At 45.3% G+C, this 45516-nt stretch carries 44 protein-coding genes and 1 pseudogene; 13 read left to right on the top strand and 32 right to left on the bottom strand.

All coding sequences use genetic code 11. The features are described 5' to 3' along the window. Window positions 1–228: 228 nt before the first annotated feature. The 16 genes from QUA34_RS15070 to QUA34_RS15145 all read right to left on the bottom strand — a co-directional run bounded on the left by QUA34_RS15070 (window position 229) and on the right by QUA34_RS15145 (window position 6712). On the bottom strand, window positions 229–654 hold the full coding sequence (locus tag QUA34_RS15070; protein ID WP_333106792.1) for a hypothetical protein: 426 nt from the start codon (window positions 652–654) through the stop codon (window positions 229–231). After that, window positions 587–889, bottom strand: a complete 303-nt coding sequence (locus QUA34_RS15075; protein WP_333106790.1) for a hypothetical protein — start codon at window positions 887–889, stop codon at window positions 587–589. The genes QUA34_RS15070 and QUA34_RS15075 overlap by 68 nt, the downstream gene beginning before the upstream one ends. Beyond that, complete coding sequence (locus QUA34_RS15080; RefSeq protein ID WP_333387838.1) at window positions 886–1779, bottom strand: hypothetical protein; 894 nt, start codon at window positions 1777–1779, stop codon at window positions 886–888. Before QUA34_RS15080 ends, QUA34_RS15075 begins: the two co-directional genes overlap by 4 nt. A gap of 10 nt (window positions 1780–1789) precedes the next feature. Continuing rightward, window positions 1790–2083: a hypothetical protein gene (locus QUA34_RS15085; RefSeq protein WP_333387841.1), complete on the bottom strand. Its 294-nt coding sequence runs from the start codon at window positions 2081–2083 to the stop codon at window positions 1790–1792. Further along, complete coding sequence (locus QUA34_RS15090) at window positions 2073–2438, bottom strand: hypothetical protein (protein ID WP_333106787.1); 366 nt, start codon at window positions 2436–2438, stop codon at window positions 2073–2075. Before QUA34_RS15090 ends, QUA34_RS15085 begins: the two co-directional genes overlap by 11 nt. After that, window positions 2438–2662, bottom strand: coding sequence for a hypothetical protein (locus QUA34_RS15095; RefSeq protein WP_333106786.1), 225 nt, complete (start codon window positions 2660–2662; stop codon window positions 2438–2440). The genes QUA34_RS15090 and QUA34_RS15095 overlap by 1 nt, the downstream gene beginning before the upstream one ends. After that, complete coding sequence (locus QUA34_RS15100; RefSeq protein WP_333106785.1) at window positions 2655–3008, bottom strand: hypothetical protein; 354 nt, start codon at window positions 3006–3008, stop codon at window positions 2655–2657. Before QUA34_RS15100 ends, QUA34_RS15095 begins: the two co-directional genes overlap by 8 nt. Further along, on the bottom strand, window positions 3001–3336 hold the full coding sequence (locus tag QUA34_RS15105; protein WP_333106784.1) for a hypothetical protein: 336 nt from the start codon (window positions 3334–3336) through the stop codon (window positions 3001–3003). The genes QUA34_RS15100 and QUA34_RS15105 overlap by 8 nt, the downstream gene beginning before the upstream one ends. 35 nt (window positions 3337–3371) lie before the next feature. Continuing rightward, the gene (locus tag QUA34_RS15110) at window positions 3372–3821 is read right to left on the bottom strand and encodes a GIY-YIG nuclease family protein (RefSeq protein WP_333387844.1); all 450 of its coding nucleotides are present in this window, start codon (window positions 3819–3821) and stop codon (window positions 3372–3374) included. Then, the gene (locus QUA34_RS15115; protein WP_333387847.1) at window positions 3811–4248 is read right to left on the bottom strand and encodes a hypothetical protein; all 438 of its coding nucleotides are present in this window, start codon (window positions 4246–4248) and stop codon (window positions 3811–3813) included. Before QUA34_RS15115 ends, QUA34_RS15110 begins: the two co-directional genes overlap by 11 nt. A 26-nt stretch (window positions 4249–4274) precedes the next feature. Next, complete coding sequence (locus QUA34_RS15120; protein WP_333387848.1) at window positions 4275–4532, bottom strand: hypothetical protein; 258 nt, start codon at window positions 4530–4532, stop codon at window positions 4275–4277. Window positions 4533–4534: 2 nt separating this feature from the next. Next, entirely contained in the window at window positions 4535–4729 is a 195-nt protein-coding gene (locus tag QUA34_RS15125) for a hypothetical protein (protein ID WP_333106778.1), read from the bottom strand. A gap of 135 nt (window positions 4730–4864) precedes the next feature. Continuing rightward, complete coding sequence (locus tag QUA34_RS15130) at window positions 4865–5194, bottom strand: hypothetical protein (protein ID WP_333387851.1); 330 nt, start codon at window positions 5192–5194, stop codon at window positions 4865–4867. Between the two features lie 257 nt (window positions 5195–5451). Beyond that, complete coding sequence (locus tag QUA34_RS15135; RefSeq protein WP_333106775.1) at window positions 5452–6018, bottom strand: hypothetical protein; 567 nt, start codon at window positions 6016–6018, stop codon at window positions 5452–5454. After that, entirely contained in the window at window positions 5966–6334 is a 369-nt protein-coding gene (locus QUA34_RS15140) for a hypothetical protein (protein ID WP_333106774.1), read from the bottom strand. The genes QUA34_RS15135 and QUA34_RS15140 overlap by 53 nt, the downstream gene beginning before the upstream one ends. Before the next feature lie 69 nt (window positions 6335–6403). Beyond that, window positions 6404–6712 carry a hypothetical protein gene (locus tag QUA34_RS15145; protein ID WP_333387855.1) on the bottom strand — a complete coding sequence of 103 codons (309 nt, stop codon included), beginning with the start codon at window positions 6710–6712 and terminating at the stop codon, window positions 6404–6406. An 82-nt stretch (window positions 6713–6794) separates the two neighbouring features. Between QUA34_RS15145 and QUA34_RS15150 the strand changes: the two genes are divergently transcribed. Beyond that, window positions 6795–7043, top strand: a complete 249-nt coding sequence (locus QUA34_RS15150) for a hypothetical protein (RefSeq protein WP_333106770.1) — start codon at window positions 6795–6797, stop codon at window positions 7041–7043. A gap of 398 nt (window positions 7044–7441) precedes the next feature. Here QUA34_RS15150 and QUA34_RS15155 read toward each other — a convergent pair whose 3' ends face one another. Both QUA34_RS15155 and QUA34_RS15160 read right to left on the bottom strand, forming a co-directional pair. Next, entirely contained in the window at window positions 7442–9118 is a 1677-nt protein-coding gene (locus QUA34_RS15155) for a mechanosensitive ion channel (protein ID WP_333325426.1), read from the bottom strand. A gap of 101 nt (window positions 9119–9219) precedes the next feature. Next, complete coding sequence (locus QUA34_RS15160) at window positions 9220–10419, bottom strand: transposase (protein WP_333387859.1); 1200 nt, start codon at window positions 10417–10419, stop codon at window positions 9220–9222. 147 nt (window positions 10420–10566) lie between these two features. On the opposite strand from QUA34_RS15160, the gene QUA34_RS15165 reads away from it, so the two are divergent. Further along, a complete protein-coding gene (locus QUA34_RS15165) occupies window positions 10567–11031 on the top strand; it encodes an SRPBCC family protein (RefSeq protein ID WP_333387861.1) in 465 nt (154 codons plus the stop codon). A gap of 159 nt (window positions 11032–11190) precedes the next feature. Here the strand turns inward: QUA34_RS15165 and QUA34_RS15170 are convergent, their stop codons facing one another. The 8 genes from QUA34_RS15170 to QUA34_RS15205 form a co-directional block, all read right to left on the bottom strand. Then, window positions 11191–11808, bottom strand: a complete 618-nt coding sequence (locus tag QUA34_RS15170; protein ID WP_333387865.1) for an alpha/beta hydrolase — start codon at window positions 11806–11808, stop codon at window positions 11191–11193. 403 nt (window positions 11809–12211) lie between these two features. After that, on the bottom strand, window positions 12212–13036 hold the full coding sequence (locus QUA34_RS15175) for a transglutaminase family protein (protein WP_333387868.1): 825 nt from the start codon (window positions 13034–13036) through the stop codon (window positions 12212–12214). Window positions 13037–13437: 401 nt separating this feature from the next. Then, window positions 13438–15315, bottom strand: coding sequence for a DNA mismatch repair endonuclease MutL (gene mutL, locus QUA34_RS15180; RefSeq protein WP_333387871.1), 1878 nt, complete (start codon window positions 15313–15315; stop codon window positions 13438–13440). A gap of 182 nt (window positions 15316–15497) precedes the next feature. Next, complete coding sequence (locus tag QUA34_RS15185; protein ID WP_333387874.1) at window positions 15498–16607, bottom strand: ATP-binding protein; 1110 nt, start codon at window positions 16605–16607, stop codon at window positions 15498–15500. A gap of 335 nt (window positions 16608–16942) precedes the next feature. Further along, window positions 16943–18214 carry a beta-ketoacyl synthase N-terminal-like domain-containing protein gene (locus QUA34_RS15190; RefSeq protein WP_333387877.1) on the bottom strand — a complete coding sequence of 424 codons (1272 nt, stop codon included), beginning with the start codon at window positions 18212–18214 and terminating at the stop codon, window positions 16943–16945. A gap of 105 nt (window positions 18215–18319) precedes the next feature. Further along, window positions 18320–19105, bottom strand: a complete 786-nt coding sequence (locus QUA34_RS15195; RefSeq protein ID WP_445242823.1) for a peptidylprolyl isomerase — start codon at window positions 19103–19105, stop codon at window positions 18320–18322. Window positions 19106–19418: 313 nt separating this feature from the next. Further along, window positions 19419–19985 (bottom strand): photosystem I assembly protein Ycf4, encoded by a 567-nt coding sequence (locus tag QUA34_RS15200; protein WP_333057558.1) that lies wholly within the window; start codon window positions 19983–19985, stop codon window positions 19419–19421. Window positions 19986–20106: 121 nt separating this feature from the next. Next, entirely contained in the window at window positions 20107–21513 is a 1407-nt protein-coding gene (locus QUA34_RS15205) for a transposase (RefSeq protein WP_333387883.1), read from the bottom strand. 218 nt (window positions 21514–21731) lie between these two features. Here QUA34_RS15205 and psbD point away from each other — a divergent pair, with 218 nt between their 5' ends. The 3 genes from psbD (at window position 21732) to QUA34_RS15220 (ending at window position 28754) form a co-directional block, all read left to right on the top strand. Continuing rightward, entirely contained in the window at window positions 21732–22790 is a 1059-nt protein-coding gene (gene psbD / locus QUA34_RS15210; protein ID WP_333080069.1) for a photosystem II D2 protein (photosystem q(a) protein), read from the top strand. Between the two features lie 156 nt (window positions 22791–22946). Beyond that, window positions 22947–24326 carry a photosystem II reaction center protein CP43 gene (gene psbC, locus QUA34_RS15215; RefSeq protein ID WP_333330058.1) on the top strand — a complete coding sequence of 460 codons (1380 nt, stop codon included), beginning with the start codon at window positions 22947–22949 and terminating at the stop codon, window positions 24324–24326. A gap of 567 nt (window positions 24327–24893) precedes the next feature. Beyond that, window positions 24894–28754: a GAF domain-containing protein gene (locus QUA34_RS15220; protein ID WP_333387886.1), complete on the top strand. Its 3861-nt coding sequence runs from the start codon at window positions 24894–24896 to the stop codon at window positions 28752–28754. A gap of 334 nt (window positions 28755–29088) precedes the next feature. On the opposite strand, the gene QUA34_RS15225 is transcribed toward QUA34_RS15220, so the two are convergent. The 3 genes and pseudogenes from QUA34_RS15225 to QUA34_RS30220 form a co-directional block, all read right to left on the bottom strand. Continuing rightward, the gene (locus tag QUA34_RS15225; protein WP_333387888.1) at window positions 29089–35088 is read right to left on the bottom strand and encodes a response regulator; all 6000 of its coding nucleotides are present in this window, start codon (window positions 35086–35088) and stop codon (window positions 29089–29091) included. Window positions 35089–35331: 243 nt separating this feature from the next. Beyond that, window positions 35332–36345, bottom strand: coding sequence for a PleD family two-component system response regulator (locus tag QUA34_RS15230; protein ID WP_333387891.1), 1014 nt, complete (start codon window positions 36343–36345; stop codon window positions 35332–35334). 515 nt (window positions 36346–36860) lie between these two features. Beyond that, window positions 36861–37015 (bottom strand): annotated as a pseudogene (locus QUA34_RS30220) (IS701 family transposase); the annotation flags it as partial. Between the two features lie 166 nt (window positions 37016–37181). On the opposite strand from QUA34_RS30220, the gene QUA34_RS15235 reads away from it, so the two are divergent. From QUA34_RS15235 to folP, 5 genes are all read left to right on the top strand, one after another. Beyond that, window positions 37182–38147 (top strand): hypothetical protein, encoded by a 966-nt coding sequence (locus QUA34_RS15235; RefSeq protein ID WP_333387895.1) that lies wholly within the window; start codon window positions 37182–37184, stop codon window positions 38145–38147. 100 nt (window positions 38148–38247) lie between these two features. Then, the gene (locus QUA34_RS15240; protein WP_006633749.1) at window positions 38248–38433 is read left to right on the top strand and encodes a PCP reductase family protein; all 186 of its coding nucleotides are present in this window, start codon (window positions 38248–38250) and stop codon (window positions 38431–38433) included. A gap of 75 nt (window positions 38434–38508) precedes the next feature. After that, window positions 38509–39234, top strand: a complete 726-nt coding sequence (tpiA, locus tag QUA34_RS15245) for a triose-phosphate isomerase (RefSeq protein ID WP_333075901.1) — start codon at window positions 38509–38511, stop codon at window positions 39232–39234. Window positions 39235–39357: 123 nt separating this feature from the next. Beyond that, window positions 39358–39918 (top strand): Uma2 family endonuclease, encoded by a 561-nt coding sequence (locus QUA34_RS15250; protein WP_333387897.1) that lies wholly within the window; start codon window positions 39358–39360, stop codon window positions 39916–39918. 93 nt (window positions 39919–40011) lie between these two features. Continuing rightward, entirely contained in the window at window positions 40012–40878 is an 867-nt protein-coding gene (folP, locus tag QUA34_RS15255; RefSeq protein WP_333387899.1) for a dihydropteroate synthase, read from the top strand. On the opposite strand, the gene QUA34_RS15260 is transcribed toward folP, so the two are convergent. Further along, the gene (locus QUA34_RS15260) at window positions 40869–41705 is read right to left on the bottom strand and encodes a stomatin-like protein (protein WP_333387902.1); all 837 of its coding nucleotides are present in this window, start codon (window positions 41703–41705) and stop codon (window positions 40869–40871) included. The genes folP and QUA34_RS15260 overlap by 10 nt on opposite strands. Before the next feature lie 190 nt (window positions 41706–41895). On the opposite strand from QUA34_RS15260, the gene QUA34_RS15265 reads away from it, so the two are divergent. Then, window positions 41896–42651 (top strand): tetratricopeptide repeat protein, encoded by a 756-nt coding sequence (locus tag QUA34_RS15265; RefSeq protein WP_333387905.1) that lies wholly within the window; start codon window positions 41896–41898, stop codon window positions 42649–42651. A gap of 96 nt (window positions 42652–42747) precedes the next feature. Here QUA34_RS15265 and aroB read toward each other — a convergent pair whose 3' ends face one another. Continuing rightward, window positions 42748–43842 carry a 3-dehydroquinate synthase gene (aroB, locus tag QUA34_RS15270; protein WP_333387908.1) on the bottom strand — a complete coding sequence of 365 codons (1095 nt, stop codon included), beginning with the start codon at window positions 43840–43842 and terminating at the stop codon, window positions 42748–42750. Window positions 43843–44359: 517 nt separating this feature from the next. Here aroB and petL point away from each other — a divergent pair. Beyond that, window positions 44360–44461, top strand: coding sequence for a cytochrome b6-f complex subunit PetL (gene petL, locus QUA34_RS15275; protein WP_006633742.1), 102 nt, complete (start codon window positions 44360–44362; stop codon window positions 44459–44461). A 303-nt stretch (window positions 44462–44764) separates the two neighbouring features. Here petL and QUA34_RS15280 read toward each other — a convergent pair whose 3' ends face one another. Then, a complete protein-coding gene (locus QUA34_RS15280) occupies window positions 44765–44998 on the bottom strand; it encodes a hypothetical protein (protein ID WP_333387911.1) in 234 nt (77 codons plus the stop codon). 135 nt (window positions 44999–45133) lie between these two features. On the opposite strand from QUA34_RS15280, the gene QUA34_RS15285 reads away from it, so the two are divergent. Then, window positions 45134–45346 carry a helix-turn-helix transcriptional regulator gene (locus QUA34_RS15285; RefSeq protein ID WP_333387914.1) on the top strand — a complete coding sequence of 71 codons (213 nt, stop codon included), beginning with the start codon at window positions 45134–45136 and terminating at the stop codon, window positions 45344–45346. Window positions 45347–45516: the final 170 nt, after the last annotated feature.

Below are 45516 nucleotides of genomic sequence, written 5' to 3' on the forward strand. Positions count from 1 at the left end.
TCCTTTACCCAATCCCCAATACCCAAAATCCAATACCCAAAATCCAATACCTGATGCCCATGCCCGATGCGCGAGATGCGCGCGATTTCCGATCCGATGCCCGATGACTGATGACCGATGACTAATGACTGATGAGTGATGACTGATGAGTGAGGAGTGATGCCAAGACTTAAAATCTCCCTGCTGCTGACTCAAACCAGTACAGCCGTAGCAACAGGGAGGTAAGTGTTATTTACTACCAGCACCAATGATCCACATAGCGACGATGATAAAGATTGCGATCGCCAAACCATGCTGCCAGGTCAGGAGATAATACAAATCCCAGAAGCAGAGAATGCCTCCGATCGCCAAGGTTGCACCGCCTGTCCGCCAGAGTCCGACATAAGCGCGATCGGCTGGCGACATGAAAAACAGACTCAGAGAGCCGATGACGATCGCCACGATTCCTAAGAAAAGATGTGACGGAAAGAGCCGGAATAAATTTGCAATGCCGATGCCGATCGAGAACTTCACTACCAAAAATAGCCAGTTGTTGACATTCTTGAGGTGTTTCAGTTCCGCTGACGGCTTGAAAACCAGTTCTTCTTTAGCTTGCTGTGGTTGTTGTACAGCAGGCTTCTGGTTTTGTGGTAATTGTGGAGTTTGTAAAAACATGGTTGGTGCATTTATTGAAGGTTTTGCCGTAGAGCAGACAACAATTGGCGCAAATCTCGATATTCTGTATTGCGGAAGCTTCAGCAACTACTAAATATCCGTAACGGTTGGGTACTTTGATTCCTGGTTGATGGTCATCTGTCGTTACCCAGCCTGTATTTGTCGTAGCAGCAGCGCCGTTCTTGTAATCGATCGAGCTGACGACTTTGAAAACTTGACCTTTAGAAATAATCAACTTTCACCTCTCATGAATTTAGTAAATCTTGAAAAACCACGATTTATCTGCGAAGCAACACCATTAACTTTGCCTGCCATGTCGCCTGACCAGTTAACCGCTACGTTGATGGAATCCTTCGCTTTGGCTGTTGTTGAGCGTTGTACTGCTGCCGTAGCTTGCGGGGCGGAACGCCATCGTTGTGTAGCTGAACTTGAAGCTGAAACAAATTGAGGTTGAGAGTAATTGGACTGACTAATTTGGAGGGGAGCAGAAGTGGAACCGCCGAGAGATGGATGGCTCAAACCATGAGTACCGTGTTTCAAACCGTATGAAGCTTGCTTATAGATATTGGTTTCTTCTTCTTTCCATTTTGCTAAATCAGCAGCAAACTCTGGATTTCCTTGCATCTTTAAACTGGCTGCGTCAACTTCGGCAACTTTCTTGGCGAGGGCAGCAATTACCGTGTTGTCCCAGAAAATCTTATCTTGTTCAGTTTCCCCAGTGAATTGTTCTTGGCTTTTCGTAAGTCGATAATCTTGGACTTCTACTGTTGCGCCATATTTGGCACGAGCAACGGCAACATCTATCTGAGCTTTCTTAATTTTCTCAGCGCCTTTATAGCCAGCTTCCATCAGCCAGCCTTGGAACTCACGGAAACAGATTTGTGCGTCAATGAGTAGCTTGAATTTCTCTTTGATTTCGGTGATGTGGTCAAGAAACCATTTTGCTTGGATTGCCCGATCGCCGATCGCAGCCCAGCCTTGGGGAGTGAGTTGGTTCAAGTCAGCAGTTGTGATGCCAAAGACCTCATCCAACAGTTGCTCACCTTCAGCATCAAGAGCGCCACCGACTAGCGTTGTGAGAAGGTAGGTCAAAACATCTTGTTCTTGGTCGAGTAGTTGTTGCATTATTTTCCTCTTAATCTAATTGTGTTGAATCATCAAGATTTAGATTATCTATCCAGATAATTGCATCGGACAAAGCTGATTTTGTGTCGTGAGAAGCACCTTGTTTCAGTCGATCGTACACACACCATTTAACTCTTGTGTTCAACTCAACCGATTTAAGCTGGATTGTTAAGCCTAAATGTTCATATTCTTCAGCATCAGAGTCAGATTCTATAACGCCTCTTCTTTGCAGATTCAGCAAGAGTTTCATGGCTAAGTTGCTGACGGTACGAGCGGACAACAAATTCAAGAATTTATCTAACATTATTGCTTACCTCTCCCAATTCTTCATCGTCATACTCCATGAAATCGTTGATCCACTTTTTGGCTGCTAGGAGGGAGTCAGCGGAGTCATAGGTCATGCCTTGGTCAAGAAACCGATACATACCATCGTAGACATACCAGATCCATTGTTCGCTCCAGCGTTCCTCTCCATCAATGTGAAAGCATCGCAAACGGATAATCAATCCACAGTGCTCATATTCGTCAGAGATTGGTGGATCAATCACCCATTCTGTGATTGCACCTTTCAATTTCAGATAAATCAGAAGTTGTTTGGTGAATGACAGGACGATCGAATCGGGCAACAGACTCAGGATTGGTTTGAGATTTTTACGCATTATTCGGGTAAACCATTCGGTGTTAGGTAAGCTGTAATTTTGACCATTTCTCCCGGTTCAGGTTTGGGAAGTTGGCGCTCAACTGCTTTCATTGCCTGAAGAACGCAAATTTCTGCATCACCGTAGAATGTAAAAATTTGGGTTGGGCGACGGCTGCTGAAAACGTAAATGTTGCGAGAAAATTGATTTCTTGCTGGAGCTTTACCAAGTAGCCAATCAAACATCTATTTCTTCCTCAGCTAAAGCTAAAGTATCAACATCATCAGCTAGAAACGCATTAGCCCATTTAACTGCTAGAGCGATCGCATCATTTTCGGTAGTAGCTGTTCCATTTCCAAGGATTTCAGTACCTCTACCATCGCAAACAAACCAATACCAGTACCAGTAATTTAACTTTACACAGGCAACGATTTTAATTTCTAAGTCCAGATAACAGTAAGTTTCGGATACAGCGGATTGATCCGGCTGCCAATTCCGTAACTCATCTTTTTCGTGTAAGATTTCTACGATCGAAGTACCAATCTTTTGAAGAATATTGATTGGAACAAAATTCAAAACTTGCTTAAGCATTTTGATCACCTGGAACGATTGAAAAAGGTACTTTGCCCTGAAGAAATTCGACTGTCCAAACTTGAGCTAGAGCAACAGCCTCATCTCTGGTATCTCCCACCCCAGTCTTTAGAATTACTTGCCCAAAACCGTCATAGATTATCCAATCCCAATATTCGATATCTTCTTTCAGAAATTCTGAATATGTAGAGAAAAACTTGATTTGAATTTGCAACCCTACATAGAAATAGCAACCTGGCAGTAGATGTCGAACATCCTGATTACAATTTTGAAAGATTTTATTACTCAGTTTTCGGGAAACCTGACTAGCTTTCTGCTGAGAAGCCAACAGATTTGGGAAGAATTTCAAGATACGTTCGAGCATTATCTAAAAACCAGAGAGGAAAAGAGCATCAAAATTAAAACAGCCAGAGCTAAGTAAGCGAAGTTAACCAGCCAACAGAGAAGAAATAGCGTGACTTGCATCAGTAAAACTCTGTAAGGATTGGCTTCAAACCATTCTGTCCTACCATCAAATCCGGGAGCGCGGTGAACATTCCAACGCTTAAAGATTTTGTGCATGGTTTTTTCTGTCAGTTTCATGTTCATCGTGAAGACGATCGCCCTAATTTGTAACTTGGCTGCGTACTCTCGTGACAGGAAATAGTGACGTGTTTTTGGTGTTTCACTCAAACCAATTTTCGACAGATAACCGTCTTGGAAAATGTAATTAAACCCAGGGATATAATCACTTTTTCTTCTAGATTTTGGCTGCTTAGGTTGCCGTTGGTGTTTAAGTATTAGACTGGCTTTAGCATTATTTTTATGTGGCATTCAATTCTTTCCTTAAACATTCGAGTGAATGAGACAAAAGTGCCACTTTTTGACTACATAATGCTTTATGTCGTGGGTAAAGAGTTCGTAGCGTTTGACTAGCGTTAACCCGCGTGTCAAAATCACTGGAGGTCAACTCTTGTTCAAGTTTTGCGAACGTAATTTTGTTTTGCTCGATTTCAGCTTCAATTTCATTAAGCGACATATCGTAGCTTGCGGGGCGCGAACGCGCCATCGGTTTCTTGACTTTGCGGAGCAAAACCGCTTGTCTTTCTGCCAGTTTTTCGTTACGTTTCGAGAGCTGTAAAAGTTCTTGACTTAATTTCAAAGAAACCTTTGTATCAGTGACCTGTTCTATTTGAGCTTTCAGATTATTTTTGAGCAATTCGTTGGCCTCGCGCTCAGTTTGAAGCTCGTCATAGGTCATGCTTGTCAATCTTTTTACCATGATTATTACTCGACTGTTTGACGGTTATTGTGGCTACCTATGCCGACGGATGGAGAAATTTGATAGACTGTGGTGTTGTTGACTGTTTGACTGCCCTGTACGATCGTCGGAGGGGTTTGTTTCAGCGCGTCTTGATACCCGTTTTGATAACAGAATGCACCGAAACCAACTACCAATGCTGGGATAGCTCTACTCATCCAAGGATAGCCAGGTTCTGTCTTAGTTGTTGCTGTTGTTGAATCTGGCGAAAATTGGTCATTCATGGTTAATAATCCTTGCTGTGATTAACAATCGTTGCGATCATATTACTTGCGCGATCAGTTGAGAGTCTTACCCAACCTTCATCTGCCATATCTTGAACATCAATTTCTACTCGCCATTCTGCGATTAAAGTACAGAAAGCAATTTCTGCTGTACTGCCTACTCCAAAAAGTTTCAGGAAATCGAGAATGGCTTGCATATCAGTCGTTATTTCCACCCTTTGTCATCCTTCAGCTTTTTGTATCGGTATTGAATGTTTTGAACTTTCTTGCCCTGCTGGATATTTCCCCACACATTCAGAATTACTGTTGTCAGAAGTATTAACCCGATTTCGTTATTGCCCCCAACAATCAGCAGTGAGATAATTGTCGTCAGATGCAAATGTACATTCATAATCTTGCTGTTCAGTCTCGAAACGGTAACAAACTCCAGGATAAGGACAATGCCTACCACCTACACAATTTGGCGGTATTTCTCGTTCTTTTGGTTGGCAGAGTTGCAGGTTGTCGTCTACTGGTTCCAGAAGTCGAGTTCGATCGCCTAATTCAGACAAATCCAAGTCCTTCACTTGGCAGAGTTCTAAACATTGTTTCTGAGCACTGTAGACGTAAACTCTCTGGTTTGGACTCCAATCATAAACTTTGTCAGAGGTTATAGGAATCATTTAGCAAACTCCTGTCATCCAAACTGAAGGGGCTGAAATTGGATAGGGATTACCAGAAGGTCTAAAAATCGATACTAGCCACTGAATCATTGTCTTTTCCTCTTTCTGTCTTTTTGAACAATTGCAATGTGATGAGGAGAGCAAACTCGCATAAACAACCAAGGCAATGAGTAACTTTTCTCGGTAAGCTGAACGAGCTTGCTCTTCTAGAATTAGCCGCTCGCTGTAAGCTCCAGCTAGTTCTATGCAGGATTCGATTAGCCCCAAAGTCCAGTTATCTGTTTCGGTTGCTGTTTTTTTCCCGGTAAACTTCCACCACGGAGATCTAAAGGAGTCGATCGAATAGATTTAGTGATTGAACCAAAATTCGCTCGAACTTTAGTTGCTCTGTCTTGAAGCTTATCCACTACATTTGCACCCAGGGCAATGCAAAAAGTATCAACTATTTGTTCGGATGCTGCCTCAGCAACATCAGTCATTGCTAAGCTGGCTTCTTGAGTGACCGATCGAATAGCAAGTACCATTCCATTGGTTTCTTCTTGACCGTCGCGGTGTTCGCTATGGTCGATCACACTTTCATCAATTTGATCATTCTGATATTCACTGCTGCCAGTTCGGTTGCTGGCAATTTGTAGCAATGCTTCCGACGGGATAATCATTTCTTCGCGAACAAGTCGGTAATATTCAGTCACTTCGAGAGCATCAGCCTCTAAAACCTGAGAGTTCTGCCAATCTTTCTGACCAAGGGCTTTACGGACATTGGTGATGTCGCTAACTTTGCCCAGACCGAGTTGAGCTTTGAGTTCGATTCTTGAAATACTCATCTGTGTTGATTCCTATGTTTTGTAAGTAATTGCGGGTTTTGTCGATATCTCGATCGCAAAAGAGGAAGATTTCCTCTAGCTGAACCAGACACCATTTTGAGAAATCCGAGAATTTGCGACTATAGAGCGATCGCTCAATTTCTGGGCATTCTTCCTCAAGCAGTGCCAATCTTCGTTTAAAAGTTGCTTCTGCCATTGGCTTATTCGTTTTGTTGGAAATCTTGCCCAGTTCTGCCCTTAACTCCGATCGCGTCCAGAAATTGCGCCTACCCGATTCTTCCGTAACTTGCGCGGTTATTGTGTTTCGGCGTTTCATGTCTTTGTATGAGCTACTTTAGGGATAGCTGGGGCTGTCTTTCAAGTAGCTCACAGCCAGAGAAAAAAATTATCGATTGTCCCGTGGGCTTCCTTTTTCAGTGCCTGGTTCTTCGCCTCGTTCTTCAGCTTTGGGTTTGGGGTAAGTTTTCGTTGCGTCCCAGTACCCGAAAGCTCGTCTCTGATTCCATACCTTCTCGGCTGCTTCCTGAGCCGTTTTTCCGAAACCTTTCACAATGCAGTTGCGGTTGAACGAACGTTCAACCACAACTAGATGCTGTGGCTGTAGTAACATAATGCTGTCTCCTAGTGCCGTGTGGCGGCATTGGTGGAAAGTCTGGTGAGCGTGCTTCAACACGTTTACCAGGCGTTTTTGCACTGTAACATCCAAATGATGTTATGTCAAGAGAATTTAAAACTTTAATCTAAGATTTGTTGCGCTCATAGAATATGCTAAAAAAATGAGCACAGAAAAGATTAAAGGAAAAAGTAGGGATTCTCGTGATCGACTTACATTTGATGTAGGCGAACTGCGTGATCGGCTTAGAGCTCAGGCGATCGAACCGAATCAGTCGCTAGCATCGATCGTGAGGATGGCCCTGATCGAATGGCTTGAGCAGCGAGAAGCCATCGAGGATAAAAAATCTTCCGAAGAAGAAGAGAGGAGAAAAGGAGTCAGGAGGGAAGAAAGCTCTTCTCCTGACTCCTGACTCCTTAACTCCTTCCCAAGAAAATTCTTAAAAAAACGATTAAATTGATATATCAGTTATTGATAATCCTTAAAAGCTATACAGAATAACTATTACAACTATCTTAACCCCACTTTGGGGTAGTAGGGGTCGTGGGTTCAAATCCCGCCGCTCCGATTGTGATAAAACCTTCTCTATGAGGAGGTTTTGTTGTTTTAGGGCCGACGACGCAGCTCTTACCATTCTCAATTAGGGGCATCGGCCCAGAAACAAGAATCAATCTCTCCTTCCGAACAGTCTATAGCTGTATCCTCAAATTCAAATCAAATTCAAAGGCTTTGCGATTGCTTCGCGACCCTCACAATAAAATTAATCATAAAAAAAAGGCGTTTGTATTTGACAAACGCCTTTTTATAGAATTACAAACGCGGCGTCTTATCTTGTTTAAACGACGCTAACAATTCGCGAATTTGGTCGGCCGCAATCTCGCGCCCGCCCAAACCAAAAGCTAAAGCAATGCCAACTGCGATCGCCCCAAGCAGCAGCCCGAAAGCCAAATTCACAATATCGCTGCCAATTCCCATTTGTTGCAGCGCCAAGGCTGAAACAAAGGCAATAATCGCAATCCGAGCCGCTTGGCCCAAAAGCCGCGCTTGACGAGTTCCAGAACTGGCAATCAAACTAAACGCCAGATTCGCCAAATACAAGCCGATCGCAAATACCACCAAACCGGCCAGCACCCGACCTGCAACCAGGACAATACCGCTAACAATCGCCGTCAGTGCTGGAATCCCCAGCACATCGGTAGCCGCCACCACAGCAAACAGCATGATGCCCACCTGCACCACGATGCCGACAAACTCAGAAGGCGTGCGGGCCGGAAGTTCCGGTTCCTGAAGAATCGTTGCCTCCGGATCGATCGAACTTGGCGGTAGTCGCAGTCGCTGTTTCGGCTGCTGCACTCCCAACCAAGAAAAGACATTGTTAAAGCCAATTCCCGTCAGGATATTAGTCACCAAATCGCTGATCCAGCGCCCCAAAAAGTAAGCAACCCCCAGAATTAGCGCTGCTGTAAAAATGTTGGGAAGCGCGCCCAGAATCGTGTTGAGCATCGCGATTGCCGGCTGCGAAATCGCCTGAATGTCCAAAGCGTTCAGAGCTGCGATCGCCGTTGGAATCAAAATCAAAACATAGACGATCGTACCGACAATCCACGACAGCGATTGTCCGCCAGAAGTCCGCGAAATTCCAAACCGAGCGCCCAAACCGTCCGCCCCAGCAGCAGCCAACAGATTAGTGACAATCCGCCGCACCACCATAGCCAGTAGCCAGCCCACAAACCCAATCACCACAGCTTCCAGAATTTTCGGAATTGCCGCCAGAATTTGGTTGAGTAAATTATTAACCGGCAGCAGAGCCTGCTGCATTTCGAGTGAGTCGAGAATCAGCGGCAAAAACAGCAGAAAAATGAACCAGTACAGCGCATTCGCCACAGTATCGCTCAGCAGCAAAGGGCGCTCAGTGGGCGCAGCGCCCACCTCCTGATTCAAGCGCTCGTCCACGCTAAAAGCCCGCATCGCCCGCGATACGGCCATTTTGGCGACAGTTGCCAACACCCAAGCAATCCCCAACCAAATTAGCGCGCCGGCTAACTTCGGCAAGAAACCGGTAATTTGATTGAGAAAAGTATTGAGGGGTTGCGAGACAGCCGTTAGATTCAGCCGGTTGAAAAAGGCAATTAGGAAAAAGACAAAAATGATCCAGAACACCGCTGCGGAAATCCATTTTTCCACTTGCGGGGCTCCAGCTCCTTCCGGGCGACCGGTAATCCAAGCAGCCAACCGGTTGTCGATCGTAGTCTTCTTGAGCAATCCCCCCACTACAGATGAGACGAGGGCTGATACTATCAAGCCAATGAGCAGGATACCGACGGCCCAGAGGAGATTTTCAATGTTTGAGCCCTGAAGGAAATTGTTAATTCCGCGTTCTGCATCTGTCAGGGCATTCCCGGGCTGGGCCTGGGCCAAAATGCGATCGGACAAAGCCGCTATGGGCCCCGATACCGGTTGAGTTATTTCTTGCCAAGTTTCATTCATTTTTTTCTCAGGTTAACGTCACATTTGACAAGGACAAGACGAAACTTTAATAATAGTTCCAAAAAATCTAGACATCGCCTAAATTTAATGTTTGTACACTTTTAAGGTACTGGGTTAACTACAAAACCCTCTATCGAATTTGGGATAAACCAATCTCCGACTGCTTTTGGGCCAATATTCCAATAACCCTTTACATCGGCATTGATGAAGCGTCCAGTTTTGGTTCTGAACAATTCTCTTTTTACCGTACTGCCAATGTAGTCGGAATGTTGTTGAATTGGTTCCCAATCCAAAGCTGAACATTGGGAGGTGTAACTCTCCTCAACTAACAGAACTTGAATTCCAGCAAGTTGTCCTTTGTACTGCAACATTTGCACAAACCGGCGATGGGGAATACAGGGAAAATTTTGATTATTAACCAAACCCGTATTAATCCCATCTTTAAAATCATCGTTCCAGCCTATAGCCAGCAAGCCAATTTGATGATTAACGAGTTCTTTAATAATTGCGTAACTCGTCGTGTGGAGGTAGTAATCCACTTTACAGTTACGCTTGTGCCACAATTTGGCGAGTTTTTTACGGTTTTTTTGCGCTACGGGCAGCAATAATTTCACTGCCGATGAAACTTGATTGCAGTATTGATTGGTTGACTTAACAGCCCGTCCGTCGTAGATTGTCGCTACTAACCCACGAACATTGTAGGTTAATGTTGCCAGATTGTTTAATCCTAAATCTATGGCAGTTACTGTCTGATTAACTTGTAAAGGCTGGTCTAACGTCTCATAGAGCACCTCGACCAGATAACAACCTACTTTGGCAACAATCCGGATTTCCAGAATCGAGGTGACTTTTAATGGCAACCAAATATTAGTCCCGGAGGGGCGAGCATATCCTTTTTTTAAGGCTCTTTTGCTAACAGCTTGACAATTAAATACAACTACATAGCGCACCTCCTCTCTTTTTCGCTCTCTTGAACCTTTATAATGAGGACTGTTCGGTGCGGTTTTAAATTTAGTGGTGTCTTCCTGATAGTTTCGCACCCCTAGATAGTAGCTAGTCCATGCTTTGATCACTAAGCCGATCGTGCTTTGTGCTAATTTTGCGGGCAGTGCTTTGTAATCAGGACTTGTTTGGAGGGCGTGATCAACAGCCAGAGCGTTTGTTTGTTGGCTAGCGAAAAATTTTTTACGGTAGATGTAGTGAGCGCTATTGTAAAGATTTTTGCACAGCAAAGACAGTCTATCGGCTTCTCGATAAAACCTATGATTTGGTTTAATGATGTGCCTTTCGACTAACTCCATAATCGGTATATATACTTTAATTCAAGATGATACACTGTATTTATGAGTGTGTCAATCTTTTAATTTCTGGAAAAATTGACGTTACAAGTAAATAAAGGACTATCTAGTAAGCAAAGTTTTGTAATACCCTCCTTGTTGCAGGTTCTCATGTCAATTCGTCAAGTTTTCGAGCAATCCATTGAAATTCGCGCTGCTGCTACTCTGGTGGAGCAATGTATAGTCGATCGCACTTTAATGCACAAGTGGCTCAATCCCCTGCTACGCTGCGATCCCCAGGGCGAATGGGATACTGCCGTAGGAAGTCGCAGCTTATTTATCATAAAAATTCCCGTTTTGCAACCCTCTTTAGAGAGTGTTGTGTTGGAGCGACAACCCGGTTTAATTGTTTGGGGGTTTGACGGATTTTTCAAAGGATGCGATCGTTGGGAATGCCAGCCGCAAATCCAAGGAACTCTCTTGATTAACCGCTTTGAATTTCAAATTCCCAATCGTTTAATTAGATTTGGTTTCAATCGCTTTGCAGCCCCTTGGACACAAAAAGATATGAAAGACCAACTCCGCAGACTCAAGCGGGTAGCAGAGCAACTATCTCAAAGAATGAGTAAGGGGTAATGGATAATGGGTAATTGGGAACTTTTACCCTCGCGTAGCCGAATAATTGGTAATCGGTCATAAGTAATTCCTAATAGCTGAAAGCTAGAGCTAATAGGAAAAAAGCACCAATTCCCAATTCCCAATTCCCAATTCCCCCTTCCCTCCAACTTCAGTTATTTATTTCGCACTTCCCGAGGGATTGGGCTGACAAATCATTTCTCTCGCCGAATTCACGGCTTGGTTAGCCGTATTTTGCAAAGCCGGGGAATTCTGATACAAAGCTTGCAAATCTTGCACATCTTTAATCACTCGTTCATAAATAACCATCGCTTGATTGCCGTCAACTTCTAAAGCAGCAGGGCTGTAATTTTGCATCACTTCTATCAGCGATATTTTGCCATCTTTGGAAGCTGCGACTAAAGCATCGCGCAGTGCGGGCGCACTTTGCAGCCGAGTTGCCGGCGCATAAGCAACCTCCCCCAATTGTTTGAAAACAATTTCCCCAAAATAAGTGCTTGCTAGCCGCGCTACTAATTGGGAATCTAAAGGCACTTCTCGCGTTAATATTTCGCGCATCGACTCAGGAGTTTGTTTCGCAAGACTCAGAACGCTTTGCAGTTGAGATGATGCTTGGCCTGTTTGTGCAAAGCTTTGCAAGTCGCTCATCGGTAATGTTACGTCAACAGCACCGTATTTTACGGTAACATTATCTAATGCAAAGGCTTTGCCGCTGCTTAGGAATACTGCACTTGTTCCCAGCAAAAACGCCAAACCTAAGGATAAAGACTTTGACATTCTTTTGGTTAAATGGGCTGACAGGGGTTGCATTGCGTGGAGATACCGTTGTTGAAACTGAAAGTTCATGAGTTTGTGCCTCTTTAGGTCAAAATACTTTTTAGATCGCTCGTCTGTGCGGGTATCAGTGCGGGTATCAGTGCGGGTATCAGTGCGGGTATCAGCCGGGAAAGTGGACCCGGAAGTTCGGTAAATGACCTATGATTTTACAGTCATGTCAAGCAAATTTAACCTATCAAAAGATAGGTATTAATTGACCATTAATATGTTATGATTAGCCGTTTGACAATTTTAGAGACATTGGCAAAAATTATAAAAGCGAAATTTGGTCGTCAGGCAGCAGTTTATTGAGTGCCACTTTTATGTCTTATAGTGTACTGTGCGACATATAGGGAATTTAAGTTCAAAAATCCCGATCGAGCCGATCGACCAATTGGCGAATTCTAGCAGCATCAGGAGCATTCGGAGCATTTCTCAGGTATAGTTCCAAATCGTGGCGCGCTTCCACCAAGCGTCCCAGTTGATAATAGAGAATTCCGCGATCTCGCCGTTCCCCCAGCGCATCGGGAAACAGCAGCAAAATCCGTTCGATCGCCAAGAGTACCCTCACAGCATCTTGCTGTTGCAAGTAAATCGCCTTCAGATTTCCCAGCATTCGCCCCAACAAATGTCGGCGACTTACCGGGGCGAGAAAAGTGGGCTGCAACTCCATAGGTTGACCATAAATTTGAGAAAGTCTGGCTTGACAATCTTCAGGAAACAAGATTTCGCCGCCGTTAAACGCATCAACAAAAATGCCAGCATCTTCAAAATCCGGTCTAATTAAAAAATGTCCTGGCATCCCAATTCCCACCATCGGAAAATCAATGCGCTTAGCAACCTCCAAATAAACCAAAGATAAAGAGATCGGAATACCAGTACGCCGATCGATCACTTCATTCAAAAAGCTATTGCGGGGGTCGTAATAATCAACATCATTGCCCGCAAACTGCAACTCCCCGTATAAATAGGCGTTAATAGTTTGAATAATCCGCAGCGGATAATTCTGTGTCGGCAGGCGTGAGCGCACTTCATCTGCGATCGAGTCGAGAGCATTTAGATACTCCTCTGGCTCTAAATTTGGGTATTCTTCCAAAGCCATATAGAGGGCAGCTTTCGCCAGGTCTATCGAGCCATCTGGCTGATTTATTTCTCGATAAAATAGTTGTCGGGCGATCGGAAAATCCATATTTATTATTGATTTATTTTTTATTTACATTCTGTACCCATATCATGAACAGGCAAGATGCCTGTTCCACAACAAAGATTATTCGGGTGAATCGGCATTTTTTGGTAGTATAATTAACCTTTTTTATGGTAAAACAGGTAATTTTTCTTGTGGAACAGGCATCTTGTCTGTTGCAGCTTTTTGTAATATAATTAACCTTGCTTATGGTAAAAAAGGCATTTTTTCTTGTGGAACAGGCATCTTGCCTGTTGCCCAAAAAATATTAAAAACACTGCATTATATAAATTTTAATATATTCTAAGTTTTTTCATCTAAATCAGCCCCTATTTTTAATAAAGCTTCACGATTTTTTTTAAATCGAGCCAGATTGAGGTGAACGCCCTCGGATGTCAAATCAACTTTCAAATCCCGTGACTTTTACCAATCACCCAACTGCGGCGAAAAATCCGAGCCAGAGTTGATTCTTCCAAAGCAAAATAGATAGGGCGGCCGTGAGGACAAGTGCGCGGATTACGAGTTTGCTGCCATTCATCCAACAAATTTTGCATTTGGGAAAGACTCAAAGGAGTACCATTCCGCATAGCGCTACGGCAAGCAGTCGCAACTTGAGCAGCTTGCAAATCGGCGACTTTACTGAGTTCAAAAAGCGCCTCCGCACGGTCATCTCGATCGGCTAACAATTCAGGAACTTCGCGGGCGGCCCATAGCTGTTCCCCAAAACTTTCTACTTCCAAACCCAAGCGGGATAAATTCTCAATTTGCAGTGCAGATAATTGACTGAGAATTACTGGTTTTTCTAGATTTTTTAGCTGCCAAGCAGCGCACAATTGCTCGTATAAAACGCGCTCGTGAGCGATGTGTTGTTCCACTAACCACATTCCGCTGGAATGTTCGGCAACAATGTAAGTATTGTGAACTTGAGCGATCGCCCTCAATTCCATCAATCCTATTTTATTAGCTTTTTCCTCTTCACCGCCGCCATCATTCTGCCTAGCCGAAATCCCGACACTGTAAGCACTTTTTTGTTCCGATGCCTTCAGCAATTTTCCCACTCGATCGGGAATTGGGGCAGGCGGCAAAACTTCATCGTTCAAATGCAAAGCACGAGCAATTGCCGCGCTAACTTGTGCTTGCCAAAAACTCGGATCATGCAGATAAATTTCAACCTTAGCGGGGTGGCGGTTCCAGTCGATTTCCGAAGGGGAGATTTGCAGGTGGACAAAACACACGGGATAGCGATCTCGCGGACAAGTGCGGGCAAAGGCGCTGAGAATAGTTTGCTCTAATTCGGGCGATCGCACAACTCGCCGATTTACCCCAACTTTCACCCAATCCGGTCGCCTGCGGTGACAGCGATCGGGCAAACCAATTACTAATTCTAAAAACTGGGAATTGGGAATTGGGAATTGGGAAGTAGCAACTGGTAATTGGTAATTAGGCTTCACTGTAGCGCCAACAAGTTGAGTTTCTAGCAATAAATTTGCAGCTTTCTGATTTTGAGGACTCGCCGACAAATCTAACTTTAAATACTGCAAATCGCTCGATCGCAAACCGCGCACAAATTGAGGTAAAAGTTGTTCCGCTGTGCTACCAGGAGTTACGTGCAAACAAGGCGTATTTCCTTGACGCAACTGCCAATTAACGTGCGGGTGACAAATAGCAATTTGCTGAAGCGTTAATTGGATCGATCGCATTTGCTGTGCCGGCGACAAAAAACTGCGGCGCACAGGCCAATTGCCAAACAAATTATCAACAGTCACCACCGTACCAGGAGCGATCGCGGCTGTTTCCACCTCCACAGCAACGCCCGCGTTATTGTAAACCACCCGCCATCCCGATCGAGCATTTTCAACTCCCCCCTTGTTAAAGGATGATTTGGCGGGGGTTTGCGCCGACTCTCGATTTTCCGAAAAATCCCCCAATCCCAAATCATTCGATCGGCTCAAAACCTGCAAACAGCCCAACTGAGCTAAACTGTGCAAAGCTTCCCCACGAAATCCCAAAGTATCAATTTTGTAAAGGTCAGCTTCAGTGGTAATTTTGCTTGTACTGTGAGGCGAAGCCGCCTGCCGCAAATTTTCCAGATCCATTCCCGTACCATTATCTGCAACTTGCACTCGCCACTGTTCGGGCCAGACAGAAACAACGATGCGAGTTGCGCCAGCATCCAGAGAATTTTCAACTAATTCTCGTACCGCAGCGGCGATCGAGTCAATCACTTCGCCGGCGGCAATTAAGTTGATAACTTCTGTGGGTAAGGTTTGAATATTAACTGGCATCAAATTTTTAGCAGTTCGTTAATTCAATTATACTTGATTCTCTCAGTCGCTACACAGTATTAGGACTTACGCTCTTAAACCCGGTTTATTAGGAAAATATTGTTTTACAACAAGATATTTACTCATCAACTAAGTCTCTGACACTTAGTGAAAAAGTCCTAAGTATATATCTTCCAACCTACTTAATGTTGCTCTCCTAAAGCCATGATTTTCGGCAAGCGGATGTAAAAAGTTGTGCCTTTTCCGTCCTCTGACTCATAAGTAATTTTCCCTTTGTGAGCCTCAACAATCGACTTAACAATCGCCGTTCCCAACCCAGTACCAGTCCGCTTTCCATAAGTCACAAACGGTTCAAATAACTTTTCCTTAATTGTCGGCGGAATGCCTGGGCCGTTATCGTAAATGCTAATTTCTGCCCACTCCTCACTTTGTGTCACCGCAATCTCCACCCGACCCCCTCTGCCGCCAAAAGCCTCAACAGCATTCCCAACTAAATTTTGTAAAACGCGCAAAATCTTATTTTCATCCGCTTCCACTATTACTTCTGTCACCCGTACTGCTAAATCTACTTTTGCTGCTTCACAATAAACTCTGTTCAACTTTTCAAACTGCTGCAACGTCTGAATTAAATTAACTGGTTTTTTATTGAATACAGAATTGCCTCGCGAAAATTCTAATACTTCTTCAGCCATCCCCAACATTCGATGAACCTGCAATTGAATAAGTTCACACCACTCCTGAGTTTCCTCATCTGAGTGCATTTCTTTGAGCATTTCACTGGAGAGTTTAATTCCGGTAAAAGGACTTTTGAAATCGTGAATAATTGTACTCACCATTTCTCCTACCAATACCATCTTTTGTTTGTGTACCAACTGGCTCACATATTGATCCGTGGTCTCCCGTAAATTTTTAGTAATGAAACTAAACATTTGCAGTACCGAACTGCCTTTAGCAAACTGGAGAGTTGTGATTAGTTCTTCACGGCCTATTTTCGCCAAAGTCGAGCCTGCAACTGCCACAGCTCTAGCACTGCGAGGCTCTCCGTCTAAAACTCCGAGTTCGCCAAAATAATCGTCTGGCTTAGCGACAGCAACCGTTTGATATTTATGATTTTCAATCCGCTTGCTAAACTCGACTTTACCTTCTAAAACTAGATAGAAAAAATCGGCTATTTCTCCTTCTTCAAAAACCAGCGTTTCCTCAGCAAAACTCTCCAAAACAGCTATTTGGCAAAGGTGAGCAGCTTGCTCTGGTTCAAAATAAGACATAAATCGATGAGATGCCAGATCCATGTGAAAATACCTGAGACTTAATTTAAACAGTTTCTTTCTTCTATTTTCACCGATCGCCATCGGTGCGTTAATAAAATACAATACTGCTTTAATCTGCCTCTCTTTTCTAGTCTCCTCGGCTTTGACGCAAGGATCAGCGTCGGGATGCAGAGCCAGACTAGCATAGCAGCAGCAGCAATCTCACCAAAATTCTCAGTTAATTAGCTAAAATACATAAATATTGTACTATTTTTGAGATTTAAATTGGAAGTGGGAGAGTTCTCCGACCACCTCAGAAGATTTTAACTGTAGAGAGATCGTGTAAATTAAACGCCGATCGACCGAGTTTACAAAAATTAACGATCGCCCGATAAAACGATCGCAGCATTCTGCCCGCCAAAGCCAAAACTTAAACAAACCGCATTTCTGACAATCGCCCATCGCGCACAGCGAACAAAATCTAATTCAAACCCCGGTTTTTTCATTCCCACGCAAGGCGGCAACATCTGATATTTAATACTCATCAAACAAAAAGCAGCGCCTAAAGCTCCCGAAGCTCCCAAAGTATGCCCCGTCGCCCCCTTAGTCGAACTAACAGCAACTCCTGGGTGAAATAACTTCTCAATTAACAGTGCTTCGTGTCGGTCATTTAACTCAGTTGCAGTACCGTGAGCATGAATAAAATCTATATCAATCGCCGCTAAATTACTGCGTTTCAAACATTGATTTACCGCCGCGATCGCACTTTCCCCCCCCAGCTCCGGCGCATTAGCATGACAAGCATCATTTGTCAAGCCAAAACCGGAAACTCGACCGTAAATTTTAGCACCCCGACGCCTTGCCAACTCGGCCGATTCTAATACAAATAAAGCCCCGCCTTCACCGAGCACAAAGCCTTCCCGATTTTCATCAAAGGGATAGCACCCAGTGTTTGCCAAAGCACCCATCCGGCTAAATCCAGCCAGAGTCAGCGGTGTGATAGGCGCTTCCACAGCACCTGCGATCGCCCGCTGACACTCACCAGTGCGGATTAAATCAACAGCACGGGCGATCGACCAAATACCCGTAGCACAAGCCGCCATCGGTGCCAATACCGGCCCCGTTGAGCCAATTGCCCTCGCCGCTGCGATCGCCCCCATGTGAGGCAAAAAATTCACAAATTGACAATTAGTAATCGGTAATTGGGAATTGGGGATTGGGAAGTCGGAATCGGTAATTGGGAATTCCCTTGCTTCTTGCGACTTCCCTCTTCCGAATTCCCTCAGACTTCTTTCAACTTCCGTCTTTCTTCCATCCGTTACATCCGTTACACAATCCGTTGCCGAACTTCCTTCGCTTGCCAACAGTTCCAAATTTGCCTGGAAGCCGCGGCTAGAACCGATCACAATTCCGCAATCGGGCAAAGGCAAAGTCAAATTAGCATCTTGCAAAGCATCTGCTAAAACCTGCCGAATTAAAGTTATTAAATCAGCAGGTTTTGTGCCAACCAAAGCCAAAGGTAGCGGTTCTATTTCTAAAAAAGGTTGATGGTGTCGAATTCCCGACTTCCCGGACAACAATCTTTTCCAGCCATCATCCAGAGTACCTAAAGCCGAAACAAGACCAATTCCGGTAACAACAACATCCATAAGTAAAAGGCTTGCTTTTGGCACAAAGTAGAAAGTAGAAGGCAGTTGTTTCTCAAATGACTACTGCCAACTGCCAACTGCCAACTGCCAACTGCCAACTGACTACTAATTAACAGCCTTAAAATTTTCCAAACCCTGAGTAACGGTAGCCTTATCAATGCGATCGCCCGCTTCAATCTTATCAATCACATCCATGCCTTGCTTTACGTACCCAAAAACTGCATAGCTACCGTCCAAAAACGGTACATCCGTCAAAGTAAAGTAAAACTGAGAAGAAGCCGAATCAGGACTCTGCGATCGAGCCATAGCAACAGCCCCGCGAGTGTGCATCAACACGGGTTTCTCCTTAACCCCAGCTTCTTCTAGCGTTTGGCTGTAAGTCGGATTGGCAGCACCTTTTACTTTAATTTCCAGAGGAATCCTGCGTTCGGTAGAAGTTTTTGGGTCAATAAAACCCCCAGTTCCCAGTCGCGCTGTAGGGAATTTAGGGTCTTTACCCTGGGGGTCGCCGCCCTGAACTACAAAAGGCTGAGGTTCCCGCACGACTCGGTGAAATACCAGCCCGTCGTAGACTCCTTTCTGAACCAAATCGACAAAATTGCCCGCAGTAATTGGCGCATTTGTGCCGTCGAGTTCGATCGTAATTGGAGCACCTTTAACCGTCATCACCACCGTTGCTTTTCCTTCCAATCGTGGCAAATTGCTAAATTGCGAACTCGCCACTACAGTAGCAGGAGACGGAGACGGAGACAAAGAAATATTTTCACCCGACGCCGGATTTGGTGTCGGAGTCGAGTTTGCCACAGGGGAACTACCGCATCCTCCGACAAACAACGCGCCAATTATTAAAAGTGAGAATAACCACCGCTGAATTTTGATTTGCATTTGCATTTGTATTTCACTTTGAGTCAATTACGGACTTTGCAACTAAAGATTTTAATTCAATAGTCCGGAGTGTTTTTAGTTCGCAGTCTGAAACCCGCGATTTTCCTTGGATAGCGAACTTGCCTAATCGCCTTGAAACCCTTATTCTACAGTTGGCAATCAAAAACTATCCGAAGTATTGTGAATTGATAGATTCAAAAATTGGTAACGGGCTTACTCGCAGATCGATCTTTTTCACTTACCTGGTAGGTAAGGTGCGCTTCGGCGCACCCTACGAGACATTACCAATCTAAAATCTCAAACCGCAAATCGAAAATCCCTAAAGTCCTTCTAGGGGAACTTGCAAAAATCGAGCCAATTCGGCCGCTTGATTTTCCACTTCCGACAAAGCAATCGGCTGTCCGACTCTAGTCAGGGGAAACTGACGGCGGTCTTTGAGCTTAAGATAAATACTGCGGCGGGGATTGAGACCTTCTTTAATGTCCACGCGCACAGATTGCACCTCCGATGTCTTGCAATTAAAATCAACTTTGCGGTTTTTGCCGGGAAATCCCCAGCGAAAGATCCGAATGTTACCAGTTTGTCGATCGAACTCGTTGTAACCGCCACCGACATCCCAGAGAATAGTCAGCCACAAGTAGAGCGCCAAAAGCACGCCACAGACACCGTAGAAACCCATCGCAATGCCTTGGGGGATGAAAATGAGCTGAGTCGGGTCAGCAAAAGGCAGTAGGTTAACGTGCAAGTAGCTGGAAATGCCCGACAGCAGGAAACCAGTCCCTCCAATGCTGACCACCGTCGCCCACCAGTAATTGCTGAAGCGGCGGGAGCCCAAAACCGGGTAGCGCAGGACAGGATCGATCGAGGTCATTGTTTTTGCAGTCATAAAATTAAACAGCCTTAAAGCCAAATCTTAATTCAATTAGCCCACCGAGTGTCACGCTTCGCTGAGGCGATCGCGATCGACCGATCGGCATTGTGTATCAACTCCTGCTAATTATGGTCAACTACCCGCCATCAAGCGGAGTACCGCTATGATGGGGGCTTGTATCTGAACTCCACCTCAATTCCGAAAACCTCGAAAGGATTTCAGCTTTGGCTTCACGGCTCGATACATGAGGGAGTGCTGACAAGACCCCGGTACTCATCCAGGCTTGCCGGACGAGCAACGTTCTAAGTGCGATATTTCGCGCCCCAACCAGATCTGCATGAAGTTGATGCCCACAGCATTCACAGCGGAAAATCAGCCCCTTGTTCGGTCGATTAGCCTTTGAGGTATGCCCACATTTAGGGCAACTTTGCGAGGTGTAATGTGCTGGAACTTTAGTAGCTAACGAGCCAACCAGCACAGCCTTGTAATCGATATAGCCATGCAATTCGGCAAACGACCATTGAGCCACGTTCCTGTTAGCTTTCCGTTGTTTCTTGCTTGCCCGTTTGCCCGATTTAGATTTAGTTCGATCGCGTATTCCGGTCAGATCTTCTAGTCCAATCAGGCTGTTAGGCTTGGCGATTTTACTCGCAATCTGGTGGTTCACATCAGCGATAAACCGTCTCTCCCGTCCCGACAAAGCGATTAATCTTCGCTTCGCCGAACGGGTGTCTTTTCGCTGTAGAGATTGTCTGGCTTTTTGATAACGGTTGGCTCGATGTCTAGCCGCCTTGCCCGAATAGAAACTCGACTTATTAGCTAAGTCTGTTTCGACTGCGAGGTATCTCATTCCCACATCTATACCAGAAATTCTAGTGATGTTCAGTGGGTCGAGAGTAGGCGTTTCCACCTCCAAGCTCACCATTAGATAGTAAGTCTTCGAGGATTTCTGGTAGACAATTTTAGCAGCACCGATCTTCTTGGACGCTCGCATCAGATCGATGTGCTTGTTGTAGCCATCAAACGGAACAACAATTCGACCACCCAGGGTGTTAATACTGACCCGTCGATCCTTTTTAAAGGAGTAGTCGCGCTGGTAATTAAGCGTACAAGTCCGCGAGGTGTATTTGGGAGCTCGATCGAGTCCCTTGTACCGCCGCTTGGTATACCCAGCTTTAAGCGCCTCGCTATTCTGCTTGGCTTTAGTCCACAGCGTCTTAAAAGTCGCAGCAACTTGTCTTGGCACGTTACACGCCATCTGGGAACCAAGCCCAAATAATGCCCGTAGCTCCGAGTAGACCAACTTTTGTAGTTTAGCTCCGTTGCCAGATTTACCGTTATCAAATGCCACTTGGGATGCGTAGTTCAGCGCATCCCGATAGGCCAAAGAAACCTGAGCTACCGAGATTTTTTGCTCGGCAGTCAGGTTTAATTTGAGTTTGGCGGTAATTACTTGGCTCACAACTTCTTCAACAGATAAGAGGATAATCTTACCCTGTGAAGGATTTGAGTGCAAGCGCAGAGTGTTTGTTCGTCTCCTCAACCACCGCCACCTCGCCGCTTGGCGACGAAGGGTCAGTTGGATTGTTGCTGAGCATCGTCAACCAAGATGGCCTTCCTCTCAACCACGCTTTCATCGAGTACGCCTCTAGTGGGGGAACTCTGCTGTTCTAGTTGAAAAATTATGAACTTCTAATATATAGTTATGTTAACTTTAATTAGAAACCTTGGTCTTTTAACAAGCAAAAGGATTTTACCCCAATGACAATCGCAGTCGGACGCGCCCAGAACGAAAGAGGCATCTTTGATGTCCTCGACGACTGGCTCAAACGCGATCGCTTCGTCTTCGTAGGCTGGTCTGGCATCCTGCTATTCCCCTGCGCCTACCTAGCCATCGGTGGCTGGTTAACAGGCACCACCTTCGTCACCTCCTGGTACACCCACGGTTTGGCAAGCTCCTACCTCGAAGGAGCCAACTTCCTCACGGTAGCCGTCTCCACCCCAGCCAACAGCCTCGGACACTCCCTGCTGTTCCTGTGGGGCCCGGAAGCACAGTGGGACTTTACCCGCTGGTTCCAACTCGGTGGGCTGTGGACATTCGTAGCCCTCCACGGCGCCTTCGCACTGATCGGCTTTTGCCTGCGTCAGATTGAAATCGCCCGTTTAGTCGGCATCCGTCCCTACAACGCCCTAGCATTCACCGGCCCCATCGCCGTGTTTGTGTCGGTGTTCCTGCTTTACCCCTTGGGTCAATCAGGCTGGTTCTTCGCCCCCAGTTTCGGCGTCGCAGCAATTTTCCGCTTTTTGTTATTCCTGCAAGGCTTCCACAACTGGACGCTCAACCCCTTCCACATGATGGGCGTTGCAGGCATCTTGGGCGGTGCGCTGTTGTGCGCCATCCACGGTGCAACCGTAGAAAACACCTTGTTTGAAGACGGCGAAGGCTCAAACACCTTTCGCGCCTTCAACCCAACTCAGTCAGAAGAAACCTACTCGATGGTGACAGCCAACCGTTTTTGGTCGCAAATCTTCGGAATTGCCTTCTCCAACAAACGCTGGTTGCACTTCTTCATGCTGTTCGTACCTGTCACAGGCTTGTGGATGAGTTCCATTGGCATCGTCGGTTTAGCATTAAACCTGCGCGCCTATGACTTCGTATCACAAGAATTACGCGCTGCTGAAGATCCTGAGTTTGAAACGTTCTACACTAAGAACATTCTGCTTAACGAAGGCATTCGTGCTTGGATGGCTCCGACAGACCAACCTCACGAAAACTTCATCTTCCCTGAAGAAGTTCTGCCTCGCGGTAACGCACTTTAAAAAAATCAGGATTTGGATTTCAGATTAATTTACTTTTTTTAAATTAATCTGAAATCCAAATCCCAATTCCCCGGCGCAGGCGCGGTACTCCCGTGCCCTACTAGGGGAACAAAAAACCCAAAATCCAAAATCTAAAATCGTTGGAGGTTCTACCGGGTGGTAACGCTCTCTAATTCCTACGCAAGCGGTCGCGACCAAGAATCCTCCGGGTTCGCTTGGTGGTCTGGCAACGCTCGTTTGATCAATCTCTCCGGCAAACTGCTGGGCGCCCACGTCGCTCACTCTGGTTTGATCGTGTTCTGGGCCGGTGCAATGACTTTGTTTGAAGTCGCTCACTTTATCCCAGAAAAGCCCATGTACGAACAGGGCTTAATCTTGATGCCCCACATCGCTACTTTGGGTTGGGGCGTAGGCCCCGGCGGTGAAGTCACTGATATCTTCCCGTTCTTCGTAGTCGGCGTTCTTCACTTGATTTCATCTGCTGTTCTCGGTTTGGGTGGCATTTATCACGCCGTTCGCGGCCCGGAAGTTCTCGAAGAATACTCTTCTTTCTTCGGGTACGACTGGAAAGATAAGAACCAGATGACCAACATCATCGGCTATCACCTAATTTTGTTGGGTGGCGGTTGCTTGCTGCTGGTAGCTAAGGCCATGTTCTTCGGCGGTGTCTATGACACTTGGGCTCCGGGCGGCGGCGATGTGCGTATTATCACGAACCCCACTCTGAATCCGGCTGTGATTTTTGGCTACTTGGTGCGCTCTCCTTTTGGTGGCGAAGGCTGGATTGTCAGCGTCAACAACATGGAAGACATCATCGGCGGTCACATCTGGCTTGGCCTGATTTGTATCGCTGGCGGTGTTTGGCACATTTTGACCAAGCCTTTCGGCTGGGCTCGCCGCGCCTTAATCTGGTCTGGCGAAGCTTACCTGTCTTACAGCTTGGGTGCTTTGTCCCTGATGGGCTTCATCGCTTGCTGCTTTGTCTGGTTCAACAACACTGCTTACCCCAGCGAATTCTACGGCCCGACGGGCCCGGAAGCTTCTCAAGCGCAAGCTTTGACCTTCCTGATCCGTGACCAACGCTTGGGTGCTAACGTCGGTTCTGCACAAGGCCCCACCGGTCTGGGTAAATACCTGATGCGCTCTCCTACTGGCGAAATCATTTTCGGCGGTGAAACGATGCGTTTCTGGGATTTCCAAGGCCCTTGGTTGGAACCCTTGCGCGGTACTAATGGTTTGGACTTGAACAAAATCAAGAATGACATTCAGCCTTGGCAAGCTCGCCGCGCGGCTGAGTACATGACTCACGCTCCTTTGGGTTCTTTGAACTCTGTGGGCGGTGTGGCGACTGAAGTTAACTCGTTTAACTTCACTTCTCCTCGTTCTTGGCTGTCCTGTTTCCACTTTGTGATGGGTTTCTTCTTCTTGGTCGGCCACTTGTGGCACGCTGGTCGCGCTCGCGCGGCTGTCGCTGGCTTTGAGAAGGGTATCGATCGCGAAAATGAACCAGTGCTGGCTATGCCAGACTTAGACTAATCGATCGAATTTATTTCTGATTTGATTGTCTAGTTGAAAAAGGCTCCTGCTTAACGGCAGGAGCTTTTTTTTGATCTAAAAATATCTGAAAAAGCTGCGGATTGTGGATCGACTGTTCTCCGAACCCGCTAGCAGCAGATACAATCCTAGACCGAAAAACCGGGTTTCTGAGTTAACCTGTTGAATTATGCTGTTTCTTTCCGTCAGCTCGTTCCTCAGCCAGCTTTTGCATCCAGGACTGAGATATTTCGGTGCGACCTTCATCGCTGGCGGTGAATGACTCTACAAGTCTTGAAACTTGACAATTTTAATCTTTTGGGGTATCGAGCTTGCACGGCAGGCTCTACAAAGTTTATATTTAAAGTACCAAAGTTTTAATTCCACACAAATGGAAAGTTGCAATGGAAAGTTGCAATTTTAAGGCAGATCGCTACAGGTGCAAAACTAATCGACGATCGCCCTCAGGATATTTATATTTTATTAAATGGCTGTGCTTGCCGATTTTTTTAACAGGCACAAAACTTTTGGGCCGCTTACTATTATTGCTAGGAAAGCAAAAGATTAATAATGGACTCATTGAAGATCGAAAATCTCAAGGTGAGGTTCGATCGAGCAAATTTGCTCGAACGCATCGCCAACCGCATTCGTCGCTCTCTAGAACTACCGGAAATTCTGAGCGCAACAGCAGCAGAAGTTCAATCCTTCTTGGGAACAGACAGAGTAAAAATCTACAAATTTCATAGCGACGGTAGCGGTGAAGTGATTGCCGAATCAATTAACGGCAACCGCTTGCCATCCCTATTGGGTCTGCATTTTCCAGCAGACGATATTCCCCCTCATGCCCGCGAACTGTTCGCGCAAGTACAGGTGCGATCGATCGTCGATATAGATTCCGGGCAGCTAGGCCAAAGTCCACGCCGCGAGGCAGTTTCCGGCCAACTGCTGCCCGACGACCAAATGCACTTTCGTGCGGTTGACCCCTGCCACGCTGAATACTTGACTGCACTGGGTGTCAAGGCTTGCTTAGTAGTACCAATTTTTCACGGCGAAGAATTCTGGGGATTGTTGGTATCTCACCACTCCGAGTCCCGGAGTGTGGGAGAAAACGAACTCCAAGGCGTTCAGATGGTGGCAGATCAGCTCGGCGTCGCCATAGCCCAATCAACCCTCCTCGCCCAAGCGAGGGCGAAAGCTCAACGGGAAGCTGCCGTCAACCGCGTGGCTGCTGCCCTTAACTCCCAGCCTGCGATTGAACTCCAAACGGCTTTGGTAGAATCGGTAGCAGCACTAGACGCCGCGGGCGGCAGGCTGTGCATTTTCGCCACGCCATTCATTTCCGACAGCAGCAAGGTTACGAACCGAGTTCCCTATTCGGATAACTCCACTGGCGAACTCACAGTCTACACTTGCGGCTTAGGGCCGAAGATGGGAATTTCCGCAAAATACCCGCAGGTTGAGCAATACAGCGTCTGGCACGAATATTTTAAATCCGACGAGCAACAGGTTTGGGCAATTCCCGACTTGTACAAAATTAGCAGTTTGAGAAGCCTACAACCTGCATTTCGATCGACCAAAATTCGCAGCATTTTAATCGTACCACTCAGAACCCGCCAGCACATATTCGGTTACTTGACCATTTTTCGAGAAGAATTTGACACCGAAACTCTCTGGGCTAGACAGTTTGATAGCGACGGGCGGCTTGCCCAATCTCGGATATCTTTTGAAGCGTGGAAAGAGTCAAAAACTGCCCAAATTCGCGACTGGAAGGCTGAAGAAATTGAATTGATGCAAATTTTTGGTACCCATTTTTCTAATGCTATTAACCACTACCAACTCGATCAACAAATAGAGGAACTTAACACAAATTTAGAAAATCAAGTTCAAAAGCGCACCGCTCAACTACAGCAGTTGACCCAACAGCAGCGAGTGCTGTTTGAAGTGGTGGCCAAAATGCGGAAATCCCTCGACTTGAACAAGATTTTTAGCACGATGTCCCAGGAAGTGCGACGGGCTTTAAATGCCGATCGAGTTGCGGTTTACCGCTTCGAACCAGCGTCGGAATTTAACGACGGCCAATTCGTTGCCGAAGATGTTTTGCCAGATTTTGTGTCAGCAATGGCAGTCAAAGTGCACGATCGCTGCTTTGGAGAAAAGTATGCCAATCTCTACTCTCAGGGACGAATTCACACAATGTCCGACATCAGACAGGCTGGACTGCAAGATTGCTATGAGCAACTATTGGAGCAATTTCAAGTCAAAGCTACTTTAGTTGCACCGATTATGAAAGGCAACGACCTTTGGGGGTTGCTGTGCGTACACCAATGTTCGGCTCCCCGCAACTGGGAATCTTCCGAAATTAAGTTTGCTACCCAAATTTCCGCTCAGCTCAGTATCGCCCTAGAACAAGCAGATTTGCTCGCTCAAACTCAGCAGCAAGCAGTTGAGTTGCAGCGGGCAGCAGAGCAGGAGCGAATACTGTTTGAGGTAGTTGCTAAGATTAGACAATCTCTCGATTTAGATACAATTTTTTGGACTACAACTACAGAATTGCGGCGGATATTAAAAGCCGATAGAGTTGGCATTTATCGCTTCGATCCGAGTTTAAACTTTAATGAAGGCGAATTTATTACCGAAGATGTTTTGCCTGGTTTTTCTTCGGCAATGGATGTAAAAGTTTGCGATCATTTCTTTAGCGAAAACTATGCGAAAAAATACAGTCAGGGACAGATTCAAGTGCTACCAGATGTCGAGAATGCTGGACTTTCCGAGTGCCATGCTGCTCTTTTAGCTCAATTTCAAATTAGAGCTCAGGTGATTATGCCGCTGATGAATGGCAGCGAACTTTGGGGTTTGCTGTGCGTGCACCAGTGCAGCGGTTTGCGCCATTGGAACACTTCGGAAATTCAGTTTGCTAGGCAAGTGGGAATTCAGTTGAGTGTAGGATTAGAACAAGCAGATTTGTTGGCTAAAACGCGGCAGCAGTCAGTTTATTTACAGTGGGTAGCCGAGCAACAGCGGATACTGTTTGAAGTGGTAGCCAAGATTCGGGAGTCTCTCGATATCGACGCAATTTTTAAGACGGCTACTCAAGAAGTTTGTCAGTTTATGCAAGTTGATAGAATAGCTGTTTATCAATTTAATCCTGATTGGAGTGGCTATTATGTAGCCGAGTGTGTGAAAGATGGCTGGATAAAATTGGTAGGGGAAGGTATCAGTACAGTTTGGCAAGATACTTATTTGCAGGAAAATCGAGGCGGCAGATATGCCAATAATGAAACTCTAGCCATTGACGATATCTATCAAGTTTGCCACTCGGAGTGTGTGGTCGGTATTTTAGAGCAATTTCAGGTGAAGGCTTATGCGATAGCGCCGATTTTTGTAGGACAAAAACTTTGGGGTTTGCTGACAGCGTATCAACATTCTGCGCCCCGCTGTTGGGAAAGTTCAGAAGTTAACTTTTTAGCTCAGATTGCTAATCAATTAGGCGTAGCTATCCAACAAGCCGATTTGCTGGCTCAAACCAGACGCCAAGCAGAACAAATCGCTCAAAGTTTAAAGGATTTGCAGCACACTCAAGCTCAATTGATTCAAACTGAAAAAATGTCTGGTTTGGGGCAACTGGTAGCCGGGATTGCTCACGAGATTAACAATCCGGTTAATTTTATTTACGGCAATCTCAATCACGCTAGTGAATATACTGCTAGCTTACTAAGTTTGCTGGAACTTTACCAGCAGCAATATCCCGCTTATAGTCCTGAAATAGACAAATTGAGTGAAGATATTGACTTGGAATTTCTGCTAGAAGATTTGCCCAAATTGCTATCTTCAATGAAGGTGGGAGCCGATCGCATCCGTCAAATAGTTTTGTCTTTAAGGAATTTCTCCCGTCTTGACGAAAGTCAAATGAAGGCGGTTGATATTCACGAGGGCATTGACAGCACGCTGTTAATTTTACAGCACAGGCTGAAATCTAATGCGGACAGTGCCAACATTGTGCTAGTGAAAGAATACGGCATTTTGCATCGAGTTGAGTGTTATGCGGGACAGTTGAATCAGGTATTTATGAATGTAATTGGAAATGCGATCGATGCTTTGGAATCGCACAAGTTGCTCGCTGGTAAATCTGTAGTTCCTCAAATTAAAATCTCTACTGCTGTCGGTCAACTTAATGGTACTATTCCTAGCGCGCTGATTCGGATTTCTGATAACGGTACGGGAATTTCGGAATCTATGAGAAAACGCATATTTGACCCTTTTTTCACGACTAAAGCAGTGGGAAAAGGTACTGGATTGGGACTGTCAATTAGTTACCAAATTGTAGTAGAAAAACACGGTGGCATTTTAAAATGCAATTCAGAATTAGGGAAGGGTACTGAGTTTGTGATCGAGATTCCGCTTCGACAGCAGCCAGCAGTCATTACTCATTAGAGATTGTAGAATCCCGCCAACACTCAACACTCAACAATCATGGACATAGCAATCATAATGGATATAATTAATCTGCGTTAATCTGTGTTAATCTGCCCTCCTCTGCGGTAAAAAAAAGAGAATTTATGAACCGCAGATGACAAGGGATAAACGCAGATTCACGCAGATGCAGAGAAGAGATATATGAATAATAATTCCGATGCTAACAGATTTGAAATCAGGCTTGCTCATGCGTATGCGATCGCATAGCCACCTTGCGGCATCGCGGGTGACAGTTGCCTAAGTCCTGATGCAAAAAGATGCCTATTTAATTGAGTTTCATAGATTAGTTTCGCTATGCTTGTAGTTCTTGTTGGAGAGTATTTTTGACACGATCGTACTCACCCTCGATTTGAGCCAATAGGGTTGAGGCTTGATCTAGTTCACCAGAGGTACTGATGACTTCTAACCTGCTACAAAGCTGGGCGAGAGGAGCCGCGCTTAGATTCGCACTACTGCCTTTGAGGGTATGAGCCACTCGCTTTAGGGTTTGAGTATCCGCTTGGGCGATCGCTAATTTCATAGCTTGTAGCAACTTTAGAGATTCCTCAAAATAGCAGTTCGCCAGCAAGCTCAAAATCTGGGTTGAATCTTGATCGATGCTGCTACAGAAGGCTTGCAGTTCTGTGAGGTTAACTGCTGGCACATCAATTTCTGGCTTGTTGCTATCTGATTCCTCCTTGTGGGCCTGCTGCGGTTCCGGGTTGGGTGGACACTGACTCAGCGCTTGCGTGAGAGCCTCTACTCGAATCGGTTTACTGATATAGTCATTCATGCCAGCATCAAGACAAACCTGGCGATCGCCCTGCATGGCATTCGCCGTCATGGCAATAATTCTGGGACGAGTATGAGCCGGCCACTCCTGGCAAATACGACGGCTGGCTTCTAGTCCATCCATCTCTGGCATTTGTACATCCATCAACACCACATCATAAGGCTGGCGATTCAGGGCTTCCAAGACTTCTAATCCATTGGCAGCAACATCGGCCCGGTATCCCAAACGCTCTAACAGCAGCAGTGCCACCTTCTGATTCACCAGATGATCTTCTGCTAAAAGAATTCGCAGTGGGAGTGTCTGGGCCAGTTTCATATCATCCTGGACAGATATAGGAAGCTGTTGTTGAACTTTTTTCGGTTGACCTTGTAGCACATGGATCAGTATTTGATAGAGCTGGGATTGTTTGATGGGTTTGCTTAAACAAGCCGCAAAGTGGGTGGAGAGGGCTGAAGAACTCGCTTCTGGGTAGCCCATTGAAGTCAGCAATACTAGGGGTAAACGGTGGCACTTAGGATGCTGGTGGATGGCTGAGGCGAGTGTGAGGCCGTCCATTTGTGGCATTTGCATATCTAAAATAGCCACATCAAAGGTTTCTCCAGTCTCAAGCCAATTGAGCGCTTCCACAGCCGATTGGGCAGCCCGACTCTGCATCCCCCAAGTCTCGGCTTGCAATGTCAGAATTTGTCGGTTAGTGGGCTGGTCATCCACGATTAATAAACGCTTGCCAGATAGTTCTGGTATCATTTCCATCGGTTCCGCTAACTCAGTAGCCACAGAGGAAGCCACAATTGTGAAGTAGAAGGTAGAACCCATTGTGACTCGATGAGAATTAGTGGCTAGCCATTTGGGTGAAGGGGTTCCTCCGACGTGACCTCTGGTCTCAACCCACATCATGCCGTTCATCATTTCACTAAGTCGCTTACTAATCGCCAGACCTAAACCTGTCCCTCCATACTGCCGAGTCGTCGAAGCATCTACTTGACTAAAAGACTTAAACAGTCGATCGAGCCGGTTGGCTGGAATACCAATGCCTGTGTCTTGAATGGCAAACTGGATTTCATACAAGCTTTCTGACAAGTTCCCTGGCTCAGAAATTGTTTTGTCAGAATCCACTAGAGAGGCTTCCACGGAAATGGTAACTTCCCCAGTTTCAGTAAACTTAATCGCATTGTTGAGTAAGTTAACTAGAATCTGACGGAGACGGGTGACATCACCCAAAATGAAATTAGGAGTCTTAGGGTGGATCAGGTAGCCCAACTCAATATCCTTCTCATCTGCTTTAACTGCAAGTTGATCGATCGCACCTTCTATGCAATCTCTCAAGCTCAAGGGATGCTTTTCTAGCTCCAGCTTGCCCGACTCAATTTTGGAGAAGTCAAGGATGTCGTTGATGATACTCAGAAGCGTATCCCCACTATTGCGAATCGTCTCGATAAAGTCTCGCTGTTGAGCCTTGAGTTCTGTATCTAGCAGTAGTCCCGTCATGCCAATAACCGCATTCATGGGAGTGCGAATTTCATGGCTCATCATCGCCAGAAACTCACTTTTGGCTCGGTTAGCAGCTTCGGCTTCTCGTCTAGTTTGCTCCAGGGCACAGTTTTTCAGAGTTAATTCTTCTCGTTGTCGAGTTTCTTGCTCTAGTAATTTGGCTTGAGCGAGGGCAATTCCTACTTGAGTCGCGACGGATTCTAGCAGATCCACTTGATCGGTAGTCCAATGACGGTAACGATCGCACTGGTGCAAACAAATGGCACCATTCGGCTCTCCTTGATAAGAAGTTCGCACTACTAATGTCGATCTCAATTTGAGTCTGGTAAAAATTGAATGAGCAGAGGAGAGCAATGAATCGCAATAGACATCCGGGGAGGCGATCGCTTCATCTTGAGCCATCAACTGTTTTGTATAAGCAGGACTCGCGGCCAGAATGTCATGCTCCCTGCTGGGGGCTGCTCCGGGTGTTAGATACTCTGCAACGACAGGAAACTGAGGCTGTGGATTGTCCAGGTAAGTGCGAATTAAGCAGCGACTGGCCCCAAAAGTTTGCCCAATCTGAATAGCAGCCGTTTCAAATATCTGCTGAGCATTGAGGCTTTGCCGAATTTCTTGGGTAATTTGCTTCAGCAGTAGGGCTTTTTGCAACTGTCGCTGTAGTGCTTCTTCTGCCTGCTTGCGATCGGTAATATCCTTCATAAAGCAGTGATGCCCCACAAAGACATTTTGCTCGTCATAAGCAGAAACCATCACCAATTGTTTATAGAAGCTGGAGCCATCTTTTCGCATCCCCCTAGCCTCAACCTCAACTCTGCCCTCTCTCAACATCTGTTGATAAGCAGCTACCATTCTCTCAACATCTTCAGGAGCAACGGTTCTTTGCCAGTCCATCCCTAGCATTTCCTCCGGCTGATATCCCGTGATGGCGGCATAAGTTGCGTTAACAAACAGATAGCGTCCTTGAGTATCGAGTCGAGAGATGCCTGCTACGGCATTTTCTAGCGCGGCACTCATTTGTTGCAGTTCTGCTTCGGCGCGTTTGCGATCGCTAATTTCAATTAGAATGCAACCCACTGCTACAGGCTGCTCTGCATCCTTGAAAATGGGAAAGTGAGAAACGAGCCAGTGGCGCTTGACACCCGTTGGACTGGATAATGCTGTGCTAATTTCCAAATTGATCGAAGGTTTTCCAGTTGCTAAAACCTTTTGTAATAGTTGATTTACACCAGCAGCAAATTCTCCCAAAATATCATCGGTTGTCTTACCTAAGTGAGCCTCCACAGAGTGGCCATTAAATTCAGCTAGTGCCTCATTGATTTGTAAAAATTTAAACTGCCGATCGTGGATACACAGCCCCACCCCTGCTAGGGAAGCTCCGTTAAAGAAAGCATTCAATAATTGCTCTCTGGCTTGAATTTCCTGCTCCAACTTTTTGCGATCGGTAGTATCGCTGTGAGAACCAGTCATACGGACAACTTTGCCTGCTTCATCCAAAAGCGCTTGCCCTCGAGCTAAAATCCATTTGTAGCTCCCATCCTTGCAAAGCAATCGATGTTCTGTAATATAAAAGGGAGTTTTGCCCTCAAAGTGATCTTGAATTACTTGCATCACCCAATCGAGATCATTGGGATGCACCCGCTTGCTCCATTCATCCAGGTGATTAGGGAGTTCATGGTCTTCGTAGCCCAACATCTGTTTCCAGCGAGCCGAGAAGAATACTTCATTGGTGTTGACGTTCCAATCCCATACCCCATCATTACTACCACGTAGGGCGAGTTCCCACCGCTCTTCACTCGCTTGCAGAGCGACTTCTGCCTCATGCCGTTCAATTTCACTACCTATCCATTGAGCCATCAGCTTCAGTAATTCCACATGGGCAGATTTAAAGCTGTCTGCACGGGGAGATTTGCTAGAAAAGCTGAGGGTACTGTAAACTTTGCCTGCAACTAAAACTCGTGTTCCAATATAAGCTTCCATGCCTTGGGCAAGATAGGCAGGATGGTAACGCCATTTTGAGGTGCCTATATGTTCGATGGTTAGGGGTTCATTTGTGTCTAAAGCTTCACAGCACAAAGTTTGCTTAATATCAAGGGCATCACCTGGTTTCAGGACTCGATCGGGCGATCGCGCAACCATTACCTCATAAAGATTATTTTGCACGCGAGCTAAAATGCCACTTTCCATCCCTAAATTCTCACATCCCATGTCAATCAACGCTTGGATGCGCTGCTCAAAATTGAGATTTTGGGTAGAAGTAACTTCATATAAAGATCGTATCGCCGCCTCTCTTGTTCTTAATTCAGCTTCGGCTTGTTTACGTCTCTGAATTTCACCTTTGAGAGAGCGATTGATTCTGGATAATTTTTGCGTTCGTTCTTGAACCCGCTCTTCTAATGTGGCGTTAGCCTGTTTAATCTCCCTAAACCTTTGATTGAGTGCGATCGCCATCAATTGAAAATTGCGAGCAAGCTCATTGATTTCAGTAACAGAGCTATGTTTCCATTCAAATGTTCCTTCTGAAAGCTTGTTGGGTAAGTCAGCAGTCGCACCAGCTAAATAGGATAATGGCTTGACCAGTCGTTCGCTAACCAGCGTTGCAAACAAAAATGCCAACATGGTGATGACGAGTAGAATAATCAAGTCAGCCTTGTAGCGATTTTGTAAATTTTCTACATAGGGAGAGGCTGGAATTTCTAAGCGTAATCTCCAGTCCAGATCGGAGCTAATTGTAAATTCCTGTATATACAGAGAGTTTTTCCAACGGATCATCGGATTTTTGCCATTGCTAGGAAGCCACTGCTGCAAGGTTCCCTCTAAGGTGCGAGTGCTGCCGTTCTTTGAATCCTGAACCCTAATCAAAAGCTTTTGGTCGGATTGATTACTCGCAATGACTCGGTTGTTTTCATCGAGCAATGTAATGCCTAATTGCCGATCGTTACTCTGGAAAATGTAGAGAGATTTGATCTTGGTCAATCCTAATGAACCGTGGATTACCCCAAGAAAACGACCTTGAACTTGCAGGGGTACATTCAATCCTACATGAGTTTCGTCCATTAATAAATCTTTGTGGATAGAAGTCATCCAAGGTTTTGAGCGCTTTTGAGCCTGGGTAATGAGAGATTTATGTTCCCTGCTTTCTTCGATCAACCGCCGACGGCTTTGATTAAAAGGAGAAGAAGTAGCTAAAATCTTTCCCGATGAATCGGTCGCATAAATTTTGTCAAAATCTGGCAACAACTGCTCGATCAGGCTAATGTTTTGTTCTAGCTGCTCGGATGATTTAATCGCTGTATTAGCAGTAGTTGCGGCTTCAGGTATGAGCGATTCCTCAGCTAATGTATTCAAAGCTAAGAGATGTCGCTGATGCCATCTAGATATTGCGCTAGTGAGACTTTTTGCGTTTGTTTGTAACTCCGTTTGCACCGTTGTCTGGATTTGACCAAGAAAGGATCTACCATCAATCACTAATAGGAGCAGTCCTGGAATAAAGACAAAAGCAACCAACAGATGAAAAATAGTTTGTTGTAAAGAGAGGGCGAGATGTTTTGAAGGAATAACCCACCGATTTCTCGGCGCATACGAAATGATTAAGCTGGCAACTAAGGCATTAAAAATGCCGTTGGCTGCTTGTTTGCACATAACGAGGATGGCTTGATTCGCGTCCATGTGCATCATTTGACCGTAGAAAAGCCAAACGAGGGGCATTCCAATTAAGAACCAGTAAATCCCATCGAATAAAAGGAGGTTCGGATGTTTGCGCTTCTTGCAAAGAAACCCTACAAACAGAGCCTCAATTACCAAAATAATCGTGGCGTATGGATGATGCCAAAGGACATAAGTATAGCTGCCTGCTATTAGACCAGCCAAGCCTCCCCAGCCCCAGCCGAAATAGTAAGTAATAATCAGTACCGCAATACTGCCAAAGAGAAAATCAACCCCAAATAAAAGAGACACACTGAAATAGTTGCCCAGAAAACCCGCACCAGTGAGAAGGGCGATCGCACCAAACCATCTTTGATCACGCACTGAGCTAGCTCCTTCCATAAACTTCTAGAATCGCTACTTGCTGAATATAAACTGATTTTGGTAAAAAATTGTCGTAGACACACTCTCGTTCTATCCCTGACAGTTTTCATGAATGTCGCACAACCGATTATTGAGGCTTTAATACTAAAATCAAGGCTTACTCATGCAGGACTTGATATTTCGCTAAACTTTTAAAAAATAATTATTCCCAATTTCGAGAGGCATAGTTTTTACCCTTATGATTTAACGGGTGAATTCATTAACTGTATGAATCTTGGTGCAAAAAGTATTACGACCTTTGTCTTTGGCTTGATAAAGTGCTGCATCGGCAGCAGTAATTAAAGTTTCTGGCCGGCTCTCTTGGGTAGGAATCACACTGGTAATACCGAAGCTGAGCGTAATGCAATGATTCGGAGAACTCTTATGAACTATTGCTAAAGCTTGGATGCAATCCTGAATTTTTTTAACGATTTGGACGGCTCCCTCAAGCTCTGTTTCGGGCAAAATCACTACAAATTCTTCACCTCCATAACGTGCGACTAAATCTCCAGCTCGATTAATACTGCGATTGAGAGCTGCGGCAACTTGCTGTAAACATACATCCCCTGCTTGGTGTCCATAAGTATCGTTGTAAGGCTTGAATAAATCGATATCACACAAAATCAGTGACAAAGGAGTTTGCTGCCTCGTCATGCGTCGCCACTCCTCCTCTAGCTGTTGGTCAAACTGACGGCGATTGGCAATCTGAGTCAAGCCGTCAATTGACGCGAGGTATTTTAATTGCCGATTGGCGGCTTCTAGCTGTTTGTAAAGTAGGGTTTGTTGCTGTTGCAAGTGGAATTGCTGAATCAACCGTCGCACTCTCTGTCCCAGAACAGCCCAGTGAATCGGCTTAGTGATATAGTCAGCCGCTCCTGCTGCAAACGCTCGATCGACAGATTCTTTGTCTTCCAAGCTAGTAATCATCAAAATAGGTGGGCGATCGCTCTGAGGCACTTCAGATAATTTTTGACAACAAGCAAAACCATCCATAGTGGGCATCACTGCATCTAGCAGGATGAGGTCTGGATGTACTTCCTCATAAGCTGCTAGCCCTGTCAACCCATCATTAGCTTCAGCCACTCGGTATTTTTCCTTCTGTAAATACAGTCGAAGTTGCAAACGCATCAAGGCATCGTCATCCACAATCAGAATTAGAGAGGACGATTCCGTAGATGGGTTAGTCGAAATGGCTGACTCTTCTAATGATTGATACATATGTCATCGTGTATCTCAAGCTTTGGAAATATTCTAGCCTAGCATATTTTGAGCTTGGGATGGAAAGTAAAAAATTGGCTAATATGTCATAAATTATACACCATCTAAGCTGCCGCAACAAAATCCTAGGCAGCGTCGGGTTTGTTTAACCAACAGCCACAGTTTACTTAAAAGTTCTCGCTTTTTTTTGGGGATATAAAGTCTGGTAACTTGCGCTAATTTTTGTAAATATGTAATTATTTTTGGGGGCATTAAACAGTTTTTACAACGTCGAGCGAGCTTTGACGAACGATCGCCAGTTATCTGGCGATCACCACTGGAATAATATGCTATATTTCTCAACTAAATTCAGCCTTTTTCAGGTGCATCAAATTCCAACCTCATCTTTGAGCGATCGTCCGAGCTATTTTTGGGAAATACATCTGATGGTCACATTATCGCGTATAGCTTCGCCCTTAGTTGAGCGTTTGTCCGCACCAGGAAGCTCTGACGGCCAAAAGGCGTAAGCTTTGTTAAGAAATTTTTACAGCCTTTTGCGCGTTCTCCGATAGGTTGTTTCTCTTCTTTCTCCCAATAATCCCCCCAGATAGTGTATAAACTCCTGTCTTTGGGCTTGAGTCTGGAACACATCGTCAAAGCGTTGGCACCATCTTTCAAAGCATGGGGGCATGGAAGCTAATACTATAGCAATTCTCGCATCATTTGTGAATTTCTTACGGACTCCCCGCGAGTTCGGGGAGGGTTGGGGAGGGTAAAAAAATTATGACTCCTGCAAGAATTGCTATATACTATAATCACTGGAAAACAGTAAATTAACTTGATAGAGATCCCTGACTATGGAAGTAGCACTCCCTGATTTTTCTCAAGATTTTTCTCAAAGCTTTCAAAAAACGAAAGAAGTTTGGACGGAACAAGTCGGAAAAGCAGTGAATTCTGTTTCAGAAGCAACAGCAGAAGCTAAATCCTCTCTCTCCGAAACTGCATTTCAGGCAAAAGAAGCTCTAACTCAAACTACGAATTCTGCCGTTAATACTGTTAATCAAGCTACGAACAATGCTTTAGGTACTGTAGCAGATAAAACAGAAAAAGCGAGAATTTCTATATCGGAAGTCGGCAATCAAGCAGTTAGTCGCATCAGTGAAAGTACCAACAAAGCTGTTGATGCTGTTTCTCACTCTGCGGCAACTGCTAAAGAAACTATTAATCAAACTACTAACTCTGCGATCAATACTCTGAATCAAAGCACTAGCAAAGCTGTAGAGAGTGTAAATCAAGCTACCGAAAAGGCTAAGGCTGCATTAGAAGATAGCCTTAACCAGGCGGGAAATATGAGCGAGACCGCTTCAGATGCCCTTCAAAGTGCTATTAATGCTACCGTCAAAAATTGGATTGATTCTCACCCTGTAGTCTTCTGGTTTGTGAGTCATCCGCTGATATCTTTAGCACTGATACTGCTATTTATATTCATTACATTGGGTTTTTTTCAGGGTTTAAGTAGCTTGTTTGCTGGAGGATGGTTATTTATTCTGCAAAGCCCTGTAAAATTTATGCAAAGAGTTTTGAGTGTCGGCTCTAAATCTGTAAGTAATGTCGGTAGAGTGGCTGTAAACTCATTGGTTTCAAAGAATACCGAAGACAAAAATAATTCAGGTTTACAATTGAGGGGAGTTGAATCAAACAGTTTAGAGTCTCAAGAACGACTTGCTAATATTTTGACAAGGTTGGAAACCATTCGACAAGAGCAGAATCAGCTTTTACAAGAGGCGTCGGCTATTTTAGGCAACAAATTTAAGGCAGAGTGAGAAGGTGTGGGGCGATCGCAACTCGTGGTAAATTTAAGAAATCAAGGCTTTCCATCAAAGCCAGATCCATGAAGGCTTGTAGTCGATCGCTCAAAACGCCATGCCCGATTCCGAATTTTCCGATGATTTAAAATGGACGCCAGAAGCCAAGGCGAAGCTGAAAAATATTCCCTACTTTGTCCGGGGACAAGCCCGCGTCCGCATCGAGCAGTTGGCCCGCGAAGCCGAAACCGAAGTCGTCACCGTTGACTTAGTTGAGCAAGCTCGCATTGAGTTTGGGCAATAAGGGCTCGAAAGGTACCCTAAAGCTTTACACTATAATTTGCCTGATTTTGATGTTCACAGAGCTACTGAGTCACCCGTGCGGAAAATAGTTATTGCTGGCAACTGGAAAATGTACAAAACTAGGACTGAATCCCTAGAGTTTCTTCAAGGATTCATGTCCTGCCTGACGGAAACCCCAGAGGAACGGGAAGTCGTGCTTTGCGTTCCCTTCACTTCCTTGGCTGTCCTCTCGAAAAATTTGCACGGCAGCCGGATCAGACTCGGTGCTCAGAACGTCCACTGGCAAGAGTCGGGAGCTTTTACTGGGGAAATTTCCGGGCCAATGCTGAGTGAACTTGGTGTCCGTTATGTCATCATCGGCCACAGCGAGCGACGCCAATATTTTGGGGAAACTGACGAAACGGTGAATTTGCGGCTAAAAGCGGCTCAGAAATACGATTTAATTCCGATTCTGTGCGTTGGGGAAACCAAGCAGCAGCGAGATGCAGGGGAAACTGAATCTCACATTTTTTCTCAGTTGGAAAAAGATCTAGTTGATGTTGACCAAAATAAGTTGGTAATTGCTTACGAGCCGATTTGGGCGATCGGCACTGGCGATACTTGCGAAACGAAGGAAGCTAACCGAGTTATTGGTTTGATTCGCAGTAAATTGACTAATCCGGGCGTGCCAATTCAGTACGGCGGCTCTGTTAAACCGGAGAATATTGATGAAGTTATGGCGATGCCTGAGATTGACGGGGTTCTGGTAGGCGGTGCTAGTTTGGAAGCTGCGAGTTTTGCTCGAATTGTCAATTATCAGTAATTAGGTAATTGCTAATTGGTAAGTGTTAACTGGTAATTGGAACAAGGGCAGCGGGAATTAAACAGCTATCGCCTACAATTGTGATGTGCCGTTCAGTGTTTCTCGGATCGGGAGAATTAACCTATGACTGCGATCGTTAAACCCAAGCCAGCCTTAGACGAGTTCCTCAAACTTCCTGAAACTGAACCGGCCTCAGAATTTCTTGAGGGACAAATCATTCAGAAGCCCATGCCTCAAGGTGAACACAGCGTACTTCAAGGTGAACTCTGCAAGACTATCAATCAAGTAGCGAAAACTCGGAAAATTGCCAATGCTTTTCCCGAGTTGCGCTGCACTTTTGGCGGCGCATCAATCGTGCCAGATGTAGCAGTATTCCGATGGGAAAGAATTCCTTGTTTGCCGTCGGGTAGAATTGCTAACCGCTTTGACATTAATCCCGACTGGTCGATAGAAATTCTCTCTCCAAACCAAAGCCAAACAAAAGTGCTGAGTAACTTACTCCACTGTTCGCGAAACGGCACTGAGTTGGGGTGGTTGCTAGATCCAGAAGAAGAGAGTATTTTGGCAGTATTTCCAGGACAAAAAGTAGAACTGTACAAAGGTGCATATCTGTTGCCAATAATTGATAAAATTGAATTAGAATTGACAGTTGACACTGTTTTTAGCTGGTTAAGTTTTGGTTGAATTAAGAATGGCGCTTCTGCTTTATTCTTGCGTATTTTAGAGATGAATTTCGTTTTACAAGAAGCGATTTCAATCGCCGAGTGATTAGGTGATATGATAAATAACAAAAAAATTACAATTAGAAATAAAGTTTTTGAGTGGGGAAAACGAACTTATTTGATGGGCGTTGTGAACGTAACCCCTGACAGTTTTAGTGACGGCGGAGATTTCTATACCATAGAATCTGCTTTAGCGCAAGCTGAAAATATGGTAAAATCTGGAGTTGATATTATTGATATTGGCGGTCAATCTACTCGGCCAGGTGCAGCGGAAATATCTTTAGAAGAAGAGATCGATCGCGTTATACCTGTAGTACAAATACTGCGACAAAAAGCCGATATTTTTGGCTCAGTTCCTATTTCGGTCGATACTACCAGATCGCAGGTTGCTAAAGCTGCGGTTGAGGCGGGAGCGGATATAATTAACGATATTTCGGGAGCTACTTTTGATGCGGAAATGCTGTCAACCGTTGCTCAGTTAAAAGTGCCAATAATTTTGATGCACATTCGGGGTACTCCCCAGACGATGCAACAACTCACAGATTATCTGGATTTAATGGGAGAAATTGGGGAATTTTTCGAGAGTCGAATTGCGGCAGCAGTTGCTGCGGGGATTGACAAATCTCAAATAATTCTCGACCCTGGTATTGGTTTTGCTAAGAATTACAGTCAAAACTTAGAAATTCTGCGAGAGTTGCGAAAATTCCGTGTTTTAAACTGTCCCATTTTAGTGGGAGTATCGCGAAAAAGCTTCATCGGTCACATTTTGAATCAGCCAGAAGCGAAACAAAGAGTTTGGGGGACAGCGGCGGCTTGTACAGGTGCGATCGCAAATTTGGCAGATATCTTGCGAGTTCACGATGTCAGAGAAATGCACGATGTTTGTCTGGTTGCCGACGCTATCTTCAGGAATCAGTCTTGAGAAGTCTGAGTCTCGATAACTTTTATTTCCCCGCCCTCAGAATGAATCACATCGGGCATAGAACCCATCAGCTCGCCCAGAGCTTCGCTCATGCTTCTGGGGTCCATAAACAGAATTTTGGCATTGTCGCTTTCGCCCAATTTTTGTTGAGCATCCAAGTATTTTTCTGTTACTAAGTAATTCAAAACTTGCTTGCTATTGGGATGGGAGTCTAAAGCTTCAACTAAGAGCCTCATATACTCCTTAGTCCCGATCGCCTTATTAACCATTGCTTGCCACTCGCTCTTGGTGGCGCGCTCCAATTCCATAGCTTCTTGCACCCTTTTCGGAGGTGTAATGCTTTGAATTTCCACCCGAATTACTTTGACACCCCAAGTTTCGGTAGCTTCGTCCAACTTCTTGAGTAACTTTTTATTCATGTCATCTCGGGAACCCAAGATGTCTTGCATGGGCAATCGACCAATTTCAGCGCGAAACGTCGTTAACACTAAGTTGGCGATCGCATTTTCAATTTGATCGATTCCATAATAAGCTTTCTGTAAATTTACAACCCGCCAATACACAACGGCATCGACTTCGAGAGCCACATTATCTCCCGTGATTGCTGACTGAGGTTTAATGTCTAAAACTCTTTCACGGCTTGTGTCCACGCAGACGACTTTTTCGACCAGGGGACTGATAAAGTGGAATCCTGGCTTGAGGGTGCGCTTGTATTGACCCAAACGTTCCACTAAAGCTTCGTCGCCACCGCTGACTATTTTGACGCTTGAGTTAACAGCGTAGCCGAGGATGAGCGCAAAGAGCATGGTAAGAATAGACTGCCCCATTTCTATTTTCCTGCTAAGGTTGACTGAGAATCGATCGGAATTCTACTCTAATTTAACTCAAACTCGGCCCCGCAGTGCTAAAATATCTCGACTGTTAATAACTAACTATTTCACCGGGTGGGTTCCATCGGCTCCGACTCTCAGGGCGCTAGTCAAACCCAGGATATCAACAAACGTTTCCACAAAAGACATGAAAAACGATCGAGAGTTTCGCTTGTTCAAACCCTTAAGGTGGATCGCCCCAAGCATTTTGGTGGGTGCAGGAATCTGCAATGCAGCAGTGGCCCAATCAGCACAAGCTGAGCCAATCGCCCTGCAACTCTCGCAAAACTCGCAGCCACTGCGCCGAGGTCCTGCTGTTCGGGAAGTAATTTCCTACGAGATGAAGGGAGACGAACTAAGGATTTGCAAGCAGGAAGGCAACTCCGAGAAAAAGTGCCAAGTTGTAGGTAAAGGCTACACGATGGGTTTGAGAACTGCCAACGACCTTTACGGTCAAGGGAATCTTGTCAATGCCGAAGCTTTGTACCGGCAACTAATCGCTCGCTATCCCAAAGAAGCGGATGCTTATTACAAGTTGGGAACTATGCTGTCGGGGCAAGATAAAATGAGCGATGCGATCGTTCTATTCCAAAAAGCAATTGAAGTCAACCCACAGCACGCCAAAGCTCACAACGATTTAGGCGTGGCAATGGCAAGTCAAGGCCAGTTGCCAGAGGCAATTGTTCAGTGGAGACAAGCCGTTAAAATTAACGATCGATATCCCGATGCTTTAAACAATTTAGGAGTCGGTTTGTACCAGCTAGGAGACAAGGAAAACCAAGCGGAGGCGGTAGCCAGTCTCAAAAAAGCTAAGGAGTTATTTATCAAGCAAGGTAGAACTCAAGCTGCTAACAGAGTAGATAAAATTTTGGAGGAAATTAATTCGCGATCCAGCGAGTCCTAAACTCAACCGCCGATCGCCGATTGAAAGAAAAAACATCTTTGGCGATCGGCGTGAATCAGCGTTCAGCGGCGGTTAAACACACCCAAAAACGAGAATCTAAAGCATTTCCTTCAAAACTTGTATAATCAAATCTCCATCCACCCGATCGCTCACAGCAGCCTCACCCAAGCGCACCGGCAACACAAACCGCACCTTGCCATCCTGCACCTTCTTATCGAGTTGCAAAGTATGCAAAATTTCCTCAACATCCACACCAGCAGGCAATTTGGCAGGTAAACCCGCTTTTTCAATCAAAGCAGACTGACGGCGATCGCACTCAGCATCCCACATTCCCAACTCCACAGCCAACCGGCTTGACGCAGCCATGCCGATTGCCACTCCTTCCCCGTGATTGATCGCCTTGTAATTGGTCAAACTTTCCACAGCATGACCGATGGTGTGCCCGTAATTCAAAATCGCCCGTAAACCCGATTCCTTCTCGTCTTTGCTGACCACCTCAGCCTTAGCTTGGCAAGACCTACTCAAAATTTCAGCCAACAAATCCGCCTTCACATAGCGCATTTGATCCAAACGCTTGCACTTTTCCAACTTTTCAAACAATTCAACATCCCAAATCACCCCGTACTTAATCACTTCCGCCATCGCCGAACGAAACTCCCTCGCGGGCAGAGTTTTGAGTACATCCGGGTCAATTAACACCAAACGCGGCTGGTGAAAAGCCCCGATTAAATTCTTCCCTAAAGGATGATTTACCCCCGTTTTGCCACCAATAGAAGCATCAACCATGGCCAACAGCGAAGTCGGAACTTGTACGACATTAATTCCCCGCAGCCACGTCGCCGCAGCAAAACCCGTCATATCGCCAACCACCCCGCCGCCCAAAGCCACCATTGTCGAGGAACGTTCTAAGCGGTTTTCCAAAGCCGCACCGTAAATTTTCTGTACCGAATTTAAAGTTTTGTACTGCTCTCCCGGTGGTAAAATGCAGCTACTGACTTCCAAACCTGCTGATTCGAGGGCTGCGGTTGCTCTTTCGCCGTACTGCCGAAAAATCGACTGATTCGACACCAGCAGCACTTTTTTGCCCAAACTTAGATCGCCCATCATACTGCCGAGTTCGTCTAAGCCGCCCGATCGCACGCAAACATTGTAAGATTGTGGCCCCAAGTCAACTTTAATTATCGATTGCATATTTATCTAATTTAGATATTAGATTTTAGATTATCAGAAAATTGGGTTGAAAACCCCGTCACTTCGACGGATTAATGTCGATATAGTGTCGCTCTAGTATGGCATACTAGAGATAGCACAGGCTGAAAAACCGCTATCACAAGACAATATAAATCTGGGGTGTCCCCACTTGACAGGATAGGAAGTAGTAATGCGTAGTGGATGGCGATCACCACGATAAACAGAGCTAGGGTAGCCAATGAGCACCCGTTAAAGGGCAAAATCAAATACTTGATATTCAAGTTGTACCGTAGGGCATACGGAAACAAGGGGAGCAATCCTCTAAAGCTTGCGGAGATAAGCCCGCTGGGACTCCTCTAAATTAGACTCGAAACTTAGTTCTATTGACCGGGTTTTTGGTTTAAGTAGTGCCGAAAGGATAGAGAGTTTTAAGGTGTATCAGTGAACCAAGAATCCCCAGCCTTAATAGGTGGGGAGTGTCAAATGTCTTTTTATTGATTGTTTTGGAGAAATTGCCATGACTCTTAGCGGAGCAATAACTTATTTTGGGATTTTTGGCGGCATGATTGGCTTGGCAACAGTGCTGATGTTTGGTCTGCGGGCTGTCAAACTCATCTAATTTGCTAATTTAGATGTCTGAACCAGAGTATTTAATCTCTGGCAAAAGTATCACCTCGACAAAGTATTTGCGCCAAAAATCTCTGATTAAATCTGTAGATTGACGGCGCAAATGCTTTGTTTTATAGGACTAGATCCTATAACTCCCTACTTTAATACTTGATAGAAAGTAATTTAGTTAATGCTTCAATGGAAAATCTAAAATTTAAAATCTAAAATCTAAAATCCCTCGATTCCCCAATTATTCGCCTTGAGAATGAAGGAGCGATCGCACTTGTTGTAAAACTCGGTCGCTCCTGATTAATTACAAGATTCGTTCTAATTGAGTCAATCGAACTTCTGGCAATTTCTCAGCCCCTGTCGTATCAAAAACGATCGCCTGTTTAGCCTGCGGCAACAACCGCCGTAAAATCTGGAGATATCCCTCTGCATCGCCCCGGCGGTGGAACCGAGCAACCACCAATCGCTGCATATTTGGTAATTGCCGCACGATACACCAGGGATGAGTGTTTAATTTGGGCTTGGATGTTGGTATCATAGGGTAATCCTTCCCCACGTTCGTGGGGTGTGGTAGAAAAAGCGATCGCCCTTAAGTTTTCGAGGCTAGGAGGGCGATCGTTTTCAGTGTACATAGATATCATATGTTGCATACGCATCAATGTCAAGTTAAAACATGGGATACGTTAGACTGCGGATTCGAGAACTAGCTGAGCAAAAGGGTTGGACACTAAAGCAAGTTGCCGATCAATCCGGAGTTAATTACAACACTGTCAGAAGCTACGTTCAGCGCGATGCTTTGAATACAGCCGATCTTTCTGCTGTCTACAAAATTGCCCGCGCCTTCGACGTGACAATGGAAGATTTGGTCGAGATTTTGGAAGATTGAGGGCGCACCAATGGGGCGAGTTCGACTAAAGATTCGAGAGTTGGCAGAAGAAAAGGGCTGGACGCTGCAAGACGTGGCCGAGCGCTCTGGGGTTAATTAGGGTTTGCTGAATAATCGATCGCAAACTAAGAACAGGAGCTCACGATATATTCAAGCAGAGTTAAATATAA

The organism is Microcoleus sp. POL10_C6 (assembly GCF_036701585.1).
Taxonomy (GTDB): domain Bacteria; phylum Cyanobacteriota; class Cyanobacteriia; order Cyanobacteriales; family Microcoleaceae; genus Microcoleus.

Excerpts from the sequence above, each read along its gene's own strand:
- QUA34_RS15070 (WP_333106792.1), bottom strand. The coding sequence starts at position 654 with ATGTTTTTACAAACTCCACAATTACCACAAAACCAGAAGCCTGCTGTA.
- QUA34_RS15080 (WP_333387838.1), bottom strand. The coding sequence starts at position 1,779 with ATGCAACAACTACTCGACCAAGAACAAGATGTTTTGACCTACCTTCTC.
- QUA34_RS15085 (WP_333387841.1), bottom strand. The coding sequence starts at position 2,083 with ATGTTAGATAAATTCTTGAATTTGTTGTCCGCTCGTACCGTCAGCAAC.
- QUA34_RS15090 (WP_333106787.1), bottom strand. The coding sequence starts at position 2,438 with ATGCGTAAAAATCTCAAACCAATCCTGAGTCTGTTGCCCGATTCGATC.
- QUA34_RS15095 (WP_333106786.1), bottom strand. The coding sequence starts at position 2,662 with ATGTTTGATTGGCTACTTGGTAAAGCTCCAGCAAGAAATCAATTTTCT.
- QUA34_RS15100 (WP_333106785.1), bottom strand. The coding sequence starts at position 3,008 with ATGCTTAAGCAAGTTTTGAATTTTGTTCCAATCAATATTCTTCAAAAG.
- QUA34_RS15110 (WP_333387844.1), bottom strand. The coding sequence starts at position 3,821 with ATGCCACATAAAAATAATGCTAAAGCCAGTCTAATACTTAAACACCAA.
- QUA34_RS15115 (WP_333387847.1), bottom strand. The coding sequence starts at position 4,248 with ATGACCTATGACGAGCTTCAAACTGAGCGCGAGGCCAACGAATTGCTC.
- QUA34_RS15120 (WP_333387848.1), bottom strand. The coding sequence starts at position 4,532 with ATGAATGACCAATTTTCGCCAGATTCAACAACAGCAACAACTAAGACA.
- QUA34_RS15125 (WP_333106778.1), bottom strand. The coding sequence starts at position 4,729 with ATGCAAGCCATTCTCGATTTCCTGAAACTTTTTGGAGTAGGCAGTACA.
- QUA34_RS15130 (WP_333387851.1), bottom strand. The coding sequence starts at position 5,194 with ATGATTCCTATAACCTCTGACAAAGTTTATGATTGGAGTCCAAACCAG.
- QUA34_RS15135 (WP_333106775.1), bottom strand. The coding sequence starts at position 6,018 with ATGAGTATTTCAAGAATCGAACTCAAAGCTCAACTCGGTCTGGGCAAA.
- QUA34_RS15140 (WP_333106774.1), bottom strand. The coding sequence starts at position 6,334 with ATGAAACGCCGAAACACAATAACCGCGCAAGTTACGGAAGAATCGGGT.
- QUA34_RS15150 (WP_333106770.1), top strand. The coding sequence starts at position 6,795 with ATGAGCACAGAAAAGATTAAAGGAAAAAGTAGGGATTCTCGTGATCGA.
- QUA34_RS15155 (WP_333325426.1), bottom strand. The coding sequence starts at position 9,118 with ATGAATGAAACTTGGCAAGAAATAACTCAACCGGTATCGGGGCCCATA.
- QUA34_RS15160 (WP_333387859.1), bottom strand. The coding sequence starts at position 10,419 with ATGGAGTTAGTCGAAAGGCACATCATTAAACCAAATCATAGGTTTTAT.
- QUA34_RS15165 (WP_333387861.1), top strand. The coding sequence starts at position 10,567 with ATGTCAATTCGTCAAGTTTTCGAGCAATCCATTGAAATTCGCGCTGCT.
- QUA34_RS15170 (WP_333387865.1), bottom strand. The coding sequence starts at position 11,808 with ATGTCAAAGTCTTTATCCTTAGGTTTGGCGTTTTTGCTGGGAACAAGT.
- QUA34_RS15175 (WP_333387868.1), bottom strand. The coding sequence starts at position 13,036 with ATGGATTTTCCGATCGCCCGACAACTATTTTATCGAGAAATAAATCAG.
- mutL (WP_333387871.1), bottom strand. The coding sequence starts at position 15,315 with ATGCCAGTTAATATTCAAACCTTACCCACAGAAGTTATCAACTTAATT.
- QUA34_RS15185 (WP_333387874.1), bottom strand. The coding sequence starts at position 16,607 with ATGGATCTGGCATCTCATCGATTTATGTCTTATTTTGAACCAGAGCAA.
- QUA34_RS15190 (WP_333387877.1), bottom strand. The coding sequence starts at position 18,214 with ATGGATGTTGTTGTTACCGGAATTGGTCTTGTTTCGGCTTTAGGTACT.
- QUA34_RS15195 (WP_445242823.1), bottom strand. The coding sequence starts at position 19,105 with ATGCAAATGCAAATCAAAATTCAGCGGTGGTTATTCTCACTTTTAATA.
- QUA34_RS15200 (WP_333057558.1), bottom strand. The coding sequence starts at position 19,985 with ATGACTGCAAAAACAATGACCTCGATCGATCCTGTCCTGCGCTACCCG.
- psbD (WP_333080069.1), top strand. The coding sequence starts at position 21,732 with ATGACAATCGCAGTCGGACGCGCCCAGAACGAAAGAGGCATCTTTGAT.
- QUA34_RS15220 (WP_333387886.1), top strand. The coding sequence starts at position 24,894 with ATGGACTCATTGAAGATCGAAAATCTCAAGGTGAGGTTCGATCGAGCA.
- QUA34_RS15230 (WP_333387891.1), bottom strand. The coding sequence starts at position 36,345 with ATGTATCAATCATTAGAAGAGTCAGCCATTTCGACTAACCCATCTACG.
- QUA34_RS15235 (WP_333387895.1), top strand. The coding sequence starts at position 37,182 with ATGGAAGTAGCACTCCCTGATTTTTCTCAAGATTTTTCTCAAAGCTTT.
- QUA34_RS15240 (WP_006633749.1), top strand. The coding sequence starts at position 38,248 with ATGCCCGATTCCGAATTTTCCGATGATTTAAAATGGACGCCAGAAGCC.
- QUA34_RS15250 (WP_333387897.1), top strand. The coding sequence starts at position 39,358 with ATGACTGCGATCGTTAAACCCAAGCCAGCCTTAGACGAGTTCCTCAAA.
- folP (WP_333387899.1), top strand. The coding sequence starts at position 40,012 with ATGATAAATAACAAAAAAATTACAATTAGAAATAAAGTTTTTGAGTGG.
- QUA34_RS15260 (WP_333387902.1), bottom strand. The coding sequence starts at position 41,705 with ATGGGGCAGTCTATTCTTACCATGCTCTTTGCGCTCATCCTCGGCTAC.
- QUA34_RS15265 (WP_333387905.1), top strand. The coding sequence starts at position 41,896 with ATGAAAAACGATCGAGAGTTTCGCTTGTTCAAACCCTTAAGGTGGATC.
- aroB (WP_333387908.1), bottom strand. The coding sequence starts at position 43,842 with ATGCAATCGATAATTAAAGTTGACTTGGGGCCACAATCTTACAATGTT.
- petL (WP_006633742.1), top strand. The coding sequence starts at position 44,360 with ATGACTCTTAGCGGAGCAATAACTTATTTTGGGATTTTTGGCGGCATG.
- QUA34_RS15280 (WP_333387911.1), bottom strand. The coding sequence starts at position 44,998 with ATGATACCAACATCCAAGCCCAAATTAAACACTCATCCCTGGTGTATC.
- QUA34_RS15285 (WP_333387914.1), top strand. The coding sequence starts at position 45,134 with ATGGGATACGTTAGACTGCGGATTCGAGAACTAGCTGAGCAAAAGGGT.